This is a genomic window from Niallia sp. FSL M8-0099 (genome assembly GCF_038006945.1).
In the GTDB taxonomy this organism is placed as follows: domain Bacteria; phylum Bacillota; class Bacilli; order Bacillales; family Cytobacillaceae; genus Niallia; species Niallia circulans.
This window is the reverse complement of the sequence record NZ_JBBOWF010000001.1, coordinates 1211104-1268774: the sequence shown is the minus strand read 5'-3', so window position 1 is coordinate 1268774 and position 57671 is coordinate 1211104. Positions and strand designations below refer to the sequence as shown.

Sequence of the window (57671 nt, the reverse complement as noted above, 5' to 3'; positions counted from 1 at the left end):
TTCTTCCCTTTATTCTTAATAGGATTTTATATGAAAAAAGATCATTTTGCTTTAGTAAAAACAAAAAAAGCAACCATCCTAGCTATTGTTATTTTCACGATTGTTTTTATAGGATTTCACCTATTCCCTACTGTTAATTATCAATGGTTATTCGGATCAAAATCTTATGAAGCCCTTGGAGAAGGTTATTTTATAGGGATGGCTATTCGATTATTTTTCTATCTATTAAGTTTTCTGATGATTTTTTGCTTTTTTGCTTGTGTACCAAAAAAGGAATATTTCTTTACTAAGTTCGGAAAATCAACATTATATGTATATTTACTTCATGGCTTTTTTATCCGTCTCTTTAGACAAAGTGACTTACCAGATATTTTTGAATCACCTAGGTCATATGTGATGATTATAATTGTATCATTCTTAATTACAGTACTGCTTTCAAGCAATATAATTATTTCCTTTACACAGCCTATTATTGAATTAAAAAGTTCTAAATTAAAAAAGCTATTCTCAAGAGTTCAGCGCTCTCTTCAAACTAATAGATAATTTTTTGTTCCCATCAGTGAAGAAATTTACTGATGGGAAATTTTTTATTTTTTTCTAGTTGCTCTCTTTGTTTTATCCTTTGTTAAGGCTCCTGTATCATAGAATTTACTTGCATTAACATCACCAAACTCTTGGCCAAACTCTACATTTGAAGCTTCTGTCTGTTGTTGTTTTTTTATTTTTTTCGCCATTTATTGTCCCTCTCTTCCATGCTTTGCATTACGATTAGCACCTTTGATTGGGTTTTCGCCCCTACTAAATTCAGCGGAAAATTCTGTTTCCTGCGTATTTTTCTTTGGCGTCTTGCTGTATTTTTCTACACTGTTAACTTCAGCTTTTCTCTTAGCCATTATGATCTCTCCTTTCCATTTACATCATTATTATCCACATGTAAAAAAAAGATATGCTTTCCTACTTTTGTCAAACAATCATAAAAAAATGGAGCTGTTAAAATAGACAGCTCCATTCACTTCTTACTTACCCTTATCCAACAATGATCCGTTCTTTTGGATAATGGAAGTTATCCTTTTTCTCTTTTCCTCCAATAATATAGATAAAAGAAGTTAACCCTATTCTTCCGATGAACATAAGCAGCATAATTACACACTTACCAAAGGTAGATAATTCTGGTGTTAATCCTAAAGAAAGTCCAGTTGTTCCAAATGCAGAACAAACTTCGAAAAGAATCACAATAAGGGACGCCTTTTCAGAAATAGATAAGGCAATGACAGCGACAAGACAAATACCAATCGCAAATATCGTTACAACCAATGATTTTATAATATCCTCTTCATGAATTTCTCGTTTAAATATCTTAATATACCTATTGCCATTTGCATAATGATAAATAAATAAGATATTCAATGCAAAGGTTGTTGTTCTGATACCTCCTCCAACTGAACTTGGGGAAGCACCAATAAACATAAGAAAACAAAAGATAAGCAAAGTTGTCATAGAATACTCATTTAATTCCATTGTTGCTAAACCGCCGCTTCGAGTGGAGGTAGAATGAAAAAAGGCATTGAAGAATATTTGATGCCAGCTCATTCCTGCATAATAATTACCCCATTCTAAGACAATAATCATAATCGTTCCAAATAGTAAAAGAAAACCGAAAGTAATGGTTGTTAACTTAGTGAATAAAGAAAACTTTAGATGGTTTTTCCCTTCTTTTGGAAACAGGTAATTTTTCACTTCGATAAGCACGGGAAATCCAATTGCTCCTAATGTAATTAAAATAATATTAACAAGTTGGACAAAATAATCATCCTTAAAGGGAGTAAGTGATTCTCCTGTTAAATCTAATCCTCCATTGGTTGTCGCACTAACAGAGGCAAAAGTTCCATGTAAAATCGAATCCCCCCAGGTAGGATAATAATTATGAAATTGCATTGAAAGTATAATAGCACCCAATACTTCAATAATAAGAATGATTTTGATAATTTCTCTTATTAAATTGACGAGACCTGAAAGATTAGATTGATTGTGGTCAATCATTATTAACTGTCTCTCTCTTAAACCAATCTTCTTACGAAGAATCATCCAAAAGAATGTACCTATTGCCATTACTCCAATACCACCAAATTGCAGAACAAACATTAATATTATTATTCCAAATGTACTATACGTTTCAGCGATATTAATTACAGTAAGTCCTGTTACACTTACTGCCGTTACAGCAGTAAACAATGTATCCATAAAGGAAACTGTTACTCCTTCTTTATGTACTCCTGGTAAACTTAATAATAAAACCGATATGCTGACAGCTAAACCATAATAACTGGTTATCATCTGCGCAGGAGTCAAATTTTGAAGGACTAACTTAAACTTCTTGCCCATTAAAAAACAATTCCTTTCTTTGAAGCTACCCATATATCCTATTTAATGATGGCTTTATTTATCATAGATATTAAACAGTATAAGTTATCTATCCCTCGACGTTCAAGCTAATCTTAAATGTTTAGGAAACTTTTAAGATTAGCTTGATTATTTTTAAGTACTATTAATTAATGAAGCAATGGAGATTTCCCTATAGGCTAGGTTAACCTATAAACAACAATAAATCCTATTTTCTCCCGTATACACAAACTTTACCACTAATGAACTAAAAATAAATCCACATATTATTAATACAGAATCATTTATCATTACTTTTTTGGAAACAATTAATTGATAAATAAACTGTACTATATATTCATAAGGAGGAAACAAAAATGGCTTCTCGAAATAAATTATTAGTTCCAGGAATTGAACAATACTTAGATAGTGTTAAGTATGAAATTGCGCAAGAATTCGGTGTGAATTTAGGATCTGATACTGTTTCACGTGCTAATGGTTCTGTTGGGGGAGAAATAACAAAAAGACTTGTCCAACAAGCGCAGGCAGAGTTATCTGGAAAAACGCAATAAGTTAAATCTGCTGAACTAAAGTCCTGAGCAAAAAGAAAAAGCCATTCCTAATGAATGGCTTTTTCATCATGCTTATGCATTACTTTCTTTTGCTTTAACTGCTTCTTTATTGGAGAAGAGATATCCACCAACTGCAATAGCTACTAGCACGAACCAGAAGATTCCTTTCCATATTTTCGATTCCGGAAAATGCTCATCTAAGAATCCTACCGATGGATGTGCCAACGTAAATACTGCTAATTTCACCCCAACCCAGCCTACAATTAAAAATGCTGCTGTTTCTAGAGATGGACGAGAATGAAGTAACTTCACAAACCAGTTTGCAGCAAAACGCATAATGATCAATCCAATTAATCCCCCAAGGAACATAACTAAGAATTGTCCTCCATCAATGCCACCTAGCGTAAACCAATTTGTTTTTGGTAATGTAATCGCAAGGGCAACCGCTGCTAACATGGAATCAATCGCAAAAGCAATGTCTGCTAATTCTACTTTAAAAACAGTCATCCAGAAACCGGATTGTTTCTTCGGCTTCTTGTCTTTATCGTCTTCATTCTTCTTCGCATACTTTCCGTAAATATTATGCACTGCAATAAAGAGAAGATAAAGCGCCCCTATCGCTTGCACTTGCCAAACATCCACTAAATAAGAAATCATAAATAAAGTAGCAAAACGGAATACAAAAGCACCCAATAATCCGTAGAAAAGTGCCTTTTTTTGTTGTTCAACGGGCAAATGCTTAACCATAACAGCCATTACAACCGCATTATCAGCTGCTAGTAACCCCTCTAAAACGACAAGAATCAGTAAAACCCACCCATACTCTAGTAACATGCTTGCATCCAATAAAATTTCCCCCTTTAGGTTTTTATTTGTATACTCCTATTAGCAGGTTTTGCTACGACTTTCGTTATTATGTACAAAAGTGCGCAAAAAAAGACCTTTGCCAAATAGGCAAAGGTCTTGCTAAGCACTAATATGCCAACAAAGCCGATGGCATATGCCATGAACTGACGACTTTGTTTTAGGTATTAAACCTAAAAGCTACTCCCCTTTGAGTAGTATACAAATATTAATATGTATTAATTATATACAATATTGAACTATTTGCCAATGGTTTTTTGCATATTTTTTAATTTTACTGATAATTTTTTTCTATCTGTATTTCTTTCATCTTGTTTCTTAGTCAATCATCATTTTCCTCTTTAAGAATGTTTCTTTTTTTAAAATAAATTAAGCAATACTTAACTACATACCCACTAATGATTCCAGGTATCAAAAATACCATGGGCAAAAATACAGGACCTAACAATACTCCAAATAACTTCATTTGTGTCGAATAAAAAACACCTACGGTAACAAAATATGCGCAAAACACAAATGGTAAGAAAGCATATTCATTTTCTGATTCCATAACTTCCTTATAGGCATCCCACATTGCGAACATATATAAACACGGATAAAACAATATCCATTGAAAGTCGATAATTTCAATTGCCTCTTGGATATTGCCACAAAAACTCAGCATAATAGCTAAATTAAAATTACTTTTCGCATTTATAATAAATTCTAAGATAACTAATAGTGTTCCTTTCCAATATTTTTTCAATAATAACTGACTAAAACCAGGTAAAGCTATACTCCACATGATTGCTTCAATTCTACTTAGGCCCTTCATTGGTATCACCATCTATTTTTCTATACCTACTATTACATTTTTAGCGAAATCTTGATATTTTATTCAAAATAAATTGTTATATTTTTACAAAATAAAAAAATGGATGAAAATACTGTTTATAGAGATCCATATTTCATATAAACACTAAAAAAGAGCCCTAGGGCTCTTTTTATAATATCTGAGATAAAAACGCTTTTGTCCGTTCATGCTTCGGATGATCAAATAGTTCTTCCGGTTTTCCGGTTTCTACAATTTCGCCTTTATCAAAAAGGATGATTCGATCTGCCACTTGTCTTGCAAAACCCATCTCATGTGTTACCACCAACATGGTCATGCCTGACTCTGCTAGAGTTTTCATAACATCTAATACTTCCTTTACCATTTCAGGATCTAGTGCAGAAGTAGGTTCATCAAACAGCATAATCTTCGGCTGCATCGCTAATGCTCGTGCAATTGCAACACGTTGCTGTTGTCCACCTGACAATTGTCCTGGATACTTATTTGCTTGTTCTGGAATACCAACTCTTTCAAGTAATTCTTTCGCAATTTGTTCTGCCTTTGTTTTTTTCCACTTTCTCACCCAAATTGGTGCTAAAGAGATATTCTTTAGGATAGTCATATGAGGGAATAAATTAAATGATTGAAACACCATTCCCGTTTCTTTCCGAATTTCTTCAATGTTTTTCAAATCATCTGTTAATGCAATATTATCAACCGTTATGTGCCCCTTTTGAAATTCCTCTAAAGCATTTATCGTACGAATAAAGGTTGACTTACCAGAACCTGATGGTCCTAAAATTACAATTACCTCCCCTTGCTTTACCGTAAGATCTACGTCTTTTAATACATGGTGGTCTCCATACCATTTATTCAATTTAGTAACTTTAATAATATCCTCTCTCTCATTTAGAGGCGTCGACAATTTATTTACACTAAAGACACTTTCCATCCTCTCATTCTCCTTTCTATCTCGTCCCTACACCAAGTGATTTTTCTATATGCTTACTTACATGCGACATTAAGAAACAGAAGATGAAGTATATAAAAGCAATCACAATATATAACTCCATATATTTACCTAAATATTCCGGATTTGCAGCAATTTTTTTTCCCATTCCAAGAAAATCTGCTAATCCAATAACCGCAACTAGAGATGTATCTTTAAAGATGGAAATAAATTGACCAACCATAGCTGGGATAACTGCTTTTAAAGCCTGTGGCAATATGACAAAAATCATTACCTTAAAATTATTTAATCCTAGAGCTTGCGCTGCTTCAAATTGTCCTCTCGGTATTGATTGCAGACCTCCACGGATATTTTCTGCTAAATAGGCCGCACTGAATAAAGTGAATGCTATCATTGCCCGGACTACATTATCTAGTTCGATTCCCCCAAGGAACATCGGCAGCAATAATTGGGCAATAAATAACACCATAATCAGCGGCATTCCTCGGATTAATTCTATATAAAGAATACAGCAATATTTGATTATAGGCAGTTTACTTCGTCTCCCCACTGCTAGGAGTAAACCTAATGGGAAAGAACAAATAATTGCAACCGAAGCGATAACAAGCGTTAATAAAAATCCTCCCCAAATATTTGTTTTTACTGGCTCAAGTACACCAAACCCATTAATAATAGAAAGAGTAATCGGTATATATAAAATCCATAATATAAGGAGGGGGATTTTTAACTTCGGAACATATTTTCCGATAAAGTAAAAAAGGAATATCACTGCTGCACTCGTAAATAAATATACTTTTGATTCCATTGCCGTATAAGGAATTACTCCAAATATAACTAGAAGAATACTAAGACTAATGGCAACATGTCCGATAATCCCTCTCCAAGCCCCCCAAGTAGTACCTAAAAACACTGATAATAACAGAAGAGATATCCACAATCTCCATATTTCTTCTATTGGAAATTGTCCGACAAAGAGGAGCCTTAAATTGTCAGTAACAACTCCCCATTCACTTGCCAATAAAAACTTACCTATTCTCGTAAGCAAATAAATAGTAACCATTAATGTGACAATCGTTAAAATAGCATTTTTCCAATCCTTAAATAAGTTATTTTTCAGCCATAATTGTAATTTCTTTTGTTTATTCAATTTTTTCGTTTCCAAAACTGGTTCCGTATTCAGTTGTATATTATCCATTTACCTCCCTACCTTTCTACCAGCTGGAATTTTTTATTAAAAATATTCATTAACAGTGATGTAGTTAAGCTAAATAATAAATACACAGAAATAACAATTAATAAAGTTTCTAATGTATGTCCTGTCTGGTTAATAATTGTATTTCCGATTCCAACAATATCTTGATATGCTACAGCCATTGCTAAACTTGAGTTTTTTATTAAATTTAAATATTGGCTTGTTAATGGCGGGATAATGATTCTAATTGCTTGCGGAAAAATAATTAACCGAAGTGCTGTATGACTTTTAAATCCAAGCGCTTTAGCAGCTTCTGTCTGCCCTTTTGGAACCCCCATTATTCCTGCACGAACAATTTCAGAAATATAGGTTGATGTATAGATTGTTAAGGCAGCTAAAACAGACATAAACCCGATGGATAATGACGTTCCTCCTTCAAATGAATTGCCATTAAATACAGGAACAGAAAAACCAAGTGGTCCATTTCCTAAAATAATATAGATAATTATCGTTCCAATTACTATTAATCCCACACTTGAAATGAACGGATATGTAGACTTACCTGATTCTATCGATACTTTGGTTAATTTTTTGAATAAAATTATGCTTCCTGCGATTAAAAAAATTAGAATGACAAGCCAGATCAGCGTATTATCCTGTAAGGTAAACCACGGAATAGAGGCACCTCTATTTGAAAAATAAAACGGCCCAACCGATATAGCATCTTGAATTTTCGGCATTGGTAAAAAAACAGCAAAATTCCAAATGAAAATTTGAACCAATAATGGTGTATTTCTAAAAACTTCAACATATACTGTTGCCACTTTACTGACTAACCAGTTGTTTGATAATCTCGCAACTCCTACAATGACTCCAATAATAGTTGCAAGGATAATCCCAAAAACGGAAACCTTAAGTGTATTTAATAATCCTACTAATAAAGCACGTGTATAAGGATCGTCAGGTGTATAACTAATAATAGATTCTGCTATAGGGAAAGATGCTTTTAAATTTAAGTAGTCTAATCCTAATACTAAACCTATTTGTTCGAGACCTGATATTACATTTCTCACCATAAAGGCAATTACTATTCCTACAATTAGAACAAAGATAATTTGACTAATTATCGGGACCACTTTTCTATTTCTCCAAAGAGGAGTCGATGTTGTTTTTTTCATTTCCACTATTTCTCACCTCTCACTTAAAAGAATAGGGGGTATCTCAAATAGATTAGACACTTTGGTTTTTGAGACCCCCCATATTTTTATCTGTTATTACCTATTAACGGAATGGAATAGAGTACAATAATCCCCCATCAGTATATAACGCATTTTGTGCACGCTCTAATTTGAACACTGTGTCAGGGCCTAAATTTCGCTCGTATATTTCACCATAGTTACCAACTTGTTTAATTACTTGGTAGGCAAAATCATTGGCTAAGCCTAGCTGTTCTCCTAGATTACCTTCCACTCCTAAAAGACGCTTAATCTCTGGGTTTTCACTAGTTAAGAAATCATCTACGTTTTTAGAGGTAATACCGAATTCTTCCGCTTGAATGGTTGCATATACAATCCATGATACTGCATCCGCCCATTTTTCGTCTCCATCCTTAACAGCTGGAGCTAGTGGTTCTTTTGATAATGTTTCTTCTAAAATAATATGAGCATCTGGATCCTGCAAAGTAGACTGGCGAGAAACTAATCCTGATTTATCTGTTGTCCAAGCATCAATAGAACCCTGTTCATATGCAGCAATTACAGCATCTGCATTATCAAATGTTTGTGCTGTATAGTTAACACCAGCTGCTTTCATCTGATCAGCTAAGTTTAATTCGGTTGTTGTTCCCGTTTCTACTCCAATTGTTTTACCCTCTAAATCTTTCAGTGTTTTGATTCCACTATCCTTTGGAACCATTATTCCCTGCCCATCATAGAAAGTAACTGGAGCAAAACTTAGCCCCACTTCAGCATCACGGTTTGTTGTCCAAGTTGTATTACGAATTAATACATCTACTTCACCAGATTGAACAGCAGTAAAGCGGTCTGTAGCTGATAGTGGTCTAAACTCAATTTTGGAAGGATCTCCAAGAACTCCCGCTGCAATCGCTCTTGCAAAATCAACATCAAAACCAGTATTTTTTCCATCTGAACCTATGTAGCCAAAACCAGGAAGAGCATCATTAACACCTGCTTTTAATGTCCCTCTATCTTTAATGGTTTCAAGTAAACTTTTAGAAGAACTTGTTTTTGCACCATTAGTACTTTCCCCATCTGATCCTGACTTACTTGAGCAGCCAGCTAAAGCTAGAACAAGCACTAATAAAATACTAAAAGTAAGCGACAAACTTTTCTTCATACAATATATCCCCCTATATCTTGTTTTTATGATACTAGCAAACTCTAATTAAAAGAATATTCAATCTATTATATTTACAAGAATACTCTTATTACATCGAATGTTAGTATCAGTCCTATTAGAAGTTAAAAAGCCAACTCATTTAACAATTGTTTGTTAACTTTTGTAACATCATGTTTTTATTATACCTATTTTTATTAGAATTACAAATAGTTTTTTGAAAACTTTTAATTATGAAAACAATTTAAACATTTTCGTTTTTATTTAGATTTACAAAAACCTTATATATCAGTAATTCGTATACCGAAAGACTTTCTTTTTTACTCGATACAAAAACCATCCCTCCGCTTTTATATCAGAAAAAAGATAGTATATATCTACGTTCCATCAAATAAAAATTATTTCAACATAACAAAAAGCTACATTTTGATAATAAACACTTGTTCCTTCTCCCTTCCTCCCCCTTTCATATGTTCGAAAATCTGACATCATTTCAACATAGAGCTAATTTTCCATTACATAAAAAAAGAGACTATTTACAAAAGAATCTCCATTTAAAACAGGTAGAATACTTTTGTAATAATCTCTTCTTTTAGTGAATTATTCTTGTTCATCCATCGGATTATATAATTTCACTTCTGGATTTTTATCTTGGAACCATCTTAATGCAAATTCATTTTCAAATAAAAATGCTTTTTTGCCGTAGCGATCCTCTACGAGCAGACTTCTTCCACTAGAAAGATTTTCATTTACCTCTTCATCCACTAACCAACGGGCAATTTTTGAACCTACATGCTCCATAATTACTTCTACATTGTACTCATTTCTCATTCGATGCTCAAATACTTCAAATTGTAGCTGACCAACTGCTCCCAGCAAATAATCTTCTGTTTTGACAGTCTTATATAACTGAATTGCACCTTCTTGTACGAGCTGCTGAATGCCTTTATGGAAATGTTTTTGTTTCATTACATTCTTTGCCGTTACCTTCACAAAAAGCTCAGGTGTAAATTGAGGTAGTTTTTCATATTGGTAAGCATTCTTGCTAACCGTTAATGTATCGCCAATTTGATAAAAACCTGGATCATACAACCCAATAATATCTCCACTAACCGCCTCATTAACTGTACTTCGATCATCTGCCATAAATTGTGTAGATTGCGCTAACTTTACTTGCTTCCCTGTTCTAGGTAAATTAACCGTCATGCCTCTTTCAAATTTCCCAGAACAAATACGTAAAAACGCGATACGGTCACGGTGAGCTGGATTCATATTCGCTTGAATTTTAAAAATGAACCCCGAAAACTCTTCTGATAAAGGATCAATCTCTCCAATGGTAGATTTTCTAGCTTGTGGAGACGGTGCAAATTGCAAATATGTTTCTAAAAATGTTTGTACCCCAAAATTACTTAATGCACTGCCAAAAAATACAGGTGTTAAATCACCATTATTAATTTTCTCCTCAGAAAACTCATTTCCAGCTTCATTTAAAAGCATAATTTCTTCTAATGTTTGATCATATAAAGAATCCTGTTTAATTGGATGATCTCCTTCAATCTCACCATCTTCATTTAGATCAACATATCTTTCCTTATCTTCTACACGGAACTGCTCAATTCGATTATAAAAACGATCATATATACCTAAAAATTCTTTCCCCATTCCAATCGGCCAATTCATTGGATAAGACTCGATTCCCATTACTTCTTCTAATTCCGCAAGTAATTCAAGAGGTGGCTTCCCTTGGCGATCTAATTTATTAATAAATGTAAAAATAGGGATACCTCGCATCTTACACACTTTAAATAACTTTAACGTTTGTTCCTCTATTCCTTTTGCCGAATCAATAATCATCACAGCACTATCCACAGCTGTTAGAGTACGATAAGTATCTTCACTAAAGTCTTGGTGTCCCGGTGTATCCAAAATATTTACTCGTGCATTTTTGTAGTCAAATTGCATCACACTTGATGTAACAGAAATCCCTCTTTGCTTTTCTATCTCCATCCAGTCACTTGTCGCATATTTTCCTGTTTTCTTCCCTTTTACTGTTCCAGCATCTCTAATTGCTCCGCCGAATAGTAATAACTTTTCCGTTAACGTCGTTTTTCCAGCATCCGGATGGGAAATAATCGCAAAGGTGCGACGAGATAGTACATCCTGTTTAAAATTCTTTGACATGTTACTTTCCTCTCTTTTACGGTTTCAAATTTAGTCCATTCCCTTATATTATCTCGATATATCAAAGTTTGCAATGGATTTAAACGTATTCAGCTACTTTTCTTTGTACTATTTTTCTTTTTTTATGAGTATCATCAATCTTATGTATTCCTAGCCAATTGATGAACATTACAGCTTAAGATTAATTTCTTCTAATACCTTTCCGATTGATTCATAAATGACAATGTCAGCAATGCCATCCATTTGAGTTTGCTCTTTATTAATAATGATAAGTTTAGCCCCTGTTTGCTTTGCAAGTAAGGGAAATTGATTTGCTGGTGAAACGGATAAAGAGGATCCTAAAACTAAGAAGACATCAGAATTTATGGCCGCCTCTTCCGCTCTCAAAAATGGCTGTTCTGGGAGCATTTCTCCAAAAAGTACAATGGAAGGTCTTAATATTCCTCCACAACTGCATGAATAGTTGTCATGTAAATATTCATCACTAGGATAGCTCCTTCCACATATTTCACAATGAACCTTTTTTAATGTTCCATGCAATTCAGCAACTTTCTGATTTCCTGCTTCTTCGTGAAATCCATCCACATTCTGTGTGATGATTTGTTTTACATAGCCTTTTCTTTCCCAATCACTTAATATGTAATAGCCATGATGCGGCTTAAATTCATGAATACCTTGAACTCGGTTACGATAAAACTCAATAAATTCTTGCACATGATTATTTAGGGCACTCGTACTGGAAAGGTATTGTTTTTTTTCAGCAGTCCATAATCCCTTATTAGCAGATCGAAAATCAGGCAATCCACTCTCCGTAGACATCCCAGCACCAGTAAATATAACAAAATAATTAGCAGACTTTATTAATTGAACTAAGGAATCCATCTATCCATTTCCCCCTAATACATATCTTATCTATTCATTTTAGCAAATAGTTATGACTCCTCAAAATTAAGAAAGAATGATTTGCTCCCCAAAAGATAATCTGTGGAACCCTGCACGTTTCATTGCACGAAAAAGTATATTTTGTATAAATATATGTACTTTATTCACTCTACTTAATATCATTAAAAGAAGACTGACTCTTCGAATCAGCCTTCCATTTTTCGTTATTTTACCATTTAAAGCAAGCTGCACCCACAATGATTAAAAGAATGAATAAAACAACGATTAAAGCGAAACCTCCGCCGTAACCTGCACCACCATAGCCATAACCATAGCCGGGATATCCACAACCATATCCGTACATTCTATTTCCTCCTTTTAATATCTGTTTCGTTACGGATTAATAAAATCCGCCGTAACCCCAAGAAGCACCAATAATTACCAATAAAATAAACAATACTACTAAAAGAGCGAAACCTCCGCCGTAACCTACTCCAACTTCACCCATGAATAAAAACCTCCTTTTTTTGATTCCATATATCCTATTCAAGAATTAAAAATGTGCGATAGACAAATGCACATTTTTTAGGTTTTTTAACCAGATATCCTTGGAATTACATTGATCTCGTTTCTTGCTGATTTTTCCCTTATATCAAATTTTTCTTTATAAACTACAAAAGGCGCTATCTTCCGAGTTTAAAAAAAACCCTTAGAAGATAGCACCTTCATATAATTTATTCTTTATTTTTTGGAATGAAATTAAAAATTTCATGTGATTCTAAACTATCTACAAAACGTTCAAGCCAATCATAATAATCTAGTGCATAATTCATTTTCTCTAAGTCATTAGTTGCATCTTTTATAACATCTTCAGAAATTCCTTCTTTATTCATTAAAGCTTTTATTTCATTCATTGATTTTTCAATTGCATATATATTTTCAGTAATCGCTAACCGCCATTTAATTGTGAAATAATCGATAAATGTTTGATACCAATCTTCTTCTGCTCTATATAAATCTTTTCGAACACCTTTTCGCCATACTTTGTCTACCATCTTCAATTCAAGCAAGGTTCTAACCGACGTACTCATACTGGTTTTACTCATCCCTAGCTCTTCTTTCATTTCGTCAAGCGTCATAGGATTTTCTTGGAACAATAGCATTCCATATAATCTACCAATTGATTCAGTCACTCCATATAAATCCATGTTTTGAGCTACGGAATCAATCACTCTCTCTCGAGCAATATTTAACTGCTCCCTATCCGTCATTTATCATTCACATCCATATTATATGTTTACTTATACATTGTAATCATGATTATTTCAATAATCAAGGTGAATCAATAATCAAGCACTTAAATACTTTTTCTGTTTATAGATTAACATGAATAAAAAAATTGTAAAGTAGTAACCTAGATAGTATATCAAAGCATTTGGGCGCATTATTAAGCATATAAGCCCTATAGTTCATACAGTTTTTTCTGTACGTTCAGAATGAATCTTTTTAACTGATTATACAGTTTGAAGTGTCTATTGGTTATCTTCTATAATATATGTAGGCTCGCTTTACAGAGCGTTTAGAATTAAAGAGGTGAAAGAATGGAAAGTATGGCAAAATTAAAAGTCGAAAATGTTACAAAGATTTTCGGCAAAAACGCAAAAAAAGCAATTCAACTACTAAATAGTGGTGAATCAAAAAAGGATATCCTCAAAAAAACAGGAGCAACAGTCGGTGTAAACAAGGCTAGTTTTGAAGTGAATCCTGGTGAAATCTTTGTAATCATGGGGCTATCCGGTAGTGGTAAATCTACATTAGTACGTATGTTTAATCGTCTGATTGATCCTACAATCGGGAACATTTATATTGATGGCAAAGACATCGTAAAAATGTCAAAAGAAGACTTACGTAAAGTTCGCAGAGAAAAAATAAGTATGGTCTTCCAAAAATTCGCTCTACTCCCTCATCGAACAATATTGGAAAATGCGGAATATGGATTAGAAATTCAAGGGATTGATAAAGCAACAAGAAAAGAACGTGCACTTGAATCACTTAAATTAGTTGGATTATCAGGTTATGAATCCCAATATCCAGACCAATTAAGTGGTGGAATGCAGCAAAGGGTCGGTCTTGCTCGCGCTTTAGCAAATGACCCAGATATTCTTCTAATGGATGAAGCATTTAGTGCCCTTGATCCTCTTATTCGAAAAGATATGCAGGACGAATTATTAGACTTGCAATCAAATATGGAAAAAACAATTATCTTTATTACACATGACTTAGATGAAGCACTTCGTATTGGCGATCGTATAGCACTAATGAAAGATGGATCCATTGTTCAAGTTGGAACACCTGAAGAAATATTAATGAATCCATCCAATGATTATGTAGAACGATTTGTCGAAGATGTAGATTTATCGAAAGTATTGACTGCCAATCATATAATGAAACGCGCAGAAGCAGTAACGATTGAAAAGGGACCTCGTGTCGCATTACAAATGATGAAGAAACTAGGAATTTCAAGCATCTATGTCGTTAATAAGAAAAGAGAATTACTCGGAGCAATCACAGCAGATGATGCACGTGCAGCTGCCGAAAAAAATGAAGGCATCGAAAACATTTTACAAAAAGATGTAATTACCGTTACAGGTGACACATTATTAGCTGATCTCTTTGATAAAGTATCAACTGCAATCATTCCAGTTGCCGTGATAGATGAACAGAATAGATTAAAAGGGATTCTGGTTAGAGGTGCAGTTATTGGAGCCCTTGCTGGTAACAACGAACTTATTAATACTCCGCCAACCGAAGAATCAGTATTAGTTGGGGGGAATGAATAATGAATAATCTAATTCCTAAATTACCAGTTGCAGATTGGATTGATTCCTTTGTTGCTTGGCTGACAACTACTTTTGAAGTATTATTTGATGGCATCACTGCAGTATTAGAATTTGTAGTAAATATTTTAGTAGGCTTCTTTGGATTTATTCCTCCTATTTTATTAATCATTTTACTTACATTACTCGCATGGAAATTAGCGAATAAGAAGATTGCAATCTTCACTCTTATCGGATTACTACTAGTAGATAATTTAGGCTATTGGGAACCCATGATTGATACACTGGCTCTTGTTCTCTCTGCTGTATTTATCTCCATTATAATTGGTGTTCCACTAGGAATATGGGCTTCACAAAATAACACTGTCCGCAATATTGTTATCCCAATATTAGACTTTATGCAAACAATGCCAGCCTTTGTTTATCTTATTCCTGCTATCTTCTTCTTTAGTATCGGGGTCGTACCTGGAGTGGTAGCATCGGTAATATTTGCTATGCCACCTACTATTCGTTTGACTATTCTTGGAATCCAACAGGTTCCTAGTGATATTAGAGAAGCGACAGAAAGCTTCGGTAGCACAACTAGCCAAAAATTATTAAAGGTTGAGTTACCACTTGCTATGCCAACAATACTAGCTGGGATTAACCAAAGTATTATGCTTGCACTATCAATGGTAGTTATTGCTGCAATGGTTGGTGCACCAGGACTTGGTGCTGATGTATATCGTGCAGTAACTCAAATTCAAATTGGGCGTGGATTTGAAGCTGGTATATCTATTGTAGTACTTGCGATCATTTTAGATAGAATTACCCAAAATGTGGGTACAAAGAAGAAGGGGGCAAAATAATATGAAAAAAATGACTAGTTTATTAGGAGCAATCACTCTTACTTTAGGGTTAGCTGCCTGTGGTTCTAACAGTGCAGACGATCCGAATGCAACAATTGGTGAAAAAGTTGATTATGAAATTATCGGCATCGATCCTGGTGCAGGTATCATGAAAGCAGCTAGTAAGGCGATTAGCGACTATGACTTAAAAGATTGGAAATTAGTAGAAGGCTCAAGCGCAGCAATGACTGCTACGCTAAAAAAGGCGTATGATAAAAAAGAACCAATTATCATAACTGGCTGGACTCCACATTGGATGTTCACTGCATATGATTTAAAATACTTAGAAGATCCAAAAGGCTCTTTTGGTGCAGATGAAAACATTCACTCCATTGCACGTAATGGATTAAAAGAAGATATGCCTGAAGCATATCAAGTTCTGGATAATTTCCATTGGACAACAGATGATATGGGTGTTGTTATGATGGATATTTATGAAGGTGAAGATCCAGCAAAAGCAGCTGAAAAATGGATAAAAGATAATGCTGATAAAGTTAGTGAATGGACAAAAGGCGTGAGCAAGGTAGACGGAGACAAAATTAAAATTGGATATGTAGCATGGGATAGTGAAATTGCAAGTACCAATGTTATCGGCAAAGTTTTAACAGATTTAGGTTATAATGTAACGTTAAGTCAAGTCGAAGCAGGTCCGATGTGGACTGGTGTAGCAGATGGCAGCCTAGATGCACATATTGCAGGTTGGTTACCAATTACGCATGAAGACTATGCGAACAAATACAAAGGTCAATTCGAAGATCTAGGACCTAACTTAGAAGGAACAAAACTAGGTCTTGTTGTACCTAGCTATATGAAAGATATTAATTCAATTGAAGATTTAAAAGAAAAAAAATAAAGAAAAAAGAGACTCATCTGAAATAATTTCAGATGAGTCTCTTTTTTCTTTATTCTGATTTATTACTTAAATTATCGTTTAACTCATTAATACTCTGACGAATATTTCCTTTGCCTGATAAATTTTCAAGTAACTCTTTTACATCGATTCCAGCAGATGCCTTTAGTGATTCTTGCATTGTTGACATTAAGTTTGTTGCATAGCCTGTGACTTTATTTGCGCCACCGTTACTGCTATCACTTCCAGTATCCACAACCGTAATCTTATCGATATTAGCTAATGGGCTGGCCACTTGTTTTGCGTATTCAGGTAACATACCAAGTACCATATCCAAGATTGCCGCTTGACCATATTGTGCATATGCTTCGGCAATTTTGCGTTTTGCTTCTGCTTCGGCCAAACCTTTTAAGCGGATAATTTCTGCTTCTGTTTCCCCTTTTGCTTTTTCTGCTTCCGCTTTTGCTAAACCATCTACCCGCACTTTTTCTGCTTCCGCTTTTGCTTGTGATTCAATACGATATTGGTTTGCATCTGCTTCGGCAATTTCTCGGCGTTTATTCGCTTCGGCAGCCTGTTCCATTGCGTAACGATCGGCATCGGCTTTCTTTTTAACCTCTGAATCATACTGCTTTTCTCTTCTTAAGATCTCTTTTTCTTCCAACTCAATTTGTTTCTGTCTTTCAATGATCTTAATTTGCATTTCTTGTTCGGTAACTTCTTGCTTAGATCGAGCACTTTCTAAATCATACGCTTGGTCAGCACGTGCTTTCGCAACATCTTGCTCTCTTCTATAATCAGCAATCTTCATTTGGTTTTCTTTTTCTGCTTCGGCAATCTCTGTTGCTCTTTCTAACTCTGCCTTTTTAGCATCTTTATCTGCTTCGGCTTTTTTGATTCTTGTTTCTTTATCTGCCTCAGCCGTTGCAATATCTGCATCTCGTTTTACTTGAGCAATTCTTGGTTTACCAAGCGATTCTAAGTATCCGTTTTTATCTCTGACATCTTTAATTGTAAAGGATACAATGACTAGACCCATTTTTGCTAAGTCATGCGAAGCAACCCTTTGTACTTCTTGCGAAAATTTATCCCGATTTTTATAAATTTCTTCGACTGTCATACTACCTAGAATTGAACGTAAATGTCCTTCTAATACTTCTCTTGCTTCGTTTTCACGATCTTGTTTTGATTTTCCTAGAAACTGTTCAGCTGCAGTGGCAATTTCACCAATAGAACCACCAATTTTAATAATAGCTGTGCCATCTGCCATAACTGGAACGCCTTGTTCTGTATATACTTCCGGTGTAGAAACATCTAATTTACTAGATAATAAACTCAGAGGTTCGGATTGCTGGAAAACTGGGAGAATAAATGCCCCTCCCCCTCTAATAATTTTAATTTTATTTCCTGATTCATCAACATGAACATTTTTAGAACCTAAATAACTACCTGTTACAATTAATGCTTCATCCGGTCCTGCAGTTTTATATTTCGCCATAAAAATACTAATAAGTGCGATTAATAAAAATGCTACAATTCCTATTACAATATAAATCTCAATGGCCATTTATTTTTCCTCCTTTTGTCTGCTTTTCTATATGCCATCCTTGCGAACAACATAAGCAACATTTTCTTTAATCTCTACTACAACCGTTTCTTCACCAAAGCCAATTTCTTCATTATAAAAGCTAGCTGCCGTTTTTGAGATATTTCCACTGATGCTTTCGATCAATATTTCTCCATAACCGTCCTTCGGAATTGTTGTAATAACTTTACCAATTCTTCCCTTAAGTGATTCATCGCTATAAACTAATGATTCTTCTGCATTGGCAAGAGGAATAAAAACAAAAAGGTGTAAACAGCTGGAAATAATAAGTGCGATTACTGCTGAAATGGAAAGAATAATGATGCTATTGATAGTAGAATACTTCTCCATAAGATAACCACTTGCTGATAATATCGTAAAAAAAGCAAGGATTAAAGTAGGATTAAATACACCAACATCTCCACCAAATAAGTCTGAAAGTAATAAGGTTAATATGACACATATTCCCGAACCAATTAAAACAGTTAAATAAATGGACGGAAGATCAAAGCCGAATAATTCCATATACATCATTCACTTTCTAAAAATTTAATTTTGCTATGTATTCACTAAAATCAGACCCCCTTCATTTTAGTACTTACCATACTTACGACTTAAACGAAGAAAGGTTTCAGGAATTTTTTAAAAACATCTAATTTATACTTAAATTGTATGAACTGACATATAGAAATAAATACCTAATACCCCTTTTTAGCTCCAGCTTAATAAATATGCCAAAATATCAATCTTCCATTAATATTTCGTCATCTTTAAGAATTTGTTTCATATCATAATTTAAGGGGAATTTTATCTATACCTACTAAATATTTTCTATATACCATTGTTACCGTTTGAGCAATAAAACTTAATGAAAAGGTGATATTGTGGAGAAGCATATGAAACGTACAGATAAACATAAGGAAGATGAAAATAAAAATAATATTGGTAAAAAAGTGATGTATTTTTTAGGCTCTATCTTACTTCTTACCACAATTTTTGGAGGTTATATATTTTCAGATAGATATTTTGCTAGTGAGCCGAAAACAGGAACAGAAGAATATGGGGACAAAGTAGTCATTACCTTGCCAAACGGGAAAAAAGTGTTTACTTATGAAAATCTAATTGTAGAAGAAGATGGCAAACTTCTGTATAAAGGAGAACGTAATACAATCGATTTATCAGGAGGAGTGGTTGTCTATGAAAATTGGGAGGACTAATCAAACTTATTTTGATATAAAGCCAGCAATTGCTGCCTTATTGCAGATAGCACTAAAAAGCTGCCAAAAAACTGATAAATATTTTGGCAGCTTTTTTATATATGTATCCAGACTGTAAGAAAATTGCTGTATTTTGGAAACAGAAGTTGAGTAAAGGGTATTTATTTAAACTTTTTGAATCAAGGTGGTGCTCTGTGCTAAGCAACACATGAAAATGCAATTCTACTTCTCCAATATCTTTTTGTCTCCAAACCTCTTCTTACGAATTATAGGTTAAAGGAGGCTTATTTTTTGTAATCCGTAAGCTAGTCCTCCATCATCTACATGCTTTGTAATAAATTTTGCATATGGCTTAATATCTTCATGAGCATTCCCCATAGCTATTCCCATTCCTACATACGAAAGCATTTCTTTGTCGTTTAATCCATCTCCAAATGCTACTGCTTCCTTTGGATCGATATTTAAAATGTTTAAAATTTGTGCAATCCCAGCTGCTTTAGATCCACCTGTTGGAATAACATCCATGGATAAAGGATGCCAACGAACAAAATGTATATTAGAAAACGCTTCTTCATATACCTTTTCTTCGCTTTCCTCACAAAAAAGCAAGCATTGATAAATATCGGCTTCCTTCCAAAAATCTTGTCGATAAGAAGGTACCTTTAATTTTAATGATTGGAAGGATTCAATAATATGTGCATGCTCTTTATGATTAGCACAACCTTCCTTACTCCCTTGAAAAACGATAGGATGATTATTTTTTAAGGCAGTATTTTCTAGCAATTCTAGGGTATTCATCGGGATTGGTTTTTTATATACTTCCTTTTTTCCATGGACAACATATGACCCATTAAAAGAAATATATGACGATAAACCAAGCTCATCTAAAATATGGGAAAAGAAATAAGGTGCTCTTCCAGTTGCTAAAACAATTGGGATATTCCGCTTCTTTAATTCCTTAATCGCTGCTTTCGCGTCATTAGGAATTTGTTTCTCTTCATTTACTAATGTACCATCAATATCAATAAATACAATTTTATATGTCAAATTTCTTTCTCCTTTATTATTTCTTTATTAATGAGCTGCTTCTAGCCAATAGTGGTCTTTGATTATTCCAAATGACTTCTACCGGTAACGAAAAAAAGCTGCTCATATTCTTGCTGGTTAATACTTCCTTTGTATATCCTGAGATAAATTCCTCTCCCTTTTTCAGCAGAAAAGTATGGGAAAACACTGGTAATATTTCCTCCACATGATGCGTAACGTAAATGATGCTGCTTTTTTCAGATACCAAACTAATAATGGTATCTAATAATTGTTCTCTTGCTAAAAAATCTAAGCCGGTAGCTGGTTCATCTAAAATAATTAGTTCAGGATTTACCATTAACGCTCTTCCAATTAGTACTCTTTGTCTCTCTCCTTGTGATAAACTACTATATGGTCTATCTGCATAATCCAAGCAGCCTAGCTTCTCCATTATTTCAATTGCCTTGTTTCTAATTTCCGCTGTTGGTGACTCATATAATCCAATCGAAGCATATGCGCCGCTAAGTACAATTTCAAATGCGCTATCTGATGCATATAAATTTTGTTGTAGCCGGTTGGATACTAGTCCAATATTCCGCCTTAGCGCTCCTCCTAACTCTGACTTCCCAAATACTTTCCCTAATACTTCCATCTTTCCAACAGTCGGATGATAATACGCACAAATCATATTTAACAAAGCTGTCTTTCCGGCCCCATTTAGACCATACAGAATCCAATTTTCTCCTTTTTTAATCTCCCAATTAATATTTTTCAAAATCCACTGACCATTTCTTTTTAAGCCAACCTCTTCTAATTTAACAATCATGCCAATCCCCCTATCTTCTCTACATTTTACTAAAAATTCATATAATTTGTACAGAATGAGGAATCAAGAACATTCGTATTTATCATTGCTCATTTTAGCAAACAAGTCCAAATAATAAAAAGACTTGACCTTTCTTTCATGGAATCATTCAAAATACCTTGATGTATGATTCCATTATGATTAAGGGTCAAATCTTTATGTTTACGTTCATAAAATTAATGATCTCATATCCATTCACTGCTGAATATGTAACCGCTTTAATTTAATAAAAAATAAATGGAGAGAGACCCTCATAAAAGAGGGTCATGGGTAAAAAATTAACCAACTAATCCTTCTTTTTTAAGGACAGCTTCTACACCATCAACTGCTTCTACTTCATCTTCACCAGTTGCAGAAATAGTAATTTCTCCACCTTTAGGTACACCTAATGACATTACGCCCATGATAGACTTTAAGTTCACAGATTTCCCTTTGAAAGAGATTTGCATATCTGATTTGAACTTGCTAGCAGTGCTAACTAATAATGTTGCTGGTCTTGCATGAATACCAGTTTCATCAATTACTGTAAATGTTTTTTCGCTCATTGTTATACCTCCAAAGAAAAAATTGTCTTACCCTACTATTTTAGCTGATTTTAGGACTTAATACTAACTTTTTTTTCATCTTTTTCTGTTTTGAGCTTTCAAGTTGTGTATCTCTCAATATTTTACATTTATTAGACAAACTTTTCTACCGTATTAGCCTCTGCTTTTTTTTACACTTTTTATGAATTCTATAAAAATCTGATTCATTTTATCATTAGTTGACGCCATTGATTCTGGATGCCATTGAATCCCTAGTAAAAAGTTAGGGTAACTCTTATGCTCAACAGCTTCTATAACACCATCACTACTAGTGGCAACTATTTCTAAGCCGGCTGCTAAGCAATCAATAGCTTGATGATGAAGACTATTTACTCTAGTTCTTGTTTCTCCAATTATATTGGCTAACTTACTTTTTTCTTTAATAGAAACAAAATGGGTGTCTAAACTTCGGCTCACAGATTGAGTGTGTTTAATACTATCTTTCATTTGTGAAGAAATATCTTGTATTAATGTTCCTCCTAACGCAACATTTAAAATTTGTATGCCTCTACAAATCGCAAGTATTGGTTTATTCGTTTCCATCGCTCTTTTAATTATTTGTATTTCCACTTTATCACGCAAAAGAATGGTGTCTCCAATATTTTGATGTGGATCTTCTCCAAATAAACTCGGATCTACATCTTCTCCCCCACTCAAAATCACAGCATCACAAAGATCCACCATTTCTCTTGCCAGGTCCTCCTCTACAAACGGCAAGATAACTGGCAATCCTCCATTGGCTGCAACGGATTTTTGATAATCATGATGCACATATGTGCCTTCCATAAATTTATTTTTAAATACGTATGCACCTGTTATCCCTATTACCGGTTTACTCAACGCTCTCCATCCCCTGACACTATTTAGTTTTTTCAATATTAACAATATTAAAAAGGAAATAAAAGAGCTTGTCAATAAACTTTCTATAAATAGAAGCAGAAAAAACTGCTAAATAACGATCATCTATCTACCGTTTTAGCTGTTTTTATCTTTTATGCTATTGTTATAAGTGTAAATACTATCTTCCTCTTACCAAATGACTTTCCAATTATGATTACAAGTCGCAGGTACGATCTTTCTCTCCATAATATAATTAGCTATTAATTCAGAAGCGTCAAGTTGAATTTCACGGATAACAGGCTTATTTTTGAACATAAAGAAATCCCCGCCGCCTCCTGCTCGATAATTATTCATTACTACTTCATATAAAGCTTCCTCGTCTATTGGCGCCCCCTCAAAATCTAACTGAACAACTCTCTGTCCAATTGGCTTAGTTAGATTGAGTGTGTATTCAATTCCTTCCCACATATCGTAGTTGTAATGCTGGGGCTTAGGGTAAACAAACGAAGGGTTGACAATCGGCTCTCCTTCGTCATTTAAAGCAAAGTATTTTGCATTTTGTTCGAGCGCGTGACGAATATCCTTTCCAGATAGCAAAAGTACTTTAAATGTATTAGGATAAATATAATTGGATACAATATCTCTCATTGTTACATTTGGCTTAAATCCCGGTGATTCGTTATTAAAAAGTGCAGTATTACTGATTTTCACTTGCGCTGCATCCATTTGCACTTTATTAATAAATTCGATAAGCGGGTTGTCCTTTAAGCGGATTTGCATCGGATCTTTTACTAACATTTCCCCATCGATACGGCCAATAGGTGTATCTAACCATTCTTGTGTCCTCTCTTCATATTCCTTTACTAATAATAGAATATCCTCCTCAGCTTCCACTTCAGCAACAGATAATAGTTCAGAACTTTTCTCGATTACTTCGCCTTTATCATCTAGTATTAATGTTATTTTTCCTACATACTTTCCATTATTGCTTGGTTGAATAATTTCTGTTCCATTGATATTACCGGTTAATTCTCTATGTTGATGACCTGTTAAAAGTACATCTACCCCGTCAATCTGTTTACAAATGGTATATCCTTGATTCTCTCTAGTCAATACTTCTGATGGTTCACCAGTCTCAGGATCCCTTTCAAATCCTCCATGATAAGAGATAACAAGAACATCCGGCTGCTCTTCCTTCTTAATCAGCTCTACCCATTCTTTTGCACTGTCAAATGCATCATTAAATTGCAGTCCTTCGATATTCTGAGGATTTTCCCAATTGGGAATGTAATCGGTTGTTATCCCTAGAATAGCAATTTTAAAACCATTTATTTTTTTAATTACATAAGGACTACCTAAAAATGGAGTTTTTGTTTTTACATCGACAATATTTGCACATAGCCAAGGGAATCTCGATTCCTTCACTGCCGATTTTAAAATATCTAACCCATAATTAAATTCATGATTGCCTATTACAGCCGCATCATACTTTAATTCATTTAATATCGTTATCATTGGATTTTTTTTATCTGCTAAAAAATTCACATAATGATAGGTTAACGGTGTGCCCTGTATTAAATCACCATTGTCAATAACAATGGTATGCTCGTTCTTGGTTCTTTCATTTCTAATTATAGAAGCAATTTTACCAAGACCAACATCTGCCGGGGTATTATTTCCATAATTCAATGGAAAAACATTTCCATGTATATCACTTGTTAATAATATAGTTACTTCTGTATTCAAGATTTCATCTCCAGTATCTAAATTTCCAATTCCTCTGAATAAAGTAGTATAATCAAGCTTCTTTTTATTCCTCTATTAAGCAAGTTCATTATAACAAGTTCATTCTTCCTTAACTACCTATAATTTCTTTTCTTTCTACTCTAACCCTCTTTTTCTTAAACCTGATAAAAGCTGTTTATTATTTACATTAATCTCTATTGCCATCTTCACAGGCATTTTCTATCCAGATTGGGAATATGTATATTTGCCAGATGGCGAGGATTTTTTACGTGTCTGCTTGATACATTAGCGATTGCCATAATAGGTACCTTAATATCAGCACTTCCTTGTATTTCCCTTTGCCTTCTAGACTGCTAACAATAGGAGCAAAGGAAAAACAATCGCAAGTACTGGGAAATTTGCATTAAGCTTCGTACGGACATTTCCTGAAGTTATCATAGCTATTTTATTTATTATAGCAGTTGGTTCTGGATCATTTGCTGGAATACTAGTATTAGGTCCACAATCCATAGAGATGTTAGGAAAATTATATTTAGAGGGAATTCTAGATATGAGGCCAACAGAAGGCTTGCTAGCAGCCGGAAGTTCAAGATAAACATTCGTTCTGCTGCCATTTTAGGTGTCATCGGTGCAGGAAGAATTGGAACCCCACTTATTTTTGCAATCAGTACATGAGATTGGGATCGAGTTGGAATCATCCTGTGAGGGAATATTGTAAGGGTAACGATAATTGATATAATAAGTGGATTTCTAAGAAGAAGAATTACATAAAAATATAAAGTGAATTTCAAATAAACACCCAATCATCTTTCCTTGATGTGTGTTTATTGTGCAAATAACAAAATAGTACCAATTATCAATTTATTTGTTACAATAGAATAATAAATTTCAAAAACAAAGGAGTGTTCCCAAAATGAAAAAAAGAAAATTATTACTTACCCACCCTCTCCATTCCTCCCTTTTGAAAAAGATACGGTCCACATTTTCTGAATGGGAAATCATCCATGCATTAAAGCAAGATGATTGGCAAGAGCATTTGATTGATTCTGAAATCATTCTTGGCTGGAGAAGTAGTTTTGATTTAAAAACTATTATGGAAAACGACCAGCTCAAATGGATTCAGACTTGGAGTGCAGGAGTAAATTCCCTTCCTTTAGAACAGTTAAGAAAAAAGAATATCGTCATTACAAGTGCAAATGGCGTACATGGCTACCCTATTTCAGAAACAATTTTTGCGCTCTTACTTGGTCTAACAAGGAATATTCATACATATGTACGAAATCAGCTTAAAAGAAAATGGGATGGAACTGACATTAAATTGGAAGCACACAAAAAAACGATCGGTATTATCGGTTTAGGAGCAATTGGGCTAGAAACAGCTAAAATTGCCAAGGCATTTGATATGCATGTTATTGGAGTAAGAAATTCACGTAAGCGAACCGATTATGTAGATGAGTTATATACTTCTGAAGAGCTAAACGAAATCCTTCCTCTCTGTGATTATGTAGTAGTCACACTGCCGTTAACAGACGATACATACCAACTATTCCAAAAAGAGCAATTTCAACACATGAAAAACTCTGCCTTTTTTATCAACATTGGACGTGGAGAAATAGTCAAAGAGGATGATTTGGTCACTGCTTTAAAAAACGGAGAAATTTTGGGTGCAGGCTTAGATGTTTTTGAAAATGAACCATTGCAGCAGACAAGTCCATTATGGGATTTGGAAAATGTTATTATAACTCCCCATACTTCGGGCTCTACAGAACATTACAACAGCAGAGTAATAGAAGACATTTTCCTCTTTAATGCAAATCATTATTTAAAAGAAGAAGGTTTAGCAATTAATGTAGTGGATTACCAAAAAGGTTATTAATGGATAGATAAAAAGAGGAGTATACTTAAAAAGCACTCCTCTTTTTATCATCCTACTTTTTTATAATTCTTCTGACTTGACGCACGGCGAACCATCATATAAATCCTTTGGCTTAAAAACCCTACTAGTAAAATAACTACTAATAATAGAGTAATGGTTGCACCAGGAGGCGTTCCTAAATGATAAGATGAAAACAATCCAGTAAAGATACTAACAGCCGCTACTAAAATAGCCACGATAAATACCCATTTAAAACCTTTTACTAATTTGATGGAAAAGGCAGATGGCAATACTAACAAGGCAGAAACCAATAGCACGCCAATTGTTGGGATAATTACTGAAATAGCAATACCAGTTAAAATACTAAATGCGATGGATAACATATTGGTATTAATACCGCTAGTTGTTGCCGTATCTTGATCAAAAGTCATAATATACATCTTTCTCGTAAAGAAAACAAAAAATAGAAGAATAATTCCAGTCACAATTGCTAATACAATCACTTGTTGTTTACTAATCGTAATAATACTTCCGAATAAATACTGATCCATGCTTGTCGTCATTCCGCCACTAGATAAACTCATGAGAAATAAAGCGAACGATAATCCAGCAGCCATAAGAATAGCAATCGATACTTCTGAATAAGTATGGTATGCTCGTCGCATATATTCAATTCCAATTGCTCCAGCAATTACCACGAGAAGACTAGAAATTGTTACATTCGTTTGAAAGAAAAAACCAATTGCCACTCCCGCTAATGATATATGTGACAATGTATCTGCCATCAATGCTTGTCTTCGCAGGACTAAATAAATTCCAATGATTGGTGCAATTATTGCAATGAGCCCACCTGCCCAAAATGCTCTTTGCATGAATTCAAGCTCAAACATCTCCATCCGCCTTTTTCTCCTTTCTCAATATGAATAATTTTATCTAAATAATCCTCTACCTCATCTTGATCATGTGTTACCATGACAACTGTTCTATTATGTTCATTTACTTGATGCTTCATAAATTCATAAAAGCCTTTCCTGCTATCTGCATCCATTCCTGTGGTCGGTTCATCTAAAACTAGCAAGTCAGGTTCAGATGCTAGAATACGTGCAATTACAATCTTTTGCTTTTGCCCTCCAGATAACTCACCGATTTTCTTATTACGGTAATCCCACATTCCAACCATTTCTAATGATTTCTTTACTGCTTCATGATCTACTTCCTTTAATCTTTCATACCATTTTTTACGTTGATATCTGCCTGATCGAACAAGTTCTATGACGGTGCTTGGGAAGCCAACGTTAAAAGAAGAAATTTGTTGGGGAACGTAACCTACAGTTAATTTTTTTCCATTCGCATTTAACTTACTTATATTCACTTCCCCTGACCATGGCTTAAGTAGCCCCAATAATAACTTTAATAAGGTAGATTTACTTGCGCCATTAGGGCCTGTAATCCCAACAAACTCTCCATATTCTAATTCAAATGATACATCTTCAAGTGCAGGAACATGTTCATATCCAAATGTAATTTTTGATACTGTCGCTAGTTTCATATATTAATTACTCTCCTCTCCATTTGTTTATTTATCTTCCTTATCCCTAACGCCTCTATAACCGCTCCTCTTTAAACTGTGTTATAAGTAAAGTTATGTTAGTGCTTTGATATATTTTTATCCTTATTGAATAAATATAAGGAAACGACTTTTTATCGAAGTCTTTGTTTGTTATTGCTTCATTTATCTAACTTTAATAATTTTTACGATTTGCGGCAATCTATTCTTCATTTATTTCATTCTCGAAATGGGTACGTACAAAAGTAGTCAATTTCGTACTCATTACGATTTAAAAATTAACATTATTTGTTCGAATATAAAGTTATGACTTAATCACCAGATAAATATTTATCATTTCTTTCCTTCTATAATACATGACACTTAATAATAGACTTTTCCTTGTTAAGTGTCAACATAAATCAAAACGATTCCGATTAAAAATTTTATAATAAAATTTTGTATTGGTCAAGAATTACTTCTTATATACCTGCTTCTCCATTAATATAGCGATGCCAATAGTGGTCAACTTATTATGATTATCGTACTGATATTGTAATAAAAATATGAAATGATGCATAACTTTTAAATACTGGGGTATATATTAAATATAAATAAATCAGAATAAAAAGCATTACTTGATGAAAAATTTCATCAAGTAATGCTTTATAAAAAATCAATCTATTAGAATCGAACAACTCTACCATTAAATACAGATTTCCAATATCCACTGTCCATAGATGCAATTGCAACACCAGTAGAGCTTTGAGAACCGATGAACTTGCCTCCACCAATGTAAATTCCGACATGACCATCCGTTTTATATGTGTTAAAGAATACTAGATCTCCTGGCTGCATATCACTTGTAGATACGCGAGTCCCAGCGTTTTTCAAAGCATCTGTGCTTGCAGGAATACTGTATCCAGCCTGTGAATAAGCCCAGCTAACAAAACCAGAGCAATCAAATAATCCATTTGCTACATCTGATGCTGTTCTTCCTCCACCAAATTTATAAGTAGAATTACCAATATATTTATATCCTGCTGTAATAGCTTTTGATTTACTTCCACTAGCTTTTACCGTTTTCTTTGGACCATTTGTTGATTTGTTAGAACCTGATGTAGATTTATCAGAACTTGCGGAAGAAGAATTATTTGAACTTCCATTATCACTAGTTCCAACTGTTGTAGCAACTAATTGATTTAAGTTATCTTGTTCTTTTTGTTGAATCATCTTTTTAATTTGTGGTTCTACAGATTGTAATGAGCCATACTTTTCTTCCAATTCAGCTTTACGTTCTTTATTGTCTGCTTCTTTTGCTTTCAAATCTTTTTTTGCTTGCTCATTTTTCTTCTGTTTATCTTGATTTTGCTTTTGCATTTCTTCAAGATCTAATTTTGTATTTTTCAGTTCATCATACTTTTCTTTTACTTCGTTTTGCTTCGTTTCTAAATCTTTTTTATCCGCTTCATTGCTTGCAATTAAATCTTGATCTGCTTCCATGATTGTAGCTACAGCACCTACACGGTCAACAAACTCCTTAAAGCTAGCAGCACCGAATAAAACTTCAATATAATCAACGCTTCCTCCATTTTCTTGGAAGGTACGTGCTCTTTCTTTTAATACATCATTTCTTTTTTCAATTCTATCTTCTAATTCTTTTATCTTTTTCTCAAGGGAGGCAATTTCTTTTTCTGTTGTTTCCATCTTTGTCTTTGTTTCTTCAATAAGTGCTTTATTTTCCTCAATTGCCTTATCTACTCTTTTAATTTGTGCTTCTAATTTCTTTAATTCTTCTTGTGCTTCTACGATCTTAATTTGGGCGTCTGAAATTTGGCCTTGTAAAGATTCCTTTTGTTGAACAATGCTAGGTGATTGATTCGCATGAGCATTTATTCCTGGTACGGCTAAGCTAGTCCCTAATCCAAGTAATATCGTTGTATTTAGTACCACTAGTTTCTTTTTTAACATTTCCATTTTCCCCCTGCACTTATCTAATGTAGAATTCTTATAATCTAATTGTCTATGTATTGTCTATATGTTTATGGTTGTAATTGGTAGAGAGACTCTTTTAATATAGTATTCTCTCTTCTATAAATCAAACGATAATCCTGCTTTCGACGAAAGTTCTTTATATAAAACATCTTTCGCCACAAATAGAAGTATAACATCATAATTTGTCATTTAAGTAATAGGAATATTACAATTGTGTTTCAAATGCCTTTTTTTCTGCCTTTGTTCACATTTTTTCCAAACTTATTTCCTATTCTCTTCCATTAAATGCCTATCAAAATGCAGATTTAATAATTAACATACTGTAACTAAGTCGTTCTTAATAGTAGTATTTCATCACATTATATCGACATTTTCTAACATTTCTCGCTCTTCTCTCCGTTTCCAAACAATAAGCACCACATTAGCGACTACAGACTAATTATCTTTTTTATTTAAATAAAATTCTAACAATATGGGATAAACGCCTTCAAAATGGTGAATTCAATCTATATATGCACTATGTTATATTAGTAATAACTGTTTATTTTAGCTGCGTTTCTTCAAAATTATTGCGCTTTTTAAACGGACATTATTTTGTCTTAAATCAGGAATTAATCTATCCAATTTAACTTTTGATGAAATAGTAGATAGAAAAAGTTTCTATCTGCTCCAATTTGTGCTTAAATAGAAAATCATTTGAAACCAGCTTGAAACTAACTAAAAAGGAATTGATTATTATATGAAAAGAATAGTGGTCGTAGGCGGCGGAATACTTGGCGCTGCTACTACGTTTGAATTAGCAAAGCGCGGGGCTGAAGTTATTGTTATCGATAGGGAAGATCGCGGACAAGCAACAAAAGCAGCTGCCGGAATCATTTGCCCATGGAATTCCCAACGTAGAAATAAAAAATGGTATCTATTAGCTAGGGAAGGAGCAAAATATTATCCTTCTCTTGTTAATGATTTACATAACTATCATTCATTAAATACAGGCTATAAAAAAGTTGGTGCGCTCAGCCTTCATTCAGACATAGCTAAATTGGAAGCCATGAAGGAAAGAACGTTAAAACGAAAAATAGATGCACCAGAAATTGGGGATATTGACATTCTTTCATCTTCAGAAGCACAGTCTCTATTCCCCTTATTAGCTCCTGGATATATGGCATTACATATAAGCGGTGCTGCAAGAGTAAATGGATGGGCTTTAAGAAATGCCCTCATGGAGGCAAGCAAACAATTAGGGGCAAGCTTTATCCATTCATCTTGTACCCTGTTAAGAGAGGGAAATACAATTAAAGGGGTTAAACTTAGTGACAATACATCTATTTATGCAGATGAAGTGGTTATCGCAGCTGGAGTTTGGGCAAATGAATTACTTGAGCCACTCCACTTAGCTTTTGATGTAAAAGCACAAAAAGGGCAAATACTTCATATCCAATTAAAAGACATTCAATCTTCCAACTGGCCTGTAGTAATGCCCCCGCATGATCAGTACTTATTAACTTTAGAAGATAATACGATTGTAATTGGGGCAACACACGAAAATACAACAGAATTATCTCCCCATGTTACAATTGAAGGAATAAAAGAAATAATTGATAAGGCTCTCCTATTTGCACCAGGCTTGTTAGAAGGGATATGGCGTGAAGTAAAAGTAGGTTTCCGCCCATTCACAAACGATTTTCTTCCAGTATTCGGAAGAGTAAAGCATTATGAAGGAATAACGCTCGCTAATGGTTTAGGGGCATCTGGCCTAACAATGGGACCATTTATTGGGCAGCAGCTGGCAAAATTTCTTCTTCATTCTAAATCAGATATCGACTTCTCTCCCTATTCTATCGATAGTTCTATTCAAGAGCGATAGATTCAGAAACGCTTAAAGCAGCTTCTATTTATTGATTTTATTGTCAAATCCTTAACCATGAAAACACTTAACGTTTTTCTATCTGTTTAACGTTAAGTGTTTCTTTCATTAGGTATATTCTCTCATTTTTTATTTACCTTACTAATCATAAATTCCCTAACTTGCTTCCACACACTGCTTATTAAATACTTCTGATCCATCTATTTCCTCATTTCGAATCCCAAATTATTCATGAACAAGAGTAAAACACACCTTCATATTGGAAACTCATGAGAATAGATAGTAGTTTCTACATATGGTTCTTCAATCATATTCGTATTAAAATTGTTCTGTATTACGTTCACTTTCATTCTATGTAACGTTCATTCCCGTCTATTATCGAGAAAAAATGATAGATTGCAGAAGGAAAAAAGGAGTTTGTGTTTTCCTATTATTTGTTAGAAGAACAAATAAATATTTTTCCGAATTAGCTGTTGTTTAATATACTTCTTGTTACAGTTATTTTTTAAATGGAATGAATTATTACGATTACTTAGGGGAATGGAGGAGTTGTGAAAGTAACAATTGATGCAAATGTTAGTATTTCTCTTGCAATAAGAAAGAGGCAATAAAGTATGTTACTGGATACAGATTCGATTTGCGAAACCTAAAGTTTTTCAAATCAAATTATTTTAGATATCTCAGATTTTTTTGCAAAAGACAGTTCTTATAATCAAATCCTGGTTAGGTACCATACAATGAGAATCTTTCTTTTAATCTCTGAAAGTAATTAAGTTTGAATTGGGGTATATTAACATCTGGATAATGTTTAGAAAGATTGCAAACAATCTTTCCAAACACTATTATTACCAGACCAATGATTTACCTGCTAATTGATATAAATGGAAAATTCACGCTATCTATTTCCGTTTTTAACTGAAATCGTTCAGTTTTATTTTGCATTTACTTTATATATTGGAATCTCATAGTTTAAAGTATAGGAACTTAACAGACTATATAAGTTATAAATTTGGCCCACTTGTTTAGTAGCCCAGCCTATATCGGAAGCATATTGATGCGTTGCATTTCCAGTTTTCTCAGCTGCATCAGGATTCCATCTCATTTTATATAAAGTATCTTGTCCTGCATTAACATAACCTTGGGCAATAAATTTGGCTCCACCTATAATGGCTGCCTCTGGCGTAAACCATCCTGCATTATAAGCATATTGTGCACCGCTTGAAATGGCTGATCCATCATAGGCACCAATACCATACATGTTATACACAGTTTTACCATTAACCTGAACACCATTCGCTAAAGTGGATGTTCCATTTCCAGTCTCTAAAAGTGCATGTGATATCAAATAAATCTCATTAATTCCATATGCATTAGCAGCAGTTACAAAAGAAGAAGCTTTTCCTGCTAAGATTCCTTTTCCAGCTAAAATCTTACTATCTACTTCTTTATCATCTACATTTGCTTTTGCAGATAATTTTAGAAATTGCAGTGATTGTGTATCACTATTAATAAAATTGTTTGGGTTAAGATAGTAAGCAGTGTCTTCCTTACTAGCAGTAACCCATGATTGTGAATAATTTACTTTATACCAGTAATAACCATCTGTTCCTTTGATTTTAGAAGTAACCGTTAATACTTGGCCACTAGTCAAGGTACTGACAACAGAATAATCGGTTCCAGCACCTCCGCGTAATCTCCAGCCATTTCCGATTACAGTACCCTTTGTTGAATCTGCTGTTTTAAAGGCAATCGCATCTTCTCTAATATATGTGTCATATTTTTTATCTGTTTGTGGATTCACACTTAATTGAATATTTGTCATTTCTTCTAGTGTGAGATTATAATTCACATAACTTTTATTAATCGTTGCATTAGCTGAGCCATTGCCTTTGCTAGATAGATACTCTGAACTTACATAGCCTTCTAGATTATTGACTTTTACTTTAGACCAACCATTTCCTTCTGCTTGTACGATTACTACAGTACCTGCTTGAAGCTTACTAAGAATCTTGCCACTTGTTGATGGTGTTGATCGCAAATTCAAACTAGAACCTGCCTGAACATTTACGATTTTTTCGGTTACAGTTGGCGTTTCTTCCGGCTGTTTCGCTTCGTTCTTATCTGTTTCTTTATCGGGAGTAGATATACTTGTTAAGTATTCGCTGCTTACATAGCCTGCTACTTTACTTGTCTTGATTTGAGACCAGCCGTTTTTCTCTGATAATACCGTTACTACTGCGCCTGCTGAAAGCTTCCCTTTAATCGATCCGCTTGTTGATGCCGTGGATCTTACATTTAAATTAGATCCTGCCTGAACGTTCACTTTCATTTGTTTTCCGGTTGGTGCTTTTTCCGGCTGCTTTGCTTCGTTCTTATCTGTACCTTTATCGGGAGTAGATATACTTGTTAAGTATTCGCTGCTTACATAGCCTGCTACTTTACTTGTCTTGATTTGAGACCAGCCGTTTTTCTCTGATAATACCGTTACTACTGTGCCTGCTGAAAGCTTCCCTTTAATCGATCCGCTTGTTGATGCCGTGGACCTTACATTTAAATTAGATCCTGCCTGAACGTTCACTTTCATTTGTTTTCCGGTTGGTGCTTTTTCCGGCTGCTTTGCTTCGTTCTTATCGGTCCCTTTATTATTAGTTGTTGTTTCTGTAATTTTTGTCACCGATAAATAACTACTGCTTACATAACCTGTTTTTCCAGATACAGTTACTTTATCCCATCCATTTGCACTCGACAGAACTTTTACCTCTGTTCCTCTTAAAAGTTTTGTTAGAATAGCACTATTAGTACTTGCTTCCTTTCTAACATTAAGGGAAGAGTTTTTTTCCACATTGACATATTTCGCCGCTGCCTCTTCACTAGTACTTGTTTTTGTCTCTTCTTTTTTCTCAGGACTAGCAGTTCCTTTCTTCTCTGTTAGATATTGTGTTGCTACATATCCTTGTTTTCCATACGCTTCTACTTTTGACCAGCCATTGGATTCTGAATAAACCGTTACAGGCACATCTTTAGCCAATTTTACAATAATGGAAGCTGAATTGGAGGGACTGTTTCTTAAATTTAAACTGGAACCAGTATTAACATTAACGTATTTAGTCACTTTTTGTTGCTTGTTTGAACTATTGGCTGTTTTCTTTTCCTCTGTTTGAACAGCTTTTATGTATTGAGATGATACATATCCATTTATGCCATTTACTTTAATTTTCGCCCAGCCATTGGACTCTGAAACTACTTCGACTTTTGTATTGTTTTTTAGCTTTGTTACTACATTTGCTTTTGTCGAAGCTGACTCTCTTACATTTAAAGTTGAAGAAGGATCAACGGAAACATATTTTACGGAACTTACTTGCTTTGTTATCAGATAACTTGATGATACATATCCAATCTTTCCATCCACTTCCACTTTTGACCAGCCATTCGTTTCCGAAAGGACATTAACCTTTTCTCCTGCCTTTAATGTGGTTACAACACTTGTACTAATAGATGGACCGACTCTTACATTCAATACCGAGCCTTTATTCACCTCTACATACTTCGTGACGGAAGCTGCATGAGCCTCTTCCATAAAAAGCGGAGAAGATAATGCTGCTAAAAATATTCCAGGTACAACTACTTTTTTCACCACTACATACCTCCTAGATCTATTTACTTAGTTCATTATTTGGTTATTCTTGCATCTATCATCTTGTTACTACTAATCTCTAAACCCCTATTATATATTCTTTAGTACCTATGATATTATCTATTATTCTACTAGTATATAATCCTATAGTCACGTTTTTTTATTATCGCCTCTTTTACTAGGTCTAATGTTTCATAACAACACAAAATATAAACGTTTCACCTATTCCAATAGTACCATTACTCACTAGAAATAAATAGTCACGATGATTTAGATATGATATAAGAGACCAAAAATAGGTATCTTAGACTACTTAAAATTGAGACACCTTATTTCTGCAAAACTGAATGAAAAAAGCTTCCAATCTATCACCAAAAAGATAGATTGGAAGCTTCATCACTCAGTAGTTGGATCTTTATCCTTCCCAATCAACTGATAAATCATAAGCTAATTGGCTCTCCATGCGATTCTTTATTTCATTTAATGTTAATTCATTTCCTAATACCCACATTAATTTTGCCACTATTGCTTCTGTATTCATATCTGCTGATAATATAATATTATATTGCGCCACTTTTCTTCCTACTTCATATAATAAGAGGTCTTGTCCTTCTTCCAAACATTGAGTTGTGATAACAACAGCAATTCCTTCATCTACCATTTCTTCAATCTTCGGCAATAGATTTCTTTCTTCAAAAGGTAATCCCCCATTACCAAAGCTTTCAATAATGACCCCTTTATAGTGTTGTTTAATAAAATCAAAGATCTCAGGCTTTGTGCCTGGATGCAATTTTAATAAAAAGACATCAGGGCATATGCTTGTATCCAACAGCAATTCAGTTGTCGGCTTATCAGGCTTCCATAAAAAGTGAATTTGGTCTTTTTCAATCGTCGCTACATATGGATGATTGATACTCGCAAATGCATCATAGCTCTTTGTTCGCATTTTCATTGCTCTTGTACCAATAATAACTCGTCCATCAAAAACGACAAAAACTCCACCTATCTCTTCTTTAGCAAAGCGAATACTATCTATAACATTTTTCTTAGCGTCTGTTTGTTTAAAACTAATCGGGACCTGTGATCCAGTAATTACAACAGGCTTTTTGAGACCTTGAAGCATATAAGAAAGTGCAGCTGATGTATACGCTAATGTATCCGTACCATGTGTAATAATAAAACCATCAAATTCATGATACCGCTCAGCAATGATCTCAGCCATCATAACCCAATGTTCCGGCTGCATATTAGTGCTATCTCTATTCATAATGATCTCACAAGTTACATCAACTTCTAAAATATCATTCTTAAAATATTGAAGGAGCTCTTCTGCAGACAAACCAGGAACAAGTCCTTCATTTCCTTCTATTGAAGCAATTGTCCCGCCGGTTGCAAGTAAAAGCAATTTTTTCATTTACAGTCCTCCTAAATGCCATACTCCTAAAAAATATACCTATTTTCGGTATACACCACGTTATTATATATATTTAAAGAAGTTTCCGCAATAAGAGGATTCTATCCATTTTTTCAGAAGAATTTATTTCTCTCTATTTCTATTTTCTTAGCTGAAAGCAAAATAAAAAAGGCCGGAACAGAGATGTCCGGCCAAAAAATAAAGCCAAACAGATTCGTATGATTGTTTGAGCCTTTTATTCGCTTATTGCAAAATTACTAGATCATGTTTTAATCTAAATAGGTAATTTTCTCCTCAATAGACATGCGCGCTTTTGGTTCCATAATTTCTTCTGGGTAACCAATAGCAAGAACTCCGACCACTTCATAATCCTCGCTTACTCCTAACGTATTTCTCCCTAAAGCCGAAGATCCGACAGAACTCCAAAACGTTCCTACTCCTGCGTCCCATGCTTGCAGCATAAAATTTTGGATAAAACAGGATACTGCTGCTAAATTTTCATCCCGTTCGACTTGGTTTCTTCCTTTATGCGATAAAACAGCTATAACCTTAGAAGCCCCGCCAAAATTTGTTTTATGTTTTAGTTCCGCTCGGGTATTCTCTCCAACAAATAGAATTCTCCATGGTTCTGTCATCCTATGATTTGGTGCAAATTTCGCCTGTTGGAGCCATTCGATAATAATAGCATCTTCTACATCCTTCGTTTTGAATTTTTTTACTGTTCTTCTCCCTGTAATTAATTCAGCTATATTCACTTTTAACTCTCCCCTTTATTATGAATTATTGCTTATTTCTCTTTATTATAATAATCCTATTTTCTATTTTTTTAAATAATGCCTCTTTCTAAAATACAAAATAATTACCTTCAGAACATTGATAACTATCCTAATGGTAACTGAAACGTTTCTTAAGTCGCCCCCTGAACAAGTTTGCCATTTGCTTATTTTATATTATTACTATTGTTGCGGAACCCACTCCTCTTTATTTCTACATTTACATGCACATTAATCTTCGCATCTTTAAAACCTGTATCCCAATTATCTTCATATTGTTTAAAATGCTTGTAATCTTGATCTCTAAATATTTCTCCCAACCCAAATATATCAGCGACATATTCTTTTTGCATTTTTTTTATCAACTTATTAAATTCTTTTTCAAGATAACGGTTTGTTTTGTCTTCAAAATCTTCAAACGCATTTACTTTTGCAGCTTTTATCCCTTTTTCGGATCCATCTAGAATCGATTCAGCTTGAATAAATATATCAAATTTAGGTCGGCCGTTCACTTGTCTAGCTTTAATCTTTGTCTTAGAATGATTAACACGCAACCCAAAATATTTGCTATCATTGTATGGAATACTCAACGAGGTCTGTTCCAACTTATTTTGAATCCATAATAACATTCTTGTATCATTTAAATCCAAATACCCTTGAAGCTTTCCATACTTAAAAATAGCCAATGAATCAATTTTTGCTATTGCCCCTGGCACTGTTGTTTTAATATTATCAAGGTCCCACCCTTTTTCTTTTTCGCCTTGAATTTTCATAGCGGACAAAACTGGGACTTGACCAGATGATGAATAGGTACGGATAAAATCATTTAATTTAATACCTGGAGTTCCTCCCCATTCCTCTAACATATGATCGAGTTGGGGAAATATTTTCAAAGATGAAACTTTTTGATAATCGTTCGTTACTCGTAAAAAATCTACAGCCTCCGTATCCCTTGCAACAACTATATTAAAGTCGTCTCTTATCTCTCTATCCCTATCAAAATAATCCATAAAACTTAAAATACCCTCTTTCGCCATATCCTCTCCGATAATAAGGATTCTCATGTGAGAAAGAACCAGATGAGTTGATATTGCAGAATTAAACTTATGGATAATCTCCCCTACCGTATCCCCTTCTATAGAGTAGACAATCGCAGGAGCCAAACCTTGAGCAGTTCTAGGATTTAATTCTGCAGCAGAAGTACTCTCTATCGAAAGTTTGTATTTATGTTCTTTCCCCTTATCCATTGCTATCCCCGTTACAATCGAATTTTGATTTAGTTCCGAATGGTCCCAACAACCAGCTAAAAACAAGATGGATACAATAGATATACATAATAAACAGCGCTTCATATTTTTAGACTACTCCCTTTGTATCGTCAATATCTTCCTTCCTCCATCACTAATTGGTATGATAGAGAATCTGGAAAAACAGACAATCACACCTTTTTCAAAGATAATAATAGTTTGTGAAAAAGAATGAAATTTATCCTATATATCCTTACAATTCTATTGAGGAATGACATAAATGACAGGGATAGCTGGCAATAATATGATTAGTATCTCTTTCTCAAGTGGATACAAATAAAAAAGATGAGGACAGGGCTAATACACTGTCTCTCATCTTTTCCTTCTTTATTATTAGTAAGCTAAGCTGAATAGCCCTTTAATATGTGATAGGTAACGAATATTACTTGCTTCTTTCATTAAGGAAGCAGGTAACCCTTTTAATGGAGTCGAGCTGCCGCCAACGATTGCTACACCATCTTTTCTACCAAGACTTGCAAGTGTACCGGAGTTAATTGGATTAAAGGTGTCTAATGCTTTATTTTCAAGGTAAGCATATAGATTATATCCAATTAATTCTCCCATTTGCCAAGCAATTTGAGCTGTTGGAGGTGCTGGACGACCATCCCCATCAGCTGGGAAGTAAACAGCACTATCACCAGCTACAAATACATCAGGGTGTGAAGTAGATTGTAGGAATTCATTTACAGTTGCACGACCACGATTTACTTCTAATCCAGAAACACCAACAAGTGGATTTCCTTGTACGCCGCCAGTCCATACAAATGTATTAGCAACAATTTGTTGACCATCTTTTAAATCAATTACATTGCCAGATACATTTGTTACTGGTAAGCCTGTTAAGAAAGTAACGCCACGGTTTTCCAAACTCTTAGTAGCACGTTCGATTAAGTCTTCTGGTAAAACAGGAAGAATTTTCGGACCTGCTTCTACTAATAGTAATTTAATATCGCGGAAATCAACACCATATTTTCTCGTTAATCCTGGTAAGATATCAGCAAGTTCCCCAACAAGTTCTACACCTGTTAGTCCGCCGCCACCAATTAATATAGTAGCATCTTCTTGTTTTCTTGATTTAGCATATTCACGAATACGCTCTTCTACATGATTGTAGATTTTGTTTGCATCATCTGCAGATTTAAGAACCATGCTGTTCTCTTCAAGACCAGGGATACCGAAGTATGCTGTTACACTTCCTAGCGCTACTACTAATGCATCATAAGATAATTTAGTTCCATCGCCTAAAGCAACCTCTTTTGTATCTACATTGAAAGAATCAACAGTAGCAATTTTTAAGTCGATATCTTTGCCTTTAAATAATTTTTCTAGTGGCATAGCAACAGCTTTTTCAGAAACATTACCTGCTGCTAAGCGATGCAATTCAGTAATGATTTGATGTGTTGGATATTTATTAATAACGGTTACTGTAGCTTCCGCTTTACTGTAAAATTTACGAACATTTAAAGCTGCTAGCAGGCCACCGTATCCAGCACCTAAAATAACAATATGTTTTGACATAGTAAATCCCCCGTCCTTATTACATTTAAAAGTATTGGCAAGCTTCCCTGTTAGTTTTCACATAAATAAATTCTTTTATTAACGTCATTACTGACTGAGGAAGACTACTTGAAAGATTATTTATTATTGCGTTCTGACATAATTTGAAGATAGCTCTGTAAAAAACGGAACATCTTTTGTGCTTGTGGGTCTTTTAACATTTTCATTAAACCGAATACACCAATTGTTTCATTGCTTGCATCTGCACGATCCTTGGCTTCGATAGCAGCGGATGCCATTCCTTTAACAGAATGAATAACTGGTTCGAACATTTCCGTTGTTGCCCCAACAATATCGTTTTTAAATACATCATCTTGAGATAATGATTGAACAACATCATAAGTTTTAGATAAACCATTAATCATTTCAGTTAACTTTGGTAGTTGTTCCATTAATGTTGTCAATGATTCTTGTACCTCAGGCTTTAGCAACTGATCCAATAAATCTTGATTTGTTGCAGTCAGTTGTTTTTCAGCATTGGTTTGCGCAGTAGTTTCTGACATAACTGATTCTCCTTTACTATAAGCACTTAGCTTAAATGTTATTAACAAATGTTTTGTGATTCTATGCACAAAAATTTGCAAAAGATAATTTTTTAACCAACTCTAGTTAGAATGAATGAAGGTATGTACAAAACTTTTTAAACTCTTTTTCTACATACTAAAAGAAGATGTACAACCTCTCCATCATTAAACTCCTTTAATATAATACCACTTTTTGAACAAAAATAAATGTAAGTTTGACAAAAAATCAGAGTTTTTTTCAAGAAAAGTGATATTTATCACGAAAAGAGAGTATAAAGCCATAAAACCAACAAAATAAATTATTAATCAAAATTGTCTTATTTTTTTTACTCTATAAACTATTATGCTAAAAAAACAAGTTACTATTCATTTAGTCTGTCCCCCCCTCTCTTGATAATCGAAAGTTTACATAGCAGATTAAAAACTCTTTATGTCGACAAACTGTATCTATTACTCCTTTATACTTCTCCAAACGACTTATAAACCCCTGTAAACGTTACTTATTTTCATCAAAAATAGAGGCAGGTCTTAATCTCTGCCCATTCCTACTTTCTTCTTTATGGTTAAGTGAAAAAAATACAGAACAAGTCGTTCCCTTGTTTTTGATTTTAATTTTGCCATTCAAAGTTGAATAATATTAAAAGATACCATATCCCAATTCCCGTTCCTTGTGCTTTTGCTGAATAAAAAGGCGTTCCGAGTCTCTTAAGTTCCTCTTCCGACATTCCTTTACCATTATCCTGATATCTTTATATGAGTTTCTGAAAACTTTTCGGAAATAATCACTTCCCAACTTGTCTTAAATTGCTTCAATCACATTTTTTATATCCAATCATATATCGGTAAATCGCCATAACAATAGTAGTTAATAATCCAGCGGATAAACCCCCATAAAAAAAGCAGCCAACAATGGAATCTTCCTTAAATCATAAATATGTCCTGACCAATTTCTAATGAAAACGACATGACTAAAATCAATATCGTGGAACAATAAATAGTTGTAAATATTGGTACGATTCCATAATAAAACAAATAAACAATTGGCAAATCCAATCATTTTTTCTCCTCTAAAATTATATCTCCCTGTTATCTGAGATACCATTATTTCATCAGTAAATATTTTTTCTTTTTATTACATAGGTGCTATAGTTCCAATCTATTTTTTAATGTTTATTAGTTACACAAATAATTGCAGAAAAAGCTGCCATACTAATAGAGATTAACATTATCTTTTTTGTAATCCCTTCATTATTACTTAAAGAGGAGAACACAATGACAAATAAAAAAGCAGATTCAAAAACAGAAAATCTTAAATGGTGGCAGTTATCATTAATTGGTGTGGGCTGTACAATTGGAACGGGGTATTTTCTTGGTTCCAGCCTTGGAATTATGGAAACAGGCCCCTCCATTGTTTTCACCTTCATTTTAGCAGCGATTGGAACGTATATCGTTTTTAATCAATTGGCAAAAATGACTGCGGAGGATCCACAGGAAGGGTCATTTTGTTATTATGCAAATAAAGCATTTGGCCCATGGGCCGGCTTTAGTTGTGGCTGGAATTATTGGTTTTCTAACATTCTAATCATGGGAAGCCAATTAACCGCTCTCTCCTTGTTATCTCAATTCTGGTTTCCTAAAGTCCCATTATGGGTATTCGCTTGTATTTATGCTGTTCTTTCTTTATTTGTTGTTTTTCTAGGAACAAAAGGATTCGATCGTGTCGAAAATTATTTGGCTATTATTAAGACAGCGGCCATTATAATGTTTATCGGTTTAGCTGCTGCTGCTGTTTTTGGTTGGATTCATGGAGGCAATGGTGCTGTTTCTGTCCCTAAATCTATAGACGACCTTTTTCCTAAAGGCTACAAAGGATTTTGGATTTCTTTACTATTTGCATTTTATGCATATGGAGGAATTGAGGTTATTGGGTTAATGGCAATGCAGTTGAAAGATAAGAAAGATGCACCAAAAGCAGGTACGAATATGCTTATCATTCTCGTTATAATCTATGTTCTCTCATTAGGATTAGCGACAATATTAGCACCACTCGATCAGTTTTCAGAAAAAGAAAGTCCCTTCGTAACAGCGTTATCGGACTATCACTTAACCTTTTTCCCACATGTTTTTAATGGTGCTATCATTATTGCAGGATTCTCCACCATGACAGCTTCGTTATTCGGTGTAACAAGTCTATTGGTAACTTTAGCGAAAGATGGAGACGCTCCGAAAATTTTCCAAAAAAAATTAAAAAAGTTTAATGAGCTGCCTCTCCCTTCTTTTATTCTTGGAGGAATAGGGCTCTTTGCATCTGTTGTCGCTGCCCTTTTATTACCCGGAAAAATATTCGAATACATTACAACAGCTGCTGGGATTCTTTTATTATATAACTGGACTTTTATCCTCCTTTCCTCCTTTAAAATACTTAAAGGAAAACTATGGGATAAACTAAAGTCTTCCTTTGGGATTTTACTTATTGTCACAGCTATCGCAGGTACCATTATTGAAAAGGAAGTCCGGATCGGCTTTTTTGTAAGCTTAGCATTTGTCCTAATTATCGCATCAGCAACTTTTTTCATGCGTCATAAATTGGGAAAAAACAAGGCGGGTTGTGCAGAGTAAATCAGATTTAAATTTATATAACAGAATAAAACAAGGAAAAGTCAACGTTTAAGCTGTGACTTTTCCTTCTACACTGTCATTGATTCCGTTTGGAATATACCTTTTTTATACTATCACTAAGTTTTTGAACCGTTTTAGCATATGGTGTCTCTTTTACCTCTTGCATTAGGGACATTAATGTACTTTCCATTAAAAAATATCTTGGGTATTTGATCTCTACCTCTTCTTCGATAAATGTTAACAATTGTTCTATTTTCTCTTGACTAGATAGCAATTCTTTATCTTTTTTTAAATCTGCTTTAAACGCATAAAGCATACAAAGAATTTCCTTCTTTCCCACATCATCATCGTTCATGGATTGAAGTGCAATCCAATTATAAAGCGTATCTGGTTTTATAAGGACTTCATTAGATTTAGATAAATGGTTAACCATATCAAGCACCCGATTTACACAGTATTGAACAATTTGATGTATATTTGCGTGGTCTTGATAGATTAATGAATGTACAAAAATACTAGAATGAATCATTCCCATTAACATGATAGAACAATCTAATAAATACGTTTTATTTTGTGCACCACATACATCAACTAATCGATTATAAATCCAGCTAAGCTCATGTATTCTTCTATTTTTAATATAATTTTTTAATTCTTCATCCTTTGTAAAAAGAATTTCTTCAAATAAAGAAATGATTTTATATTGGTTATTTGTTCGAATCAACATTTCAATTTGTTTGATAAACAGGGTGCTATCTGTTTCGTCTTGACCCATTAGTAATTGTTTTCTTTGCCATTCCAATTCCGTATAAATATTTTTAAAAATTGAAATTAACAATTCATTTTTACTGGAAAAGTAATTATAAAATGTACCTTTTGAAATATTACTTGCAGTTAATATATCTTGGATTGATGTCTGCTGAAATCCTTTTTCAATAAATAATTCATGTGCTTTATCCATTACTTGCTTTTTACGTTTATTCATTTAACCACCTTGAATATAAATTTAGACTACCGGTTCAATTTATATACTAGGTCATTTAGAACAGATTTACAATCATCCCAATAAAAAAGTGATGGTGGATTATTGTAATAGCAAGGTTTCAGCTAAAGAAAAAAAGTAGAATTATTAAGAAATTATTTTTTACTTAGGGATTCTAAACATTTTTATTGCATTATTTATACTACAGGTATATTATTATTTAAGCTTAGATCCAATGGATAAAAAGAACGTAAAGTTCATAGGGAGGAATTGTTTTAATGAACACAAATGCAACATCGAATGAAAAAAAACCGCCATATGGCATTATCGTTATTTTAATGGCAGGTGCCTTTGTCGCATTTTTAAATTCAACGCTTTTAAATATCGCTTTACCATCTATTAGTGCGGATTTCAAAATTGATCCTTCTGTTGGCCAATGGCTAATAACTGGATATATGCTTGTAAATGGAATTATGATTCCAACATCTGCCTTTTTAATTCAAAAATACTCAACAAGAAGATTGTTTATAATAGCAATGTCCTTATTTACAATCGGTACATTAATGGCTGGCATGGCTCATTCTTTCCCAGTACTATTGCTTTCGAGAATGATACAGGCTTCTGGATCATCCATTATGATGCCAGTTTTAATGAACTTCTTACTTACCAGCTTTCCTGTTGAAAAACGTGGAAGTGCTATGGGTGTTTTTGGTCTAATCATGACTTTTGCTCCAGCAATCGGCCCTACATTATCAGGGTATATTGTTGAACATTATGAATGGAGAATGTTGTTCTATGTTGTTTCACCAATTGCTATTATTGTGTTAATATCAGCGATTTTTAAAATTAAAGACAAAAAGGAAAAAGTAGATATTCATATCGATCTTTTATCTGTCATATTGTCTAGTTTAGGTTTCGGCGGATTACTATATGGATTCAGCTCTGCCGGTACAAAAGGCTGGAGTAATATTCATGTTTATGGAACTTTGATTATTGGTGCAATAGCCCTTATTTTCTTTGTTCTTCGTCAATTAAAAATGACTACTCCAATGCTAGAGTTCCGAATCTTTAAGTATCCGTTATTCTCCTTATCAGCAGTAATTACTGTTGTGGTAAACATTGCACTATTCTCTGCGATGTTGTTAATGCCAATGTACATTCAAACCGTGAGAGGCATTTCACCATTCCACTCTGGTCTCTTATTATTGCCTGGTGCTATTATTATGGGGATTATGTCTCCTATTACAGGAAGACTTTTTGATAAATATGGAGCAAGAACACTTGCCTTAGTTGGTTTAACATTGACTGCCATTACAACATATATGTTTAGTCAATTATCCATGACCACTACGACAACTACACTTGTTCTTATCTATTCCTTGCGTATGTTTGGTATGTCCATGGTTATGATGCCGATTATGACGAATGGTTTAAATGAATTACCATCTCGAATGAATCCTCATGGGACAGCTTTAAATAATACATTGTCTCAAGTTTCTGGGGCGATTGGTTCTGCAGTTATGATTACAATCATGTCACAACGTACCAAAACACATGGTGAGGAACTAGCAGCTAATGCAATGCAGCAAATGAGTAATACAACCACTCAGCCAACTCCTGAAGCAATTGCCACTATGAAGGAACAGCTGGGAATGCAGGCAATGCTGGAAGGAATTAATGATGCTTTCCTTATTTCTGTCGGAATTGTCATTGTAGCACTTGTTCTTGCAGCATTTGTAAAGCGGGCTGTTCCGCCAAAAGATACAGAGCAGCAAACTAGTCCAGCGAAAATGAAAGAAGCAGTTGAATAAACTTACTTACAGTCAGCGTCAATCGCTGACTGTTTTTGTATAAAAAACAAGGATGTTCCTTTAATGGACATCCTTGTTTATGATCATTGCTTTGTTTATTCAGCACTTACTAAAATCTTTACTTGATTTTTTTCAGAAATCAGTGATTGGAAACCTTCCTCGATCACTTCATCTAATTTAATCTTTTTAGTCACCAATTTGTCTGCGGAAAAATAGCCTTTTCGCATTAAATTCAACACACTTGGAAATACATCTCGATAACCAATAATTCCCTTAATAGTACGTTCTTTAATAACGATATCATTAGGAAGAATTTCGGCTCCTTTTTCCCAAATACTTACAATAACAGTTTCACCAGAAATAGTAGTGGATTGAATGGCTTGTCTTAGAACTACTGGAACGCCAGTTACTTCAAAGGAGACATCTACTCCACCATTTGTGCGGCGAACAAGTTCTGCAACAACATCTTCATAATTAGCTGGATTTACAACGATTGCACCAAGTTCTTCTGCTTTTGCCTGGCGTTCAGGAGAAAGCTCAACTGCATAAATATCTGTCGCCCCTGCTGCTTTTAAAGCTTCTATTACTAACAGGCCAATTGGACCACAGCCAAAAACTGCTGCCGTATCCCCTGCCTGTATTTTACTTGATCTTACTGCGTATAAAGCAACAGCAGAAGGTTCTACTAATGCGCCTTGCTCATAGGATAACTCATCCGGCAGTTTATGCAGTAATTCTGTATCAACAGAAACATATTCAGAGAAACCTCCTCCGCCTCCTGCTAAACCAAGAAATCCCATATTCTCATCTAAGTTATAAGCACCTTGGTGACCATGTGTAGCAAAAATAGGTTCCACCACCACACGATCTCCCACTTGATAGTCGGTTACGCCTGCTCCAATTTCTACTATTTCCCCAGAAAATTCATGTCCTAATGTTACAGGAGCCACTTCATTTGTTAAAGGATGTGGCTGATCCACAGGTATAAAGATAGGACCTCCTAAATATTCGTGTAAATCACTCCCGCAAATTCCACACCACTTTACTTTAAGCTTTACCTTTCCTGGTGCTACTTGCGGTTCTTCTATATTTTCTAATCGAATATCTTTTTGGTTATGCCATCTTAATGCTTTCATTTTTAACAAACATCCCCTTTGACCTTAATAGGTTTATAGCCGTATCCTTTTATTTTGAGCAACTTGTTATTTAAGGCCTTAAAAAACTTAAGTTTCAGAAACAATTTAATTATAGTACTTATATAATTAATTTAAAATTATATTATAATTAACTATAGTTAACGATTACTTAACTATATTCTAGTTTTTTAGAAAGGAACTACTTATGAATATAGAACAATTAAAATATATAGTAGAAATCTCCCATTCCAGCTCTTTAAAGACAGCTGCAACTAAGTTAAATATTTCTTTACCTGCCCTTAGTCAGTCTGTAACAAAACTAGAGAAAGAGTTGAACATTGAAATTTTTCATCGCTCTAGAAAGGGGACCTATCCAACAGAGGAAGGAAAAATACTCATCCAAAAAGCTACTAGTGTACTAGAGAAATTCCAAGAGTTTTTAGACGAAGCTGAAAGCTTTGCCCATATCCTAAAAGGTGAGTTAAAAATTGCCACCTTTCCTGGACCGTTGGATTTATTAGCTGATCAAATTACTTTATACAAAAAAGAGTTCCCTTACATAAAGGCATCTATTGAGGAAGATAACTCACAGCATATAATTGAAAAAGTAAAAAAAGAGGAAGTAGATATTGGTTTCATTATTTATACCGAAGAGGATATCAAGAAAAACAGCAGCTTGCATTTCCATAAACTATATGATGGATGCATGGTTGTAGCAGTAAATAAAGACTCTCCTTTAGCAAACAATGAAAATATTACAGAGGAAATGTTAATAAACCAGCCTATTATTTTGTATAATGATGTTTCTATTTTAGAATTCGTGCAAAACTTAGATATTGTCGATGATGACATGGAAATATTATTTACAACCAACAATGTAGAAACTATTCGGTATGCCTTAGAAAGAAATACGGCCATTAACATTGGCTATGATTATGCATTTAAAACAATAACTGGGTTAGCAAACAATGATAGCTATGTAACTCTGCCTTTCGTTGATACCATAATAAATACCTATTACTTCGGATATATTTATCCAATAGATAAAGGTATTTCTAAGGTAGCTAAAGAGTTCTTAAATAGGCTGACATAAAGTTAGCCTATTGCCAGCTGCATTATTTACTATTCCTTCTAATGCCAGAATCTTTCCCTATATGAAAAAGATTCTGGAACATCTTATAAAGACCGAACCCAAACATAATTCCTACGGCATTTAATATAACATCATCAATATCCGTACTTCTCCCTATAAATAATTGAATTATTTCTATCAAAAGAGGAATACAGATAGCTATCCAAAATATGGAGGAAAACGTTCTAAATGCTTTCCATAATAATGGGAGAAAAATACCAAAAGGGACAAAAATAAGAATATTCCCTAATAGATTGACCAGTGACACTTCATTCCAATTACTTACTTGATCATTTTCTAGGGCAAAATAAGAAATAATCGTGGCAAAAGGGATAAAATTAATGCTTCTTAGTCCCTCAGACCATTGAATATAAAGCTGCTGCTTACCTTCCTCAACTGTTATATACCAATGGGGAATAATAGTCTGGGATGCTACCCCTATGAAGAACATCACAAACAGGAAGAGGAGAGTTTCTTTCATCCAAACTATTGGTTGTGTTTTATATTTAACAGATAAATATCGACTTATCAGATAAATCGGTGCTCCAATCAATATGTAAATAACCATTGACTCAAGATACATTCTAATCATATCGTGCCCCCAAATATTATTGAAAGTTTTTTCTGCGCATAATACTTAAGATAAGACCAATTAATAAAGCATTAATAACGGTTGGAACAAGACCATAGCTTATGAATGGCAAGGATAATGAAATAATCGGAAGAAATCCCACGCACATTCCTAAATTATAAACAACTTGAACACTATACAGCGTAATAGATCCTATTAATAGAAATTTCGCATATGGATTCTTTATTTTTTTGACATTGCCAATCATCTTCAGAATAAGTGCTCCAAATAATAATACAAGAAACACAGCCAACATATATCCAAATTGATAGGTGAGCTGCAGAAAAACTGTGTCTGTATTATTAATAAAAGTTAACACTTCCATATCTGGTGAACCAACCCATTTTAAATCAGCCCACATTTTTTGTCGATATAAATAAAAATAACCAGCTTCTTCGGCATATCTTTCAGGAAATAGAAATGCCATTAGTCTATTTAATTGATAACTTCCTCTTGTAAGAAAAAGAAGCCATAAAAGAAGAATTGTTCCTATTCCATATGTAATAAAGACTTTCCGTTTAGAAAAGCTGCTCCAAAATAGCATGATTGCGACTGTAAAAATATAAATAAAAACAGTAGAAATACTATCAAATCCGAAGAGAAATAAGACACATGAAAAGAAAAATAAACACAAGAAAGAAACATATGTAAATTCTTTCTTACTAAAAAAGGAAGCCCAAGCTAATAAAAAAAAGGGGATGGCCATTATGCCTTGGAGTATAATTGGTCCAATTTTTATATAGTTCGCTCCATTAATCATATGATTGCTAAAGAAAATAATGGATATCAATAACAACGATCCTATTGCATAAAATAAAGATCCAAAATCAGCAAATTTGCGATAGTCTACATACATAAAGCCAATGACTATTGCAATCCCTAAGCAAGTCATTAATAACTTAAGAATGATAAAATGATGAGAAGAAGATAACGTTGGCAAAATCCCTATCATTAACAGACTCACTGTTAGGGTAACAATAGCCCAATCAATCGTCGGACGGTAGATTTCACTTAATTCTCGTCCCAATTGGGAAGGACTTCCCATTTCATTAATTGCTTTTTCTTCTGCTTCACTTTCTGACAACCCTTTTTTTATCCATCCTTTTTTTGCAAGTTGGATATGATACTCCATTTCTAATTTAATCGATTCCTTTGCTTCTTTCGATTTCACTTGCTCCGTCACTTTATCTAAAAATAAATGTTTATTATTCATTTACGTACACCCAATCTATCAGTTCTCTAATATTTTTGCTGCGTCCCCCTTCTGCTGCCAACTTTTTTTCGAGCTTTTTTCCTTTGCGATCTATTTGGTAATATTTAACCTTGTTATTGTCCCACTCTGAAGCAATTATATTTCTCTGTTCCAATCGATGCAGAAAAGTATAGATAAATCCTTCTTGATTCTCAAACTTTTGAAAGCCGCGAGCACGTAACAACTCTGTTAATTCAAAACCAGTTTTTCTAGTATGAAGTAATTGCAAAGCTGCTAAAAGAATTTCCTCTTCCTTATTCTTTATTTGAATTTTTTTCATAATTTCTTTGCGATGCTCAGCAGTAAATGAAAGATGATTAAAATAAGTCTTTTTTAAACCAGCTTGAAGATTTTTTAGTCGTTTTTCCATTTTTCTTCATCTCCAATCTTTTTTAATAATTGCTTCGCTCTTCTTAATCGGGTTTTGATCGTATTTTCATTAACCCCTATTATCCTGGCAATCTCCTTTATCGTTAATTCTTCAAAGTAAAAGAGGAAGATAATTTCTCGATACAGAATAGGTAAACTCATCACAGCCTGCACAAGCCATTGTTCTTCCTCTTTTTGAACAATGGCTTGTTCAATATTTTCTTTACTGTCTTCTCCATAAATATATTCGTCATCCACTTTTATGACATTTTTTGTATACCAGCTTTTCAAATAATCTTTACAGTGGTTAATAGCAATTCTCCAAAGCCATGTTCGAAAACTAGATTTGCCTTTATATTTATGGATGGAATAATATACTTTCACAAAAATATCTTGTGTTAATTCTTCTGCGACCGCTTCATTTTTGACATATGAAAAGACTAAATGTAATAGCTCTTGTCCATATGTAATCATAATTTCATCAAATATTTCTTCTTTATTGTCTATTTCTTTCCAGCATGCTGACAATTCTTCCAAAACCATAAACCTCCTTACCTAACAATTAGACGACACACAGGAGAAAAAGGTTTGGATAAAATCGTGTAAATCAATCTCATTATTAAAATAAAGCCTTTAAAAGAAAAACACCTTCCTAATTAGTTATAAAAATAAAGCCTTTAAAAGAAAAACACCTTCCTAATTAGTTATAAAAATAGCCATTAAGAAAGTGTTATATTAGAAAATGATCAGATTATAAAGCAAACGTTCGAAGCTGGAAATCTCCCATACATTATACCTTTTATACTCGTCATAGTGGTTTCACTGTATTTAACTTTCTTTTTTTCGTTTCAAATTGTTTGAACATCACCTGATAAATGAACGCACTTATTATCGCTAATATAGCAATAATGAAAAATGTCCATTCAAATCCGAACCAGGCACTCATCGGAATGGATAATGGAGCAATCATTTTTGAAAAAGTGAACCGCAGACTTGCTGCCGCAAAATATTTACCACGCTGATCCTCGGGAGCAATCTCAGAAATAAAACTTTGTTGAATTCCTGCTGTCATCAATTCTGCAAAACTAAATAAGAGCATCGCGAACATTAACCCCCAAATTAAACTAGTTTGGCTAAACATGATAACTGCGATCGCATATATAAAGGAGGAAATAATAAAAACATTCTTCTCTTTAAATTTAGACATCCATCTTGTAACAATTATGGTAAATAAGGCTACGACCAATCCATTTTCTGCTAGTATTAATCCAAAAGCTTGTGTACTTTGAATTTCTAGAGACCAATTGCCAAGAGAAAATAAGTTTTGCGTAGCAACCATTTCATCTACATAAACTGGTAATAATAAATCTAGCTGCATAAAGGTTTGCCCTATTAATACTCCCGCTAAAATAAACAGTAAAAACGTTCGGTCCCTTACTATCACCTGATAGTCTTTTAACTGTGCCCCAAGCGCCATAGCCCAATTCTTTTTCTTATCATCTAGTTCTTTATATGGCGGAGCTGTTTCAGCAATCCAAGTTTTTAAAACTATACTCAATATAATATTTAATAGTCCAGCTGCTAAAAGGAGGAAAAAACGATAATCTTTATAAAAGAATCCGCCAAGAATCGGGCCAATTACTACTGCAATATTGGTAGAAGTATAAAAAATAGCAAAAACACTGCTTCTGTCTTTTTCGTTTACTACATCAGCTACCATCGCTTGGCTTGCTGGCCAATAAATACTAGTAAACAAGCTGATAACAGTGAAACAGATAAAACTAATAGCTGGGGAATCAAGCCACGGAGAGCTAGCAAAAGCAAAGATTAAATAGGCAATTCCTTGGGCAAGACTTGATATTACCATCATTTTCTTTCTACCGAATTTATCAGCATAATAGCCGCCAAGCAAATTAGCAACAACAGAAAAGGCTTGAGAAAGTATTAATAAGAATCCTGCAATTGATTTCCCAAAGGATTCTGTAAAGTATATTGCTAAAAATGGAAAAAACATCCAAAATGTTACATTAACAGTTGATTCACCAGCAAGACGAATCTTTAAATTCCGATCCCAATCTCTAAGTCGCATCGTCATGATAGTTGTCACTCTCTTTCTATTTATTTCCCCTATCATACCTTGATATTTCGGTTTAGGAAAGACTTTCTTTTCTATTATAATGATGTCTCTATATCCTTTTAAATAGATTTTATATTAGTTAGTCTATCGATAAGTGACATGTTTTCAATCCTTTCCTCTTTTTATCGATTATCTAAAACTACTTTTATCTTCCTTAAACTTTTTGTATACCTGTAACCATGTTTGCGCCATTAGCATATTACCAGCAGAATTCATATGTACTCCATCTGTCGTTAATACTTGATGATTTTGTTTTTGTAAATATTCCATAAATACTTGATGTGTAGGCACAACTACTGCATCATACTTGGCTGCTATATGATGAATGACTGATACATAATCTTTTAAAAGAATATTGCCTTCTGCTTCAATCGCTTCCTCAATTACGGTTGGCTCCATCAAAAAAATACTAGCATTTGTTTCCTTTTTTACTTTTTCTAATAAACGATTGTAAATAGTGCTAAATTTAGCTGGAGTAACCTGTTCTAGTTGAGGCTGTTCTAACTGTCTCCATACATCATTAATTCCAATTGATATAGAGACTAGATCTGGACGTAAGGAGAGGACATCTGCTTCCCAGCGTTGTTCTAAATCAGTGATTCTATTTCCATTTATCCCTTTATTAACAATACTTGGCAATGCTTCTGGTTGATTAATAGTAAAGTAGTCTTTAATATAACGAACATACCCATAACCAATGCCTTCCCTATCTTCCATTTTTCCCGCATATGTAATACTATCTCCTATAAATACGAATCGTTGATTTGCTTCCATCCCAATTATCCCTCCATAGAACGTTTTCATTTATACAATAGCATGTATTTCTTTCGCAAAGCAACCTTCCATTTCTTCCCATACAAAAAGCCTCAATCGGAAATTAAAAAACTCCAAGAGAGGCTGTAAGAAATTCAATTATTGTTGTGCCTGGACAATTTTTTCTAAATTACGTTCCATTACTTTAATATAATCCATTCCACTTTCTTCATCTTCTTTGCTTAACGCTTCTAAGGTGCTTAGTACTTCTGTTCTTGCCCCAATTTCAGTGGCAAGCGTATCTGCAACTTTTTGCGAAGCCGTTTCTTCAAAATAAATAACGCTAATATCATGTTCTTTTGCAAAATCTTTTAATTCAGCTAATCTTTGTGCATTTGGCTCTTGTTCTGGTGATATCCCAGAGATTGGTACTTGAGTTAGTCCATATTCACTTGCTAAATATCCAAATGCGGCATGTTGTGTAATCATTTCTTTTTTCGCTACTTTGCTTAGTTCATCCTGATATTTTTGGTCAAGTGCAGTTAATTTCGCAATATATTTTTCACTGTTCTTTTGATATGTTTCTTTATTGTCTGGATCCGCTTTAATCATGCTCTCTGTAATTGTTTCTACTTCTTTAATCGCTAGTGCTGGACTTAACCAGACATGGGGATCTTTCTCATGACTATGCTCATGCTCTGCTTCTTCACTTTCATGGTCATGGTCAGCTTCTTCCCCATTATGCTCGTGCTCTCCTTCTTCGCCTTCATGATCATGCTCATCTGTTATTCCCTCTTTTAATGTAATACCTTTACTTGCTTCAACAAACACTGTTTCTTTATTATCAACAGCAGATTTAATTGTATCTACAAAACTTTCCATATATATACTATTAAAAACAAATAAATCTGAAGTTTGCACATTGGCGATATCTTTTGGTGTTGGCTCCCATCCATGTGGTTCTTGATTCGAAGGAATAAGTAAGTTTACATCTGCCTTGTCACCAGCTATATTTTTGGTAAACTCATACATAGGATAAAAGGTAGTCATGATCTTCAGTTTCTCTTTATTTGCCCCGTTGGAAGCATTATTTTCTCCTTTTCCACATGCAGCTATCACCAATATTGCAAGTAACATAATAGTTACTAATGTAAATTTTTTCCCCATTTTTATCACCCTGCCTTTTATTTACTTTCTTTATGCATTTCTTTTAATATTAAACAATATAAGCTCCATTCGATCTGGATTATTCTGTTCTCCTTAATTTTAAATTTTAATTGCGATCTCTGTTTCTGTAAAAACTAGTGTTTTTTTACTCTCATAATGACCAAACCTTTGTTTGTTCATACCCAAGATATAATATAGCCCTGTAAGATCAAAGTTTAAATTATGTATGAAAACTATGGATATCGCATTTGTTCAAAAACTACTATTCTCACTTTGCCTTACACCTATCCACCGAGAAACCTGAATGTCACTTATTCTCTCAACATGTTTTTTTACCACCTGCCGGCGATTCATGCACGTCTAGGAATTACTATGATTAAATAAACTCCATTCCAAACAAACCGAAACTATTACGATTTATAAAATTACATTAAGATTAAAAGATTATTCCATCGACTTTCTTATATTAACCGTAACGATTACGATTTGTAAAGTGTTTTTTTATTTTTATCCTAACTATTTAAAGAACCTGTAAATTGATTTTAAAAGAAAAAAGGCTATACTAACCCATAATTTGGAAGTAATATAGCCTTTCTTAAATACATCTACTGCTATTATTAGCTTTATTTGGTTTCTACCGTCGATTTAAAGTAAACACGTTCTTTTTTCTTTCCTGATTCATACACGGCACAAATCATTTTTTGGGTTTTTAGCGCTTCTTCCCCCGTGACATCTAAAGGAATTCCTGTTGCTAACGAATCGTAAAAATTATTGATTTGCTTTACATGACTTACTCCCCAATACCCTTTTACTCCATTTTCATAATGAAACGTTTCTTGCGGATTATTATCTGCGATGAATTCTCTTCCATCCATTAATCGAACAGTTGCCCGGTCAGCTACCATTTTGGCGATTCCCTTTTCACAATGCAGCTCAATTTCAACTGGCGCGTCATACGTATAATAATTTATAGCATGAAATGCAGTAACAATGCCATTCTTATATGCTATAACTCCTTCAGCTGCATCTTCCACCTCAATAATTTCATGTGCACGATTGCTTATTGATGCATCTACATAGTTAATGTCGGCATTCACAAACCATCTCATCAAATCCATTGTATGAATTGCTTGATCAATTATAACTCCGCCACCTTCTTTCTCCCATGTCCCTTTCCAATCACTTTTTTGATAATACTCATCAGAACGGTCCCATGTAACAGATAGTTTTCCTGATTTAATCTTGCCAAGTTCTCCATTATCCAACATTTTCTTTATGAGCTGGGAGCCAGGATTATAACGATTTTGAAAAATAACACCAAGGGTAACCTTATTTTCCTTCGCTGTTTCCACCATTTCAACAGCATCATCATAATGAATAGACATAGGTTTTTCTGTTAATATATGAATCTGTTTTTTCGCAGCTTCAATTGTCACTGGTGCATGCAAATGATGTGGCAGACAAATATGCAACACATCTAAACTTTCCTGTTCAAACATTTCCTTATAGTCTGTATAAGCGGCACAGCCATAAATTTTAGCTTTTTCTTCTGCTCGTTCAGGCTTTACATCACAAACTGCTACTAACTCTGCATCCTCTCTTGAGACAATTGATTGGGCGTGCATAGGAAAAATATTACCACAACCAATAATCGCTACCTTTAATTTGGACATGTTTCTCTCCCCCGTTTCCACTATTTAATGAATGTCTATTTATTCAAGTATTTCTTTATACTTAATAAACCTAAACCCACCACATTTGAGAAGGAGCATCTTCAATTAAAACGGATTTTAAATTAGTAACCGCTCTTGTTAATCCTTCCCTAATAGACATAATTGGGTCCTCATGTTCAATGCTGACAACATAATCGTACCCATATGTTCTTAAAGCACTCATCATATCTGACCATTCACTTACACTATGTCCACATCCAACGGAACGAAATGTCCAGGCCCTTGTCTGAACTTCACCGTATGGCTGCATATCTGTTAAGCCATACATATTAACATTATCCTGGTCAATATACGTATCTTTTGCATGAAAATGATGAATAGCTTTTTCCTTTGCTAAAATTTTAATCGCAGCAACCGGATTAATACCTTGCCACCATAAATGACTTGGATCCAAGTTTGCGCCAATCGCATCACAAGTTTCCTCTCGTAATTTTAATAAAGTATATGGAGTATGCACTAGGAATCCGCCGTGCAGCTCTAATCCAATCTTCACACCACTCTCTTTTGCAATATGCCCTACTTCTTTCCAATAAGGGATTAACTTTTCTTCCCATTGCCATTTTTTCACATCAGAATATTCATTTGGCCATGGCGTAACTGGCCAGTTTGGATATTTCGCACCATCATGATCCCCGGCCGTTCCTGAAAAACAGTTTACAACCGGAACATTCATCAAGGATGCTAGTTTGATTGTTTTAATCAATGTCTCATGCGATTCCTTTGCAAATGCTTCTTCTGGAGAGATTGGATTTCCATGACAACTGAATGCACTTATGATTAAATCACGTTCTGTCACCTTTTTTAGATATTCTTTTC

Annotated in this window: 54 protein-coding genes, 1 pseudogene and 1 riboswitch (2 of these 56 only partly in view); of the genes and pseudogenes, 13 read left to right on the top strand and 42 right to left on the bottom strand. The window is 34.1% G+C overall.

What is annotated here, in order from left to right; translation table 11 throughout:
- Positions 1 to 543 carry the 3' portion of an acyltransferase family protein gene (locus NSQ92_RS05890; RefSeq protein ID WP_095257638.1) on the top strand. Its footprint begins 483 nt before the window's first position, so only the last 543 of its 1026 coding nucleotides appear in the window; the start codon falls outside the window, past its left edge; it ends in the stop codon at positions 541 to 543.
- 44 nt (positions 544 to 587) lie between these two features.
- Here the strand turns inward: NSQ92_RS05890 and NSQ92_RS05885 are convergent, their stop codons facing one another.
- The 3 genes from NSQ92_RS05885 to NSQ92_RS05875 form a co-directional block, all read right to left on the bottom strand.
- Positions 588 to 734: a hypothetical protein gene (locus tag NSQ92_RS05885; protein WP_172866366.1), complete on the bottom strand. Its 147-nt coding sequence runs from the start codon at positions 732 to 734 to the stop codon at positions 588 to 590.
- Entirely contained in the window at positions 735 to 893 is a 159-nt protein-coding gene (locus tag NSQ92_RS05880; protein ID WP_164463606.1) for a hypothetical protein, read from the bottom strand.
- Between the two features lie 133 nt (positions 894 to 1026).
- Entirely contained in the window at positions 1027 to 2382 is a 1356-nt protein-coding gene (locus NSQ92_RS05875) for a TrkH family potassium uptake protein (protein WP_047942949.1), read from the bottom strand.
- Between the two features lie 374 nt (positions 2383 to 2756).
- Here NSQ92_RS05875 and NSQ92_RS05870 point away from each other — a divergent pair, with 374 nt between their 5' ends.
- A complete protein-coding gene (locus NSQ92_RS05870) occupies positions 2757 to 2951 on the top strand; it encodes an alpha/beta-type small acid-soluble spore protein (RefSeq protein WP_047942948.1) in 195 nt (64 codons plus the stop codon).
- A gap of 72 nt (positions 2952 to 3023) precedes the next feature.
- Here NSQ92_RS05870 and NSQ92_RS05865 read toward each other — a convergent pair whose 3' ends face one another.
- The 11 genes from NSQ92_RS05865 to NSQ92_RS05815 all read right to left on the bottom strand — a co-directional run bounded on the left by NSQ92_RS05865 (position 3024) and on the right by NSQ92_RS05815 (position 13477).
- On the bottom strand, positions 3024 to 3797 hold the full coding sequence (locus NSQ92_RS05865) for a TerC family protein (RefSeq protein WP_047942946.1): 774 nt from the start codon (positions 3795 to 3797) through the stop codon (positions 3024 to 3026).
- Between the two features lie 122 nt (positions 3798 to 3919).
- Positions 3920 to 4016, bottom strand: a riboswitch (yybP-ykoY riboswitch).
- 121 nt (positions 4017 to 4137) lie between these two features.
- The gene (locus tag NSQ92_RS05860; protein ID WP_095257641.1) at positions 4138 to 4629 is read right to left on the bottom strand and encodes a hypothetical protein; all 492 of its coding nucleotides are present in this window, start codon (positions 4627 to 4629) and stop codon (positions 4138 to 4140) included.
- Positions 4630 to 4798: 169 nt separating this feature from the next.
- Complete coding sequence (locus NSQ92_RS05855; RefSeq protein ID WP_047942944.1) at positions 4799 to 5578, bottom strand: amino acid ABC transporter ATP-binding protein; 780 nt, start codon at positions 5576 to 5578, stop codon at positions 4799 to 4801.
- Between the two features lie 16 nt (positions 5579 to 5594).
- Complete coding sequence (locus NSQ92_RS05850; protein WP_047942943.1) at positions 5595 to 6791, bottom strand: amino acid ABC transporter permease; 1197 nt, start codon at positions 6789 to 6791, stop codon at positions 5595 to 5597.
- 8 nt (positions 6792 to 6799) lie between these two features.
- The gene (locus NSQ92_RS05845) at positions 6800 to 7924 is read right to left on the bottom strand and encodes an amino acid ABC transporter permease (protein WP_309325270.1); all 1125 of its coding nucleotides are present in this window, start codon (positions 7922 to 7924) and stop codon (positions 6800 to 6802) included.
- 145 nt (positions 7925 to 8069) lie between these two features.
- Positions 8070 to 9143: an amino acid ABC transporter substrate-binding protein gene (locus tag NSQ92_RS05840; protein ID WP_047942941.1), complete on the bottom strand. Its 1074-nt coding sequence runs from the start codon at positions 9141 to 9143 to the stop codon at positions 8070 to 8072.
- 600 nt (positions 9144 to 9743) lie between these two features.
- On the bottom strand, positions 9744 to 11324 hold the full coding sequence (locus NSQ92_RS05835) for a peptide chain release factor 3 (RefSeq protein WP_047942940.1): 1581 nt from the start codon (positions 11322 to 11324) through the stop codon (positions 9744 to 9746).
- Between the two features lie 168 nt (positions 11325 to 11492).
- Entirely contained in the window at positions 11493 to 12206 is a 714-nt protein-coding gene (locus NSQ92_RS05830) for an NAD-dependent deacylase (RefSeq protein ID WP_095321849.1), read from the bottom strand.
- A gap of 229 nt (positions 12207 to 12435) precedes the next feature.
- On the bottom strand, positions 12436 to 12570 hold the full coding sequence (locus tag NSQ92_RS05825) for a YjcZ family sporulation protein (protein WP_082809995.1): 135 nt from the start codon (positions 12568 to 12570) through the stop codon (positions 12436 to 12438).
- 36 nt (positions 12571 to 12606) lie between these two features.
- Complete coding sequence (locus NSQ92_RS05820) at positions 12607 to 12714, bottom strand: YjcZ family sporulation protein (protein WP_082138357.1); 108 nt, start codon at positions 12712 to 12714, stop codon at positions 12607 to 12609.
- Positions 12715 to 12940: 226 nt separating this feature from the next.
- Positions 12941 to 13477 (bottom strand): GbsR/MarR family transcriptional regulator, encoded by a 537-nt coding sequence (locus tag NSQ92_RS05815; protein ID WP_047942936.1) that lies wholly within the window; start codon positions 13475 to 13477, stop codon positions 12941 to 12943.
- Positions 13478 to 13807: 330 nt separating this feature from the next.
- Here NSQ92_RS05815 and proV point away from each other — a divergent pair, with 330 nt between their 5' ends.
- Genes proV through NSQ92_RS05800 form a run of 3 tightly spaced genes read left to right on the top strand, consistent with a single transcriptional unit; the run spans position 13808 to position 16783 of the window.
- Entirely contained in the window at positions 13808 to 15046 is a 1239-nt protein-coding gene (gene proV / locus NSQ92_RS05810; protein WP_047942935.1) for a glycine betaine/L-proline ABC transporter ATP-binding protein ProV, read from the top strand.
- On the top strand, positions 15046 to 15891 hold the full coding sequence (locus NSQ92_RS05805; RefSeq protein WP_047942934.1) for an ABC transporter permease: 846 nt from the start codon (positions 15046 to 15048) through the stop codon (positions 15889 to 15891). Before proV ends, NSQ92_RS05805 begins: the two co-directional genes overlap by 1 nt.
- A gap of 1 nt (position 15892) precedes the next feature.
- Positions 15893 to 16783 carry a glycine betaine ABC transporter substrate-binding protein gene (locus tag NSQ92_RS05800; protein ID WP_047942933.1) on the top strand — a complete coding sequence of 297 codons (891 nt, stop codon included), beginning with the start codon at positions 15893 to 15895 and terminating at the stop codon, positions 16781 to 16783.
- Positions 16784 to 16832: 49 nt separating this feature from the next.
- On the opposite strand, the gene NSQ92_RS05795 is transcribed toward NSQ92_RS05800, so the two are convergent.
- Together NSQ92_RS05795 and NSQ92_RS05790 are read right to left on the bottom strand one after the other, a co-directional pair.
- Positions 16833 to 18347 (bottom strand): flotillin family protein, encoded by a 1515-nt coding sequence (locus NSQ92_RS05795; protein ID WP_095257645.1) that lies wholly within the window; start codon positions 18345 to 18347, stop codon positions 16833 to 16835.
- A 27-nt stretch (positions 18348 to 18374) separates the two neighbouring features.
- A complete protein-coding gene (locus NSQ92_RS05790; RefSeq protein WP_095257669.1) occupies positions 18375 to 18890 on the bottom strand; it encodes a hypothetical protein in 516 nt (171 codons plus the stop codon).
- A 371-nt stretch (positions 18891 to 19261) separates the two neighbouring features.
- Between NSQ92_RS05790 and NSQ92_RS05785 the strand changes: the two genes are divergently transcribed.
- Both NSQ92_RS05785 and NSQ92_RS05780 read left to right on the top strand, forming a co-directional pair.
- The gene (locus tag NSQ92_RS05785; protein ID WP_144579850.1) at positions 19262 to 19582 is read left to right on the top strand and encodes a hypothetical protein; all 321 of its coding nucleotides are present in this window, start codon (positions 19262 to 19264) and stop codon (positions 19580 to 19582) included.
- Complete coding sequence (locus NSQ92_RS05780; protein WP_341152924.1) at positions 19563 to 19700, top strand: hypothetical protein; 138 nt, start codon at positions 19563 to 19565, stop codon at positions 19698 to 19700. Before NSQ92_RS05785 ends, NSQ92_RS05780 begins: the two co-directional genes overlap by 20 nt.
- A gap of 155 nt (positions 19701 to 19855) precedes the next feature.
- Here NSQ92_RS05780 and NSQ92_RS05775 read toward each other — a convergent pair whose 3' ends face one another.
- From NSQ92_RS05775 to NSQ92_RS05755, 5 genes are all read right to left on the bottom strand, one after another.
- The gene (locus NSQ92_RS05775; protein WP_061796831.1) at positions 19856 to 20629 is read right to left on the bottom strand and encodes a Cof-type HAD-IIB family hydrolase; all 774 of its coding nucleotides are present in this window, start codon (positions 20627 to 20629) and stop codon (positions 19856 to 19858) included.
- 16 nt (positions 20630 to 20645) lie between these two features.
- Positions 20646 to 21434: an ABC transporter ATP-binding protein gene (locus NSQ92_RS05770; RefSeq protein ID WP_047942928.1), complete on the bottom strand. Its 789-nt coding sequence runs from the start codon at positions 21432 to 21434 to the stop codon at positions 20646 to 20648.
- 317 nt (positions 21435 to 21751) lie between these two features.
- A complete protein-coding gene (locus NSQ92_RS05765) occupies positions 21752 to 22018 on the bottom strand; it encodes a phosphocarrier protein HPr (protein WP_016200885.1) in 267 nt (88 codons plus the stop codon).
- 153 nt (positions 22019 to 22171) lie between these two features.
- Positions 22172 to 22897: a gamma-glutamyl-gamma-aminobutyrate hydrolase family protein gene (locus NSQ92_RS05760; protein ID WP_061796838.1), complete on the bottom strand. Its 726-nt coding sequence runs from the start codon at positions 22895 to 22897 to the stop codon at positions 22172 to 22174.
- A gap of 189 nt (positions 22898 to 23086) precedes the next feature.
- Positions 23087 to 24643, bottom strand: a complete 1557-nt coding sequence (locus tag NSQ92_RS05755) for a bifunctional metallophosphatase/5'-nucleotidase (RefSeq protein ID WP_341152471.1) — start codon at positions 24641 to 24643, stop codon at positions 23087 to 23089.
- Positions 24644 to 24833: 190 nt separating this feature from the next.
- Here NSQ92_RS05755 and NSQ92_RS05750 point away from each other — a divergent pair.
- Both NSQ92_RS05750 and NSQ92_RS05745 read left to right on the top strand, forming a co-directional pair.
- Positions 24834 to 25414: pseudogene (locus NSQ92_RS05750) on the top strand (PhnE/PtxC family ABC transporter permease); the annotation flags it as partial.
- 142 nt (positions 25415 to 25556) lie between these two features.
- Positions 25557 to 26519 carry a D-2-hydroxyacid dehydrogenase gene (locus NSQ92_RS05745; protein WP_095321845.1) on the top strand — a complete coding sequence of 321 codons (963 nt, stop codon included), beginning with the start codon at positions 25557 to 25559 and terminating at the stop codon, positions 26517 to 26519.
- Between the two features lie 47 nt (positions 26520 to 26566).
- Here NSQ92_RS05745 and NSQ92_RS05740 read toward each other — a convergent pair whose 3' ends face one another.
- The 3 genes from NSQ92_RS05740 to NSQ92_RS05730 all read right to left on the bottom strand — a co-directional run bounded on the left by NSQ92_RS05740 (position 26567) and on the right by NSQ92_RS05730 (position 30036).
- Positions 26567 to 27415: an iron chelate uptake ABC transporter family permease subunit gene (locus NSQ92_RS05740; RefSeq protein ID WP_047942924.1), complete on the bottom strand. Its 849-nt coding sequence runs from the start codon at positions 27413 to 27415 to the stop codon at positions 26567 to 26569.
- Positions 27352 to 28068, bottom strand: coding sequence for a metal ABC transporter ATP-binding protein (locus tag NSQ92_RS05735; RefSeq protein WP_095319899.1), 717 nt, complete (start codon positions 28066 to 28068; stop codon positions 27352 to 27354). Before NSQ92_RS05735 ends, NSQ92_RS05740 begins: the two co-directional genes overlap by 64 nt.
- A 681-nt stretch (positions 28069 to 28749) precedes the next feature.
- A complete protein-coding gene (locus tag NSQ92_RS05730; RefSeq protein ID WP_061796845.1) occupies positions 28750 to 30036 on the bottom strand; it encodes a C40 family peptidase in 1287 nt (428 codons plus the stop codon).
- 763 nt (positions 30037 to 30799) lie between these two features.
- Here NSQ92_RS05730 and NSQ92_RS05725 point away from each other — a divergent pair.
- On the top strand, positions 30800 to 31924 hold the full coding sequence (locus NSQ92_RS05725; protein ID WP_061796847.1) for an NAD(P)/FAD-dependent oxidoreductase: 1125 nt from the start codon (positions 30800 to 30802) through the stop codon (positions 31922 to 31924).
- A 931-nt stretch (positions 31925 to 32855) separates the two neighbouring features.
- Here the strand turns inward: NSQ92_RS05725 and NSQ92_RS05720 are convergent.
- The 7 genes from NSQ92_RS05720 to NSQ92_RS05690 all read right to left on the bottom strand — a co-directional run bounded on the left by NSQ92_RS05720 (position 32856) and on the right by NSQ92_RS05690 (position 42190).
- Positions 32856 to 35558, bottom strand: coding sequence for an SH3 domain-containing protein (locus NSQ92_RS05720; protein ID WP_341152470.1), 2703 nt, complete (start codon positions 35556 to 35558; stop codon positions 32856 to 32858).
- A gap of 415 nt (positions 35559 to 35973) precedes the next feature.
- On the bottom strand, positions 35974 to 36972 hold the full coding sequence (locus tag NSQ92_RS05715) for an asparaginase (RefSeq protein WP_047942920.1): 999 nt from the start codon (positions 36970 to 36972) through the stop codon (positions 35974 to 35976).
- 269 nt (positions 36973 to 37241) lie between these two features.
- Entirely contained in the window at positions 37242 to 37727 is a 486-nt protein-coding gene (locus NSQ92_RS05710; RefSeq protein ID WP_341152469.1) for a nitroreductase family protein, read from the bottom strand.
- Between the two features lie 185 nt (positions 37728 to 37912).
- Positions 37913 to 39097, bottom strand: coding sequence for a Ger(x)C family spore germination protein (locus NSQ92_RS05705; RefSeq protein WP_095257676.1), 1185 nt, complete (start codon positions 39095 to 39097; stop codon positions 37913 to 37915).
- A gap of 288 nt (positions 39098 to 39385) precedes the next feature.
- Positions 39386 to 40570 carry an NAD(P)/FAD-dependent oxidoreductase gene (locus NSQ92_RS05700; RefSeq protein WP_047942917.1) on the bottom strand — a complete coding sequence of 395 codons (1185 nt, stop codon included), beginning with the start codon at positions 40568 to 40570 and terminating at the stop codon, positions 39386 to 39388.
- Between the two features lie 116 nt (positions 40571 to 40686).
- Entirely contained in the window at positions 40687 to 41112 is a 426-nt protein-coding gene (locus tag NSQ92_RS05695; protein WP_047942916.1) for a DUF1641 domain-containing protein, read from the bottom strand.
- A gap of 886 nt (positions 41113 to 41998) precedes the next feature.
- Entirely contained in the window at positions 41999 to 42190 is a 192-nt protein-coding gene (locus tag NSQ92_RS05690; protein ID WP_341152468.1) for a hypothetical protein, read from the bottom strand.
- Positions 42191 to 42405: 215 nt separating this feature from the next.
- Between NSQ92_RS05690 and NSQ92_RS05685 the strand changes: the two genes are divergently transcribed.
- The gene (locus NSQ92_RS05685; protein ID WP_047942915.1) at positions 42406 to 43752 is read left to right on the top strand and encodes an amino acid permease; all 1347 of its coding nucleotides are present in this window, start codon (positions 42406 to 42408) and stop codon (positions 43750 to 43752) included.
- A 76-nt stretch (positions 43753 to 43828) separates the two neighbouring features.
- On the opposite strand, the gene NSQ92_RS05680 is transcribed toward NSQ92_RS05685, so the two are convergent.
- Positions 43829 to 44737, bottom strand: a complete 909-nt coding sequence (locus tag NSQ92_RS05680; RefSeq protein ID WP_047942914.1) for a TetR/AcrR family transcriptional regulator — start codon at positions 44735 to 44737, stop codon at positions 43829 to 43831.
- 275 nt (positions 44738 to 45012) lie between these two features.
- On the opposite strand from NSQ92_RS05680, the gene NSQ92_RS05675 reads away from it, so the two are divergent.
- Entirely contained in the window at positions 45013 to 46545 is a 1533-nt protein-coding gene (locus NSQ92_RS05675; RefSeq protein ID WP_047942913.1) for a DHA2 family efflux MFS transporter permease subunit, read from the top strand.
- A 95-nt stretch (positions 46546 to 46640) separates the two neighbouring features.
- Here NSQ92_RS05675 and NSQ92_RS05670 read toward each other — a convergent pair whose 3' ends face one another.
- Entirely contained in the window at positions 46641 to 47681 is a 1041-nt protein-coding gene (locus NSQ92_RS05670; RefSeq protein WP_047942912.1) for a 2,3-butanediol dehydrogenase, read from the bottom strand.
- A 205-nt stretch (positions 47682 to 47886) separates the two neighbouring features.
- Between NSQ92_RS05670 and NSQ92_RS05665 the strand changes: the two genes are divergently transcribed.
- Positions 47887 to 48774, top strand: a complete 888-nt coding sequence (locus NSQ92_RS05665) for a LysR family transcriptional regulator (protein ID WP_095257680.1) — start codon at positions 47887 to 47889, stop codon at positions 48772 to 48774.
- 22 nt (positions 48775 to 48796) lie between these two features.
- On the opposite strand, the gene NSQ92_RS05660 is transcribed toward NSQ92_RS05665, so the two are convergent.
- From NSQ92_RS05660 to NSQ92_RS05620, 9 genes are all read right to left on the bottom strand, one after another.
- Positions 48797 to 49405 carry a VanZ family protein gene (locus NSQ92_RS05660; protein WP_341152467.1) on the bottom strand — a complete coding sequence of 203 codons (609 nt, stop codon included), beginning with the start codon at positions 49403 to 49405 and terminating at the stop codon, positions 48797 to 48799.
- Between the two features lie 16 nt (positions 49406 to 49421).
- Complete coding sequence (locus NSQ92_RS05655; RefSeq protein WP_328283093.1) at positions 49422 to 50657, bottom strand: FtsW/RodA/SpoVE family cell cycle protein; 1236 nt, start codon at positions 50655 to 50657, stop codon at positions 49422 to 49424.
- On the bottom strand, positions 50650 to 51066 hold the full coding sequence (locus tag NSQ92_RS05650; protein WP_341152466.1) for a PadR family transcriptional regulator: 417 nt from the start codon (positions 51064 to 51066) through the stop codon (positions 50650 to 50652). Before NSQ92_RS05650 ends, NSQ92_RS05655 begins: the two co-directional genes overlap by 8 nt.
- Complete coding sequence (locus tag NSQ92_RS05645; protein WP_341152465.1) at positions 51051 to 51602, bottom strand: sigma-70 family RNA polymerase sigma factor; 552 nt, start codon at positions 51600 to 51602, stop codon at positions 51051 to 51053. Before NSQ92_RS05645 ends, NSQ92_RS05650 begins: the two co-directional genes overlap by 16 nt.
- A 271-nt stretch (positions 51603 to 51873) precedes the next feature.
- Positions 51874 to 53154 carry an MDR family MFS transporter gene (locus NSQ92_RS05640; RefSeq protein ID WP_047943007.1) on the bottom strand — a complete coding sequence of 427 codons (1281 nt, stop codon included), beginning with the start codon at positions 53152 to 53154 and terminating at the stop codon, positions 51874 to 51876.
- Between the two features lie 177 nt (positions 53155 to 53331).
- A complete protein-coding gene (locus tag NSQ92_RS05635) occupies positions 53332 to 53976 on the bottom strand; it encodes an SGNH/GDSL hydrolase family protein (protein ID WP_341152464.1) in 645 nt (214 codons plus the stop codon).
- A 138-nt stretch (positions 53977 to 54114) separates the two neighbouring features.
- Positions 54115 to 55122: a metal ABC transporter substrate-binding protein gene (locus NSQ92_RS05630; protein ID WP_251686854.1), complete on the bottom strand. Its 1008-nt coding sequence runs from the start codon at positions 55120 to 55122 to the stop codon at positions 54115 to 54117.
- A 623-nt stretch (positions 55123 to 55745) separates the two neighbouring features.
- Positions 55746 to 56795, bottom strand: coding sequence for a Gfo/Idh/MocA family protein (locus NSQ92_RS05625; RefSeq protein WP_341152463.1), 1050 nt, complete (start codon positions 56793 to 56795; stop codon positions 55746 to 55748).
- 70 nt (positions 56796 to 56865) lie between these two features.
- Positions 56866 to 57671: the 3' portion of a sugar phosphate isomerase/epimerase family protein gene (locus NSQ92_RS05620; RefSeq protein ID WP_095257688.1), read on the bottom strand. 163 nt of this gene lie beyond the right edge of the window; the window shows 806 of its 969 coding nt (coding positions 164–969); the start codon falls outside the window, past its right edge; the stop codon is at positions 56866 to 56868.

Bases quoted from the DNA above. Each gene is read 5' to 3' on its own strand.
- NSQ92_RS05795 (WP_095257645.1), bottom strand. From the start codon at position 18,347: ATGGCCATTGAGATTTATATTGTAATAGGAATTGTAGCATTTTTATTA.
- NSQ92_RS05780 (WP_341152924.1), top strand. From the start codon at position 19,563: ATGAAAATTGGGAGGACTAATCAAACTTATTTTGATATAAAGCCAGCA.
- NSQ92_RS05805 (WP_047942934.1), top strand. From the start codon at position 15,046: ATGAATAATCTAATTCCTAAATTACCAGTTGCAGATTGGATTGATTCC.
- NSQ92_RS05840 (WP_047942941.1), bottom strand. From the start codon at position 9,143: ATGAAGAAAAGTTTGTCGCTTACTTTTAGTATTTTATTAGTGCTTGTT.
- NSQ92_RS05785 (WP_144579850.1), top strand. From the start codon at position 19,262: ATGAAACGTACAGATAAACATAAGGAAGATGAAAATAAAAATAATATT.
- NSQ92_RS05670 (WP_047942912.1), bottom strand. From the start codon at position 47,681: ATGAAAGCATTAAGATGGCATAACCAAAAAGATATTCGATTAGAAAAT.
- NSQ92_RS05625 (WP_341152463.1), bottom strand. From the start codon at position 56,795: ATGTCCAAATTAAAGGTAGCGATTATTGGTTGTGGTAATATTTTTCCT.
- NSQ92_RS05725 (WP_061796847.1), top strand. From the start codon at position 30,800: ATGAAAAGAATAGTGGTCGTAGGCGGCGGAATACTTGGCGCTGCTACT.
- NSQ92_RS05635 (WP_341152464.1), bottom strand. From the start codon at position 53,976: ATGGAAGCAAATCAACGATTCGTATTTATAGGAGATAGTATTACATAT.
- NSQ92_RS05655 (WP_328283093.1), bottom strand. From the start codon at position 50,657: ATGAATAATAAACATTTATTTTTAGATAAAGTGACGGAGCAAGTGAAA.
- NSQ92_RS05690 (WP_341152468.1), bottom strand. From the start codon at position 42,190: ATGATTGGATTTGCCAATTGTTTATTTGTTTTATTATGGAATCGTACC.
- NSQ92_RS05700 (WP_047942917.1), bottom strand. From the start codon at position 40,570: ATGTCAAAACATATTGTTATTTTAGGTGCTGGATACGGTGGCCTGCTA.
- NSQ92_RS05705 (WP_095257676.1), bottom strand. From the start codon at position 39,097: ATGAAGCGCTGTTTATTATGTATATCTATTGTATCCATCTTGTTTTTA.
- NSQ92_RS05745 (WP_095321845.1), top strand. From the start codon at position 25,557: ATGAAAAAAAGAAAATTATTACTTACCCACCCTCTCCATTCCTCCCTT.
- NSQ92_RS05740 (WP_047942924.1), bottom strand. From the start codon at position 27,415: ATGGAGATGTTTGAGCTTGAATTCATGCAAAGAGCATTTTGGGCAGGT.
- NSQ92_RS05630 (WP_251686854.1), bottom strand. From the start codon at position 55,122: ATGGGGAAAAAATTTACATTAGTAACTATTATGTTACTTGCAATATTG.
- NSQ92_RS05830 (WP_095321849.1), bottom strand. From the start codon at position 12,206: ATGGATTCCTTAGTTCAATTAATAAAGTCTGCTAATTATTTTGTTATA.
- NSQ92_RS05735 (WP_095319899.1), bottom strand. From the start codon at position 28,068: ATGAAACTAGCGACAGTATCAAAAATTACATTTGGATATGAACATGTT.
- NSQ92_RS05825 (WP_082809995.1), bottom strand. From the start codon at position 12,570: ATGTACGGATATGGTTGTGGATATCCCGGCTATGGTTATGGCTATGGT.
- NSQ92_RS05680 (WP_047942914.1), bottom strand. From the start codon at position 44,737: ATGAATAAACGTAAAAAGCAAGTAATGGATAAAGCACATGAATTATTT.
- NSQ92_RS05800 (WP_047942933.1), top strand. From the start codon at position 15,893: ATGAAAAAAATGACTAGTTTATTAGGAGCAATCACTCTTACTTTAGGG.
- NSQ92_RS05790 (WP_095257669.1), bottom strand. From the start codon at position 18,890: ATGGAATTATTCGGCTTTGATCTTCCGTCCATTTATTTAACTGTTTTA.
- NSQ92_RS05860 (WP_095257641.1), bottom strand. From the start codon at position 4,629: ATGAAGGGCCTAAGTAGAATTGAAGCAATCATGTGGAGTATAGCTTTA.
- NSQ92_RS05660 (WP_341152467.1), bottom strand. From the start codon at position 49,405: ATGATTAGAATGTATCTTGAGTCAATGGTTATTTACATATTGATTGGA.
- NSQ92_RS05850 (WP_047942943.1), bottom strand. From the start codon at position 6,791: ATGGATAATATACAACTGAATACGGAACCAGTTTTGGAAACGAAAAAA.
- NSQ92_RS05870 (WP_047942948.1), top strand. From the start codon at position 2,757: ATGGCTTCTCGAAATAAATTATTAGTTCCAGGAATTGAACAATACTTA.
- NSQ92_RS05685 (WP_047942915.1), top strand. From the start codon at position 42,406: ATGACAAATAAAAAAGCAGATTCAAAAACAGAAAATCTTAAATGGTGG.
- NSQ92_RS05695 (WP_047942916.1), bottom strand. From the start codon at position 41,112: ATGTCAGAAACTACTGCGCAAACCAATGCTGAAAAACAACTGACTGCA.
- NSQ92_RS05880 (WP_164463606.1), bottom strand. From the start codon at position 893: ATGGCTAAGAGAAAAGCTGAAGTTAACAGTGTAGAAAAATACAGCAAG.
- NSQ92_RS05650 (WP_341152466.1), bottom strand. From the start codon at position 51,066: ATGGAAAAACGACTAAAAAATCTTCAAGCTGGTTTAAAAAAGACTTAT.
- NSQ92_RS05855 (WP_047942944.1), bottom strand. From the start codon at position 5,578: ATGGAAAGTGTCTTTAGTGTAAATAAATTGTCGACGCCTCTAAATGAG.
- NSQ92_RS05640 (WP_047943007.1), bottom strand. From the start codon at position 53,154: ATGCGACTTAGAGATTGGGATCGGAATTTAAAGATTCGTCTTGCTGGT.
- NSQ92_RS05730 (WP_061796845.1), bottom strand. From the start codon at position 30,036: ATGTTAAAAAAGAAACTAGTGGTACTAAATACAACGATATTACTTGGA.
- NSQ92_RS05885 (WP_172866366.1), bottom strand. From the start codon at position 734: ATGGCGAAAAAAATAAAAAAACAACAACAGACAGAAGCTTCAAATGTA.
- NSQ92_RS05665 (WP_095257680.1), top strand. From the start codon at position 47,887: ATGAATATAGAACAATTAAAATATATAGTAGAAATCTCCCATTCCAGC.
- NSQ92_RS05820 (WP_082138357.1), bottom strand. From the start codon at position 12,714: ATGGGTGAAGTTGGAGTAGGTTACGGCGGAGGTTTCGCTCTTTTAGTA.
- NSQ92_RS05815 (WP_047942936.1), bottom strand. From the start codon at position 13,477: ATGACGGATAGGGAGCAGTTAAATATTGCTCGAGAGAGAGTGATTGAT.
- NSQ92_RS05675 (WP_047942913.1), top strand. From the start codon at position 45,013: ATGAACACAAATGCAACATCGAATGAAAAAAAACCGCCATATGGCATT.
- NSQ92_RS05715 (WP_047942920.1), bottom strand. From the start codon at position 36,972: ATGAAAAAATTGCTTTTACTTGCAACCGGCGGGACAATTGCTTCAATA.
- NSQ92_RS05835 (WP_047942940.1), bottom strand. From the start codon at position 11,324: ATGTCAAAGAATTTTAAACAGGATGTACTATCTCGTCGCACCTTTGCG.
- NSQ92_RS05770 (WP_047942928.1), bottom strand. From the start codon at position 21,434: ATGATTGTTAAATTAGAAGAGGTTGGCTTAAAAAGAAATGGTCAGTGG.
- NSQ92_RS05765 (WP_016200885.1), bottom strand. From the start codon at position 22,018: ATGAGCGAAAAAACATTTACAGTAATTGATGAAACTGGTATTCATGCA.
- proV (WP_047942935.1), top strand. From the start codon at position 13,808: ATGGAAAGTATGGCAAAATTAAAAGTCGAAAATGTTACAAAGATTTTC.
- NSQ92_RS05875 (WP_047942949.1), bottom strand. From the start codon at position 2,382: ATGGGCAAGAAGTTTAAGTTAGTCCTTCAAAATTTGACTCCTGCGCAG.